Source organism: Pseudomonas sp. SMN11, from assembly GCF_052041945.1.
In the GTDB taxonomy this organism is placed as follows: domain Bacteria; phylum Pseudomonadota; class Gammaproteobacteria; order Pseudomonadales; family Pseudomonadaceae; genus Aquipseudomonas.
This window is the reverse complement of record NZ_JBKGGW010000028.1, coordinates 1-52,682: the sequence shown is the minus strand read 5'-3', so window position 1 is coordinate 52,682 and position 52,682 is coordinate 1. Positions and strand designations below refer to the sequence as shown.

Genomic DNA, 52,682 nt, shown 5'->3' with positions numbered 1-52,682 from the left:
TTGAGCGCGCGCGCCTCGGCTTCGAGCACGCCGCTGGCCACGCTGATGCCGGCGTCCGCCAGGCGCCGCAGGCCTTGGCCGGCGACTTGCGGATTGGGGTCCTGCATGGCGGCGACCACCCGGGCCACACCGGCCTTGACCAGTGCCTCGGCGCACGGCGGCGTGCGGCCATGGTGGCTGCACGGTTCCAGAGTCACGTAGGCGCAGGCGCCGCGGGCCAGTTCGCCGGCCTGACGCAGGGCATGCACTTCGGCATGCGGCTCACCGGCACGCACGTGCCAGCCTTCACCAACTACCTCGCCATCGCGGACGATCACGCAACCTACGCGTGGGTTGGGGTGTGTGGTGTACACGCCCTTGCGCGCCAGTTCCAGCGCGCGGGCCATGTAATGGGCGTCGAGGATCGCGGTCTGGCTGGGCATGCTCACTCTTTAGCCGGCTCGCGGGCCAGGCGGTCGATTTCTTCGCGGAATTCGTCGAGGTCCTGGAAGCGCCGGTACACCGAGGCGAAGCGGATGTAGGCCACTTCGTCGAGCTTGCGCAGCTCGGCCATGACCATTTCGCCTACCACCAGCGACTTTACCTCGCGCTCGCCAGTGGCGCGCAGGCGGCTCTTGATATGCGCCAGCGCCGCTTCCAGGCGCTCGACGCTGACCGGGCGCTTCTCCAGCGCACGCTGCATGCCGGCGCGCAGTTTGTCTTCATCGAAGGGCTGGCGCGTGCCGTCCTGCTTGATCAGCCGGGGCAGCACCAGCTCGGCGGTTTCGAAGGTAGTGAAACGCTCGCCGCAGGCAACGCATTCACGGCGACGGCGCACCTGTTCGCCCTCGGCGACCAGACGCGAGTCGATGACCTTGGTGTCGTTGGCACCGCAAAAGGGACAGTGCATGGTGGCAGGCAACAAAAAAAGGGAGGGCCATGGTAGCGCATTGCACTGGCAAGACAAGCCAAAGGGGTTAACATCCATACAATTCTGCCCGTGAAGGACCCCCCCATGCATCTTCGTGCGCTCGTCGTGCTGTGCTGCGCTTCCCTGCTCGCCGCCTGCGGCAGTGACCGCCCCAAGACCGAAGCAGTCCCCGCACCAGCAGCGGCCAAAGTGGCGAAAAACGCCGAACCGCTTGGCCCGCTGCCGGCCTATCAGCGTGAATTGAGCGGCACCTTGCTGGAAATCCCCGCCGGCGCCGACGTGGAGCTGGCACTGCTGGTCATCGACGACCGCGACCGCCCGCAACAGCTGCTGGCCAGCAGCACCCTGACCGGCACCGGCCAGGCCCTGCCCTACCACCTGCGTTTCAACCCCGAGGCCTTCCCGGCCGGTGCCCGCGTCGAGCTGCGCGGCCGTGCCAGCAGCTCCGGCCAGTTGATCATGCACCTGCCCCCCGTGCGCATCATCCAGGCCCAGACCCAGGCCACCGGCCCGCTGCGCTTCGAGAAGGCGCCTTAAGTGGCGCCGCTTGCCCTGCAACAGGCCCTCAGCGGCCTGATCGGCGAAGCGCGCCTGGTGGTCAGCGACTTGCCCGAGTGTGAACTGAAACTGTGGCTGATCGATGACCGGAACATGGACCGCGCCTTCAGCAGCGAGGAAACCCGACGCATCCTCGAAGAACCGCCGTACTGGAGCTTTTGCTGGGCCAGTGGCCTGGCCATGGCCCGCTACCTGGCGGCGCACCCCGAGTGGGTCGCCGGCAAGCGTGTGCTGGACTTTGGCGCCGGCTCCGGTATCGCCGGGATTGCGGCGGCCCGTGCCGGGGCGCTGGAAGTGGTCGCCTGTGACCTCGACCCGCTGGCCCTGCAAGCCTGCCGTGCCAACGCCCAACTCAACGATGTGGAACTGGGCTACAGCAGCGACTTCTTCGCCGAGGCCGACCGCTTCGACCTGATCCTGGTCGCCGACGTGCTCTATGACCGCGCCAACCTGCCGCTGCTCGATGCATTCCTGGGCCGTGGCCGCCAGGCACTGGTGGCCGACTCGCGAGTCCGCGATTTCAGTCACCCGCTGTACCGCCAGCTTGGCGTGCTCGAAGCCCTGACCCTGCCGGACTTGGCCGAGCCGCACGAATTCCGCCGGGTCAGCCTGTACCACGCGAGCCGCGAGCCTTTATAGTGGTGCCATTCACGGATTACCGAGAGTCGCGATGAGCCAGGACACCCCATACATCTTCGATGCCACCGATGCCACCTTCCAGCAGTTGGTGATCGAGAACTCCTTCCACAAGCCGGTACTGGTGGACTTCTGGGCCGAGTGGTGCGCGCCGTGCAAAGCGCTGATGCCGTTGCTGGCGAAGATCGCCGAGGGCTATCAGGGCGAGCTGCTGCTGGCCAAGATCAACTGCGACGTCGAGCAGCAGGTGGTAGCCCAGTTCGGCATCCGCAGCCTGCCGACCGTGGTGTTGTTCAAGGATGGCCAGCCGGTTGACGGCTTTGCCGGTGCCCAGCCGGAGTCGGCGATCCGCGCCATGCTCGAGCCGCATGTGCAAATGCCTGCCGCGCCAACCGCTTCGCCGCTGGAGCAGGCCAAGGCGCTGTTCGCCGAAAGCCGGTTCGCCGAGGCCGAAGCCCTGCTGCAGGCGCTGCTGGGTGAAGACAACAGCAATGCCGAAGCGCTGATCTACTATGCCCGTTGCCTGGCCGAGCGTGGCGAACTGGGTGAAGCCCAGGTCGTGCTGGACGCGATCAAGACCGACGAGCACAAGGCTGCACTGGCCGGTGCCAAGGCGCAGCTGACCTTCCTGCGCCAGGCCGCCAGCCTGCCGGAAGTCGCCGACCTGAAGAGCCGCCTGGCGCAGAACCCACAGGATGATGAGGCGGCTTACCAGCTGAGCATTCAGCAGTTGGCGCGTCAGCAGTATGAAGCAGCGTTGGACGGGTTGCTGAAGCTGTTCCAGCGTAATCGCGGGTATGAGAACGGCTTGCCGCAAAAGGCGATGCTGCAGGTGTTCGAGCTGCTGGGCAGTGACCACCCACTGGTGGGTGTTTACCGCCGTCGATTGTCTTCGGCCATGTTCTGAGTTTGGGATTGCCGGGGCCGCTTTGCGGCCCTTTCGCGACACAAGGCCGCTCCTACAAAGGAACGCGGTCTCCTGCAGGAGCGGCCTTGTGTCGCGAAAGGGCTGCAGAGCAGCCCCAGAATCCAGAGCCTCAACCCACCCAGTGATACACCGGCGCATCCACGCCACTTTCCACCTTCACCTCACTGCTGTGCCGCAAGCGCACCAGCAGCCGCTTGCCCGCTGCCGTGCTCCCGGCCAACCCTTCCAGCCGGTCGAGCAACTCCGGCCCGCTCATCTGCCCTGCCAGGCGCAGCACCTCACGGGCCGCCTGCCATTGCCCATCATCCTGGCGCGGTGCTGCTGCCACGGCGACCGGTTCAGCCACCGGCACCTCGATCTGCCGCCCCAGCTGCGCCCACTCCTGCGGCTCCAGCTCGATGGTCAGGTCCACCGGCCAGTCACCAATCTGCCCACGAATTCTCACAATACGTTCCTTGAGCTCAGTTCAATGCAACCATGCTACCGCAACATGAAACCTGCGCCACACAGGCTGGCGGTACGAAGAAAAATTGTTATAACATAACCGAAACATCCAGCCCGCTCCCGGAGTCGTCCATGCGTCGTCTGCTGCTCGCCCTGCCCTTCGCCCTGCTGCCCCTGGCCGTGGCCCATGCCCACGACGAACATGACCACGATCACGCCCATGGCACCCTTGGCGCCCACGAGCATGGCGTGGCCAAGCTCAATGCCGTGCTCGACGGCAACACCCTGGAGCTGGAGCTGGACAGCCCGGCGATGAACCTGGTCGGCTTCGAGCACATGGCCAGCAGCGATGCCGACAAGGCCAAGGTCGCCGCCGTGCGCCAGCAACTTGAACAACCGCTGAAGCTGTTCGCCCTGGCTTCGGCCGCCGGCTGCAAGGAAGACCAGCAGGAACTGGAAAGCCCGATGTTCGGCGACGTAGCCAAGGCAGACGACGACGGTGACGAGCACGAGAAAGGCCACGTGCACAGCGACATCAATGCCCACTACCAGCTGACCTGCACCACTCCGGAAAGGCTCGCCCAGATCGACCTCACCCCGCTGTACAAGGCCTTCCCGGCCACCCAGAAGATCAACGTGCAACTGATCGGCCCGAATGGCCAGAAAGGCGTAGAGACTTCGCCTGCCAAGGCCGTGGTCGCGTTCTGAAATGAGCCAGGCGTTGATTGAACTGCAGGACCTGGTGTTCGCCTGGCCCGGCCAGGCGCCGCTGCTGGATATCCCGGCGTTCCGCCTGGAAGCCGGCGAAGCCCTGTTCCTCAAAGGCCCCAGCGGCAGTGGCAAGACCACCCTGCTGGGCCTGCTCGGCGGGGTCAACCGGCCAGGTCAGGGGCGTATCCAGCTGCTCGGACAGGACCTCGCCGTGCTCGGCCAGGGTGCGCGTGACCGTTTCCGGGTCGACCACACCGGCTACATTTTCCAGCAGTTCAACCTGCTGCCGTTCCTTTCGGTAAGGGAAAACGTCGAGCTGCCGTGCCGTTTCTCGCGCAGCCGCGCTGAGCGTGCCAGCCAGCGCCACGGCAGTGTCGACCAAGCCGCCAGTGAGCTGCTGGCGCACCTGGGCCTGGGTGACCCGGCGCTGCTCGCACGGCGCGCCGACAGCCTGTCGATCGGCCAGCAGCAGCGCGTTGCAGCTGCACGCGCGCTGATCGGCCAGCCAGAACTGGTAATTGCCGACGAGCCGACCTCGGCGCTGGATGCCGACACCCGCGAAGCATTCATCCGCCTGCTGTTCGACGAATGCCGCGCGGCCGGTTCCAGCCTGTTGTTCGTCAGTCATGACCAGAACCTGGCACCGCTGTTCGACCGTCACCTGTCCCTGGCCGAACTCAACCGCGCCGCCAAGCCCCAGGAGGCTTGATGTACCTGCTCCGCCTTGCCCTGGCCAGCCTGGCCAACCGCCGTTTCACCGCATTCCTCACCGCCTTCGCCATCGCCCTGTCGGTGTGCCTGCTGCTGGCCGTCGAACGTGTGCGCACCGAAGCTCGCGCAAGCTTTGCCAGCACCATCAGCGGCACCGACCTGATCGTCGGCGCCCGTTCGGGTTCGGTGAACCTGCTGCTGTATTCGGTGTTCCGTATCGGCAACGCCACCAACAACATCCGCTGGGACAGCTACCAGCACTATGCCCAGGACCCACGGGTGAAGTGGGCGATCCCGATCTCGCTGGGTGACTCGCACCGTGGCTACCGGGTAATGGGGACCACCACCGATTACTTCAGCCATTACCAGTACGGCCGCAAGCAGCATCTGGAACTGAGCCAGGGCCGTGAATTCGCCAGCGACCCGTTCGAAGTGGTGCTCGGCGCCGAAGTGGCCGACGCGCTGCACTACAAGCTGGGCGACAAGCTGGTACTGGCGCACGGTGTCGCCGCCATCAGCCTGGTCAAGCACGACGACAAACCGTTCACCGTGGTCGGCGTGCTCAAGCGCACCGGCACGCCGGTCGACCGCACCCTGCACATCAGCCTCGGTGGCATGGAGGCCATCCACATCGACTGGCACAACGGCGTGCCGGCCCGAGGTGCCGGGCGCATCAGTGCCGAACAGGCGCGGACCATGGACCTGCAGCCGGCGGCCATCACGGCGTTCATGCTTGGCCTGAACAACAAGATCGCCACCTTCAGCCTGCAGCGCGAAATCAACGAGTACCGCAGCGAACCGTTGCTGGCGATCCTGCCTGGGGTTGCCTTGCAGGAACTGTGGAGCCTGATGGGTACCGCCGAGCAGGCGTTGTTCGTGGTGTCGCTGTTCGTGGTGCTGACCGGCTTGATCGGCATGCTGACGGCAATTCTCACCAGCCTCAACGAACGCCGCCGGGAGATGGCAATTCTGCGCTCGGTGGGCGCACGCCCGTGGCATATTGCCGGGCTGCTGGTGCTCGAAGCGCTGGCGCTGGCGCTGACGGGCATCGCGGCGGGGCTTGGCTTGCTCTACGCGGGCATCGCCCTGGCCCAAGGCTACGTGCAGGCCAGCTACGGCCTGTACCTGCCCCTGGCCTTGCCCACTGCACATGAATGGACGCTACTGGCTATCATCCTTGGCGCAGCGCTGTTGATGGGCAGCGTACCGGCCTGGCGCGCCTATCGGCAATCGCTGGCCGATGGCCTGTCCATTCATCTCTGAGAGGCACCATGCTCCGCGTACTACTGCTATCGATCCTGTTCCTCGCCGCCCCTGCGTGGGCGGGCGAGGTGCGCGAACTGGACTGGCCTGCCCTCATTCCCGAAGGCGCGCCGGTCATACCGCCACAACTGACGCCGCTGCACGACATGTCGCAGCTGAGCGATGCGCTGTCTGCTGAATCGGCCCCACCAGCGCGCCAGCAAGGGCCCGACGCCCCGGTGGTGAAAAGCCTCGATGGCCAACAGGTCAAGATCCCGGGCTACATCGTGCCGCTGGAGGTGAGCGAAGAAGGTCGCACGACGGAGTTTTTGCTGGTGCCTTACTACGGCGCCTGCATCCATGTGCCGCCCCCACCGTCGAACCAGATCGTGCACATTTTCAGCGAGATGGGTGTGCGTGTGGAGGACCTCTACCAGCCCTACTGGATCGAGGGAAAGATGCAAGTTAGAGCCTCCAGCAGCGAATTGGCCGACGCCGGATACCAGATGGAAGCGGAGAAAATATACGCTTATGTGCTCAAGTGAGAACTGTTTCTAATTCGTGACGACGGTTCTTTGAGCTGGGTCAAACAATTGGTTTAGACGGCTCCGTACCATTGGACTACTCGATTATTCACGTCCTTTGGGAGCTTCCATGAACAAGTCCTTGCTCGGCGCCTCGCTTGTGGCCCTTGCGCTCGCCGCCCCTGTTGCCCACGCCCATAAAGCGGGCGATGTTATCGTCCGCGCCGGTGCCATCACCACTGCACCGAACGAAAACAGCGGCGACCTGAAATTCGACGGCAACAAGGTGTCGGGCACCAAGGCGACCCTGGACAGCGACACCCAGCTGGGCCTGACCTTCGCCTACATGCTCACCGACCACATCGGCCTGGAGCTGCTGGCCGCAACCCCGTTCAAGCACAGCGTAGGCGTCAAAGGCCTGGGCGGCGGGCTGGACGGCAAACTGGCCGACATCAAACAGCTGCCACCGACCCTGTCCGTGCAGTACTACCCGATGGAACCTAGCTCCAAGTTCCAGCCCTATGCCGGCGTCGGCATCAACTATACCCTGTTCTTCGACGAAGACCTGACGAGCGAGCGCAAGCAACAGGGCTTCAGCAACCTCAAGCTGCAGGATTCGGTGGGTATCGCCGGCCAGTTGGGCATGGACTACATGATCACCGACAACCTGCTGGTCAACGCCTCGGTCTGGTACGTCGACATCGACACCAAGGCCAGCGTCAATGGCCCGACCGCCCTGGGCTATAGCAAGACCAAGGTCGACGTCGATGTCGACCCTTGGGTGTACATGGTCGGCCTTGGCTACAAGTTCTGACCTGAGCACGGCAGGGCGGCTTCGGTCGCCCTTTCTCGTTGCCCCCAAGACCAGTACCCCAGTGCCAGCCCACTGATCACCATCCCCAATCCGCATACCGCGGTCCAGCCCCAACGCGCATACATCCAGCTCGCCAGCACTGCGCCCAGGCCGCTACCGATCGAGTAGCAACACATGTAGGCGCCGATCAAGCGGCTGGCCATCGCACCACGCCCCGCCAGCAGCAGGCTCTGGTTGGTGACATGCACCGCCTGCACGGCGAAATCCAGCATCAGCACACCCAGCACGAACGCTGTCAGCGACTGCTCGACGAAGGCGGTTGGCAGCCATGACAGCGTCAGCGAGGCCAGCGCCAGCCCGGTGGTACGCTCGCCCAGCCCTCGATCAGCCAGCCGACCGGCACACGACGCCGCCAAGGTGCCGGCGATACCTGCCAGGCCGAACAGGCCGATCTCGGTATGGCTGAGCGCAAGCGCAGGTGCGCTCAGGGGTAGCACCATGGCACTCCACAGCACGCTGAACGCAGCGAAGATCAGCAGGCCGAGCAACCCACGCCGGCGCAGCAAGCTGTCGTGGCGATACAAGGCGTACAAAGAGCCGATCAGTTGCAGGTAGCCCGGTCGTTGCACGGGTAACCGGCTCGCTGGCAGCCAGCGCCAAAGGAGCACAGCCATCAGCACGAGCAGTGTCGCCGCCACGAAGTACACACTGCGCCATCCGGCCAGGTCGGCGAGCGCTCCCGAGACCAGGCGCGCCAGCAAGATGCCCAGCACGACCCCGCTGGTGACGGTACCCACCGCCTGGCCCTGGCAGGCTGGGGTAGCGAGGGTGGCGGCATGGGCGACCATCACCTGCACCATGACCGCCATCAGCCCGACCAGGGCCAGGGCTGCCAGCAGAACCAGCCATTCCTGTGCCAGGCCTACGCCGACCAGGGCCAAAGCAGCAACCAGCAATTGCACCAGCGACAGGCGCTTGCGCTCGATCAGATCGCCCAACGGTACGATCAGGATCAGCCCTAGGGCATAACCCACCTGGGTCGCACCAACTACCCAACCGATCTGCTGCTGCGCCACCCCTAGGTCACTGGCGATCGACTCGAGCAGAGGCTGGGCGAAATAGACCGTGGCCACTGCCATGGCGCAGGTGGCGGCAAGCAACAGGGTTATCCAGCGATTCATCGGGCTGACTCCTTAGCATCTGGTTTCAAATTGAAACCACATGATGGATATTTAGCAAATGTGGTTTTAATCTGCAACCAGGTGAATCATGCAGGTGCTGCCAAATGCTCGATGAAGTGAACGCTCAATGCCCTGTGGCCCGGGCGCTGGAAGTGCTGGGTGACCGTTGGGCACTGATGATCCTGCGTGATGCCTTCGATGGCCTGCGCCGTTTCAGCGAGTTCCAGAAGAACCTGGGGCTGGCGAAGAACGTCCTGGCGTCGCGGCTGAAGCTGCTGGTGGAGAGTGGGTTGCTGGCGTTGCAGCCGGCGTCCGATGGCAGCGCCTACAAGGAGTATGTGCTGACCGAGAAAGGGCGCTCGGTGTTTCCGATCGTGGTGGGGTTGCGCCAGTGGGGGGAGCGGTTTCTGTTCGAGGCGGGGGAGGCGCGGTCGGAGCTGGTGGACAGCGCCAAAGGGCGGCCAGTCGGGATTCTGCAGGTGCGGGCCGAAGATGGCAGACTGCTTGCGGCGGAGGAATGCCTACGCAAGGCTGTACGGCATACGTGAGCTGGGGCTGCTTCGCAGCCCTTTCGCGACACAAGGCTGCTCCTAAACGGACCGAGATCCCTTGTAGGAGCGGCCTTGTGTCGCGAAAGGGCCGCAAAGCGGCCCCAGCTATCTCAAGCCCTACCGAGCAGCTTGGCCAAAGCCTCGACCATCGGGGTCGCCTGCGGAAAATCGAAACGCGCCAGCAAACGCTGGTTATTCGCCCGCGAATGGCGAATATCCCCCGAGCGCGCCTGGCCGTAACTGATCGCTGGCAGGCTGCCCACCACCTGCTCCAGTGCCTTGAGCATCTGGTTAAGCGAAGTTGCCTGGTTCAGGCCGACGTTTACCGCGCCCTCTTCCACCTGTGGCTTCTCCAGCGCCTGCACCATTACCTGCACCAGGTCACCGACATAGAGGAAGTCACGGGTCTGCTCGCCATCACCGAACACGGTGATCGGCAACCCTTGCTCCGCCCGTTCACTGAAGATGCTGATCACCCCGGAGTACGGCGAGGATGGGTCCTGGCGCGGGCCGAAGATGTTGAAGAAGCGAAACACCACTGGCTCCAGGCCATGCTGGCGGCGATAGAAGTCCAGGTACTGCTCGCTGGCCAGCTTGTCCACGGCATAAGGCGTCAGCGGCGCCTTCGGCGTGTCTTCGGCAATCGATTCGCCTTCGCCATTGTTGCCATACACCGCCGCGCTCGAGGCGAACAGCACCCGGCGCACGCCATGCACGCGCATGGCCTCGGCCACGTTGAGGGTGCCGATAAAGTTGCTCTGGTGGGTCTTCACCGGGTCTTCGACCGACGCCTGCACCGACGCCACGGCGGCCAGATGGACCACGGCAGCACAACCGGCAGCGGCATGCTGAACCAGCTCGGCGTCGGCCACATCGCCTTCGATCAGTTCGAGGCGCGGGTTATCCAGTTGCAGGTTAACGCGCTTGCCGGTGGAAAGGTCGTCGAGAATACGTACGGCATAGCCCTTGGCCAGCAACGCATCGCACAGGTGGGAGCCAATAAAGCCGGCGCCGCCGGTGATCAGGATGGGGGCATCAGCCATGGCGGTAGAATCGATCCAGTAGTGGCGGCAAGCCTGCGCGCCAGGCACGCGGCTTGATACCGAAAGTGTGAAGTATTTTCTTGCAGGCCAACACCGCGTGCTGTGGCTCGTCGCTGGCATCCGGCCGTGCGGCATGGGCCTGCGCGGTCGGCGCCTGTACGGCCAGCTGACGGTACTGCCCGGCCTCGCTGAGAATTGCCTGGCCCAGCGCCAGCGGCGTGGTCGCCTCGTTGCCGGCGTAATGGTAGGTGCCCCACAGCGGCGCACTGCAATCGAGCTGCTTGAGCACCGAGAGGATCACCCGCGCGGCATCGTCGACCGGCGTCGGGTTGCCGCGGCGGTCATCAGCCAGCAGCAGCTCCTGCGGTTGCTCGGCACGGGTCAGGAAGCGGCCTAGGGCACCGTCGATGCTTTCGTCCAGCAACCAGCCGAAGCGCAGCAGCACATGCTGCGGGCATGCCGCGCGCACGCTCTGCTCGATACGCCACAGGGCCTGGCCACGCTGGCCCAGCGGTACCGGCTCGTCCTTCTCGCTGTAGGCCGTGGCCCGCGATCCGTCGAACACCCGGTAGCTGGAAGGCTGCACCAGGGTGATCTGGTGGTGCTGACACAACTCCGCCAGCCGCTCCACTGCCCGCTCCTGCAGGGCCAGGCGCTGGTCGCTGACCGACTCGGCCTGGAACCAGTCGAAGTAGTAGGCCAGGTTGACCACGGCATCGGGACGATGATCGTCAAGCAGCTGAGTGAGGCTGGCCGGGGCCCAGCCGTTCTCCGGCGGCCGCGGTGCCAGGAATGCGATGTCCTCCTCGGCTCCGAGACGAATCAGCGCTTGCCCGAGGGCATTGCCACCACCCAACAGCATCAGGCGCATACGCATAGAGTCAGCAGATCCGAACAGGTTGATAGAAGGAAAGGAGTCATTTTGCGGTTTCCGGGCAGGGAAGTCCAACCCTAGGGTGCGCTGCTACCAATGCGCCTCAGAGCCACCACCTCGCAGGAAAATTCCTACACCTTCGACTGGCCAAGTCCTGCATCCAATATCAAAAATAATTGCCTAAATAGCTCCCGTATCTTCGGAAGGTTCACAACATCCCTACAGACAAGGACAAAACAATGACAGGGAGCTATAGCGAAGCATTACACGATGTTGCTCATTTTAACTTCGACCAGGGTCAAGCTCGTAGACTGGACGAGGCGTGCCTTCGCGTGGCCGCTGAGGGGGGACCTGATGCTTCAGGCGCTGCAGCGTTATCTAGGCACTGTGCTGAGTCGCTGAAACAGGAGATCTCAGCTCAACAGCAGGCACTTCTTGATGCGTTCACATCTGGCCAGGTTTGTGCAATTGAGTTCAGCAACATGCTGCCACTGCCCAGTGACCCTCCCCCAGATGTAATGCCGCCACAAGAAAGTCTGAGCACCGCGCCTGCAGTGATTTATTTGGCGTCCAGACATCAGATTCTGCTGAGTCTAGTCGGATACCGATCTTTCGCATTTGATATCGACAACGAGGGGAAACAAACGCGACTTGTGGGTAACTTCAAAGGTGGTGGAAAGGTCCCGCTTGTTGAGGAAAAACAAGACCGAACGGCCGAATTGAGCTCCCATGCAGGCGTTAGCCTTGGCCCCCATACGGAACCCCCTTACAACTGTTCGGTCAAGGCTGAAGACGAACACTCACCAGCACCGAGCGCGCTAATCCTGACCGCAAGAGGGAACCCACAGCGAAACCGACACGGTTAACACCCATGCGCGCAGCCATCAGAAAACTGAACGGTATCGAAGCACTGGCGCTCACATCACGCTCGTTTCGCTTCAGCCGAAGCGAATGCTTCATCAAGGATGACAGCCCGCCTCCTCGTCCAAGTTCCATATTACAGTTCGACAGAATGGAAGGGTTTACCTTGCGCTACAGCACTTACCGCTATTCGTTGGACTCAGAGGCCTCAGTCCCTGCGCAGCACGCATTCAAGGCATTAGAGGGATTAGTCAGCGAAATAGAGCCCAAAGTATTTGTGCTGGACTCAAGTTCAACTCTTTTGATCAACAACAGCCAGGCCCTGCATTCACGGGACACCATTCTTGATAACAGAAGGCTTCTGGTTCGGTTGTTTGCATATGCACCTCACACGGAGCCTCTGGTACTTCAATCAGACCCACTCGTCGTTCGCGGATAAGACTGGATAACCAAGTATGGAAATCGAAATTTCAACTTTGTTGATCCTTGCCGCCACTGCATTGCTGGCAGGCTTCTTCGACGCCATCGCAGGCGGCGGTGGTTTACTCACGCTTCCGGCGCTATTCATTGCCGGAGTCGATCCGCTGGCTGCAATGGCTACCAACAAGCTCCAGGCTTCTTCAGCGAGTATTTCGGCGGTCTGGGCGTTTGCCCGAAAACGCATGATCCATTGGCGAACAGATTGGCCACTGGCTGTGCTGTCATTCGCCGGAGGTGTTGCGGGCGCCTTGTCAATCAGCTTGCTCGACAGAGTGGTGCTTGAAGCAACTGTGCCGTTCTTGCTGATAGCGGTCGCTACCTACTTTGCACTCAGCCCCAAGCTTGAAGATCAGGACCGCAAGCAGAGGCTCTCGAATTTCTGCTTTGCGCTCGTGGTTGCTCCAGGCATTGGCTTCTATGACGGCATTTTTGGCCCAGGTACCGGTTCATTCTTCATGGTCGCTTTCACTCTGCTGCTGGGACAGCATCTCATGCAGGCAATCTGTAGCAGCAAACTGCTCAACGCATCCTGCAACCTTGGAGCATTGTCGGTATTTGCCTACAGTGGAGCCATCATATGGCCTTTGGCGCTGGCCATGGCGGCCTGCGCCATCATCGGCGCTCAACTCGGCGCTCGTTGCGCCCTCTACTTCGGGCCGCAACTGGTCAAACCACTGTTGATCACGGTGTGTTGCCTGATGGCGGCGAAGTTGTTGCTTGGTGATGCTCATCCGGTAGGTGAATGGCTGCGCGCTTACACGGCGCTGCGCTAAACTTTTCACTCAATCTCGAACAAGCTGTTACGCAATGGCCCCACACTCAACCGCTCACGCACATCGTCATCGATCCGTGGGTCATCCGGCCGGTACAGCTTGACCTGCCGATAGGCATTGATGCGGTTGATCTCCTCCCCCAGGTACTCCCACACCACCCGGGTGCAGGCCGGGTTGCGTCGGTCACCGCTGGACACGCCGGACTTCAGGCCGTTGAGGCGGGTGATGCGGCTCTTGAAGCTGGGGATGAGGATGGTCTGGCTCATCTCGTTGAAGGTCAGCGACTCGTAGTCGATGAGGAACACCCGGTCCTGCAGCTGGAACGCCGCACCCAGGTAGCGACAACGCACCTCGGCATGCTGGTCGGTGGCGCTGGAGCGCTCCTGGCGTTCCTGGCGCTCGAACAGGAAGCGGCCACGCTCTTCCCACAGGTGCACCAGCGACACCAGGATGGTGCCGGGTACCGACATGCAGTTGGAATACTCGAAGTAATAGCCGCAATAGCGCGACAGGTTGCCGGCGTGTTCGTGCAGCGGGCGGAACAGTTCACTGATCGGGTCGTCGGGCTGGTCGGAGACGGTCGACACACGTGCGCCGATCAGGCGGGCGAACTGTTCGGCCGGCAAATTCAGCTCGTAATCCTCGACACCGAAGAAATCACCGATGCGCTTGAGATTAAACGGCGTCGGGCGGCTCTGGCCGCTCAGGTACTTGTTGAACTGCGCGCGGTTGATCGAGAGCTGGCGGCAAACTTCCGAGATAGAGCGGTAGTGGCTGCAGGCCAGTTTGAGATTGGTAGCGAAATGATCGCTCATGACAGGAAACTCAGGTGACGCGAATGATGCCAGTGTAGCATCAAGTCGCACCAAATCGGAGCAAGCCGCGAAATTGTAACCACTCTTGTCATGGCCAACCATGCGCCCCAACGCATAGCGGTGCGCCTGCCGTCCGCTGTCTTTTCACACGAAGAATAAGAATCGAGGTCATTCTCCAATGCTCGAAGCACTCAACGATTTCCTTTCGGGGAAACTCCTCATCGTGCTGATCGTCGGTCTCGGCGGTTACTTCACTATCCGTTCGCGGTTCGTTCAGTTCCGCCACTTCGGCCACATGTTCGCCGTCTTCAAGGAATCGCTGCGTGGCCAGGCAGGCCAGCTGAGCTCCTTCCAGGCCCTGATGCTGAGCCTCGCCGGCCGCGTGGGTGCCGGTAACATCGCCGGTGTCGGTATTGCCGTGACCCTGGGTGGCCCAGGCGCGGTGTTCTGGATGTGGGTCACTGCCCTGGTCGGCATGGCCAGCAGCTTCTTCGAGTGCACCCTGGCCCAGGTCTACAAGCGCGCCGACGGCGACGGCCTGTACCGTGGCGGCCCGGCCTACTACATCCAGCACGGCCTGAAGCGCAAAAGCATGGCCATCGTGTTCTCGATCCTGCTGCTGGTCACCTACGGCTTCGCCTTCATCGGCCTGCAGTCGTACACCGTGACCCACTCGCTGCAGAACGCCTTCGCCTTCGACCCGCGCCACACCGGCATTGTCCTGGCCGTATTGCTGGCCATCACCTTCCTCGGTGGCATCAAGCGCATCGCGGCGGTGTCGGACCTGCTGGTACCGATCAAGACCCTGGCCTACATCGGCGTGACCCTGTACGTGATCGGCACCCAGATCGAGCACGTGCCGGCCATGCTGGAAACCATCTTCAAGAGCGCCTTCGGCCTCGACCCGGCATTCGGCGGCCTGCTCGGCAGCGCCATCGTCATGGGCGTGAAACGTGGCGTGTTCGCCAACGAAGCAGGCCTGGGCAGTGCGCCAAACGTGGCTGCCGTGGCCGCCGTGAAGCACCCTGGCGCCCAGGGCGTGGTCCAGGCATTCAGCGTGTTCCTCGACACCTTCGTGATCTGCACCTGCACCGCGCTGCTGATCCTGCTGTCGGGCTTCTACACCCCGGGCTTCGAGGGTGACGGCATCGTCCTGACCCAGAACTCGCTGGCCGCCGTGGTCGGTGACTGGGGCCGCCTGTTCGTCAGCGTGGCACTGTCGCTGTTCGTGTTCACCTGCATTCTCTACAACTACTACCTGGGCGAGAACAGCCTGCAGTTCCTCAGCCGCAACCGCGTGGTGCTGCTGGCGTTCCGTGCCCTGGTACTGGCGCTGGTGGTTTGGGGTTCGATGCAGGACCTGTCGACCGTGTTCGCCTTCGCCGACATCACCATGACCTGCCTGGCCTTCGTCAACCTGGTGGCCCTGGCCTTGCTGTTCAAGGTCGGCCTGCGGGTGATGCGCGACTACGATGACCAGCGCAAGGCCGGCATCAAGCAGCCAGTGTTCGACTCGTCGAAGTTCGCCGACCTGGACCTGGACCGCAACGCCTGGCCTGCCAATCCGCAGGCGGAAACAGCCACTGACAAAGCAGTCGGCCAAGCTCAGCCGCAGCGCTGATATCCTGCCCTGCCCAGCCGCCCCGTCCGTGGGCGGCTGCTCTACCTCCGCTCACCGCTACGGATGCTTTCCATGCGTGCAGTCAAGAATCTCCTCGTCCTCTACACCGGTGGCACCATCGGCATGCTCGAAACCGCTGAAGGCCTGGCCCCGGCCGGTGGTTTCGACGCGCGGATGCGCGAACACCTCGCCAAGCTGACCGATGCGCCCCAGGTGCAATGGACGCTGCAGGAAATGAACCCGCTGCTCGATAGCGCCAACATGCACCAGCACAACTGGCTGGCGATGCGCGATGCCATCGTCGCGGCGGTGGACGCCGGCCATGACGGCGTGCTGGTGCTGCATGGCACCGACAGCCTGGCCTACAGCGCCGCGGCGTTGTCGTTCCTGCTGCTGGGCCTGCCGGTGCCGGTGCTGCTGACCGGCTCGATGCTGCCGGCCGGCGCGCCGGGCAGCGATGCCTGGGACAACCTGTGCGGGGCCTTGTGCCTGGTCGAACAGGGCCTGGAAGCTGGCGTGCAGTTGTACTTCCACGGCCAGCTGCTGCATGGCTGCCGGGCTTCGAAGCTGCGCAGCGAGGCCTTCGATGCCTTTGCCGCGCTGCCGCGCCATCGTGAAGGCGAGCGTGCCGCCGAATTGCCTGCCGCCCTGGGTTATCGCCAGCAGCGCCAGCCGGTCAACCTGGCGGTGATGCCGGTGTTCCCGGGCCTGCAGGCCGAGCACCTGAAGGCACTGCTCGACAGCGGCGTGCAAGGGCTGCTGCTGGAGTGCTATGGCAGCGGTACCGGGCCATCGGATGACCAGGCGCTGCTGGAGGTGCTGCGTGAAGCGCGCCAGCGTGGTGTGCTGCTGGCTGCCATTAGCCAGTGTCCGGAAGGGTCGGTGGTGTTTGATACCTATGCCGCGGGTAACCGCTTGCGTGGCGCCGGACTGGTCAGTGGTGGTGGCATGACCCGTGAAGCCGCTCTGGGCAAGATGTTTGCACTGCTGGGTGCAGGGTTGGACGTCGATACCGCAGAGCAGTGGTTTGCACTGGATCTGTGTGGGGAGCGGGTGTAGGAGCGGCCTTGTGTCGCGAAAGGGCTGCGAAGCAGCCCCGGCGATCTACGCGTCAAAGCTGGAACCGTGGGGCCGCTTCGCGCCCCTTTCGCGACGCAAGGCCGCTCCTGCAAGAGCAAACCTGGATGTGCAGTGAAAATGGCGGAAGGCAGCGGGAGTCGAACCTGCCCGGGAACGGCTGCCGTCCCCAACCGGGTTTGAAGCCCGGCCGCGCCACCGGGCGCGATTGCCTTCCTTGAACTCAGTGCCTGGCCTGCTGCTGGGCCAGGGCACTGTCGGCGCGGATGTAGCGCTGGTCGGCCACCCGCCGGGTCAGGCCGATGCGGTCGAAGTATTCGAGAATCTGCACACTGCGCTTGCGACCGATGCCCAACATATCGCGAAACGCAGCAACCTGCACTACCGGCGTCTCGCTGGCCTGCCCCAGCAGCAGCTCTGCCATGCGCCCTAACGTCACCTCAGGGTAGAACAGGTCGCGCACAACCTGATGCACCAGGCCCAGCCGGGCCAGCTTGCGCAGCAGCAAGCGTACATCCGCCTCCGCGCAGTTTTCTTCAGCAGCCAGCGTCCGGACCCAGGGCGGGTCATATTGCCCTGCCAGCAATTTCGGCTGCAGGCGTTCCCACAACGCACTGTCGGCGGTGCTCAACTGCACCTTGTGATCAGGCAAATGCAACCATGGCCCGGTGCTGGCTATCACCTGCTCATTGAGTAGCTCATCGAGCAGGCTGACAAACGCCGGGCGCTCCAGCGGCAAGGCGGCGAAGCGCCGCAGGCGGTCACGATCCGGGCCGAGCTGGTCGGGCTCCTGTTCGTGAAAACGCGCCAGCTGCTCCAGCACCTTATGCCTCAGTGCAAGCCATTGACCTTTGGCAAACAGCAGCGGCCCCTGGCGCGTGGCTACCACCAGCACATCATTGGGCAACAACCAGGTATCGCGCTGGCGATTGAACTGGCGCTCCAGGCGCTGCGGGTCGAGGCCACCGAGCGCACTGGCGAGCAAGGCCGGCAGTGCCTCCTCCAGATTCTCTGCATCACGCAGCACCTGCAGTTGGCGCAGGCGTTCTTCACTGCGGCGCTGCCGACTGGGCGCGAACGGGTCGAGTACCTTGCCGCCGCCAAGGGTGCGCTGGGCACGCTGGTCCCGCAGCACCAGGCGGTCACCGTGGACCGCCTGCAACGGCGCGTTGAGCAGCAGCTGGGCAAACATGCGTTGGCCAGCGGCCAAGGTTTCGCCTTCGAGCAAGGCCACCCGGGCCGTCACATCCTGGGTGCCTAGGTGTACATGAACGGCACTGAAGTGCTCGAATATGCGGGTTTCCCCGGGTAGCAGGCACAATTCGATATCCACCCGCACGCTGGGTGCATGCAGCCATTCGGGCACCAGCCAGTCGCCTCGGTGCACCTGCTCCACCGCCAGGCGTTCGGCAGTGATGTTCAACGCCACCCGCTGGCCGGCCTCGGCCACCAATGCCACCTGGTTCTGCGCGTGCAGGCCGCGCACCCGCACCGGCTTGCCGGCTTTACCCAACAGCAAGGTGTCGCCAGTACTGACGCGACCGGCCAGAGCCGTGCCGGTCACGACCACACCGGCGCCGGTCACGGCAAAGGCGCGATCGACCGCCAGGCGAAAACCGCCGCGCACGCTGCGCTGACGCACCCGCACTTCGGCCTCCAGCAAGGCCCGGCGCAACACTTCGATACCCTCCCCGGTGATGCTCGACACGGGGAATTGCCGGGCCTTGGCATAAGGCCCCTCTGCCAGCAGATCCCTGACTTGCGCCTGCACCTCGGCCAGGCGTGCGGGCTCGACCCGGTCGCATTTGCTGATCACCACCAATGCCTGGGGAATACCCAGCAACTCAATGATTGCCAGGTGCTCGCGGGTCTGTGGCATTACCCCGTCGTCGGCGGCCACCACCAGCAGCACCAAGTCGATGCCATGCGCGCCGGCCAGCATGTTGTGGATAAACCGCTCATGGCCCGGCACATCGATGAAACCGGTCAGAGCCGCGCCTTCGGCCAGCGCCGCGTAGCGGTAGCCGAGGTCGATGGTCATGCCACGGGCGCGCTCTTCCTGACGCTGGTCACCGGCCTGGCCGGTGAGGGCCTGAAGCAGCGCGGTCTTGCCATGGTCGATGTGGCCGGCGGTGCCGACGATCATTGCACTGGCCCCAGTTGCAAGGCCGGCAGTTGCGCCAGCCACTGGGCCTCATCGTCGAGCTGGCGCAGGTCGAGCCACAAGGCGTCGTCATCGATACGCCCGAGCACCGGCACCGGCAGGTCGCGCAGGGCCCGCTCCAGTACATGCAGGCTGCGCCCGCGCAGCTTCTTCGATACTTGCGGGCGCAGGCACAGCGCCGCACTGGGCAGGCGTGCCACCGGCTGGCTGCCACTGCCGATCATGCCCAGCGCGGGCTCGGCGCTGACTCGCCACTGCTCGCCCAGGTGCGCCTTGAGCTCGGGGGCCAGGCGCTCGGCCTGGGATTGGATCTCGGCCTGGCTGCGGGTCAACAGGCGCAGGCTCGGCAGGCGTTCGGCGAGGCGATCGGGGTTGCGGTACAGCGCCAGCACCGCCTCGAGTGCCGCTAGGGTAATCTTGTCGACGCGCAGTGCACGCTTGAGCGGGTTCTTCTTGATCCTGGCGATCAGCGCCTTGCGGCCGACGATGATGCCTGCTTGCGGCCCGCCCAGCAGTTTGTCGCCGCTGAAGGTGACGATATCGGCGCCATCGGCCAAGGCCTGGCGCACCGTCGGTTCGGCGGGCAGCCCCCAGCGCGTGAGGTCGAGCAGGCTGCCGCTGCCGAGGTCTTCAAGCAGTGGCAGTTCATGCTGGCGGGCGATACGCGCCAGCTCGGCGGTCGGCACCTGATGGGTAAAGCCCTGGATGCTGTAGTTGCTGCAGTGCACGCGCATCACCAGGCCGGTGCGCGGGCCGATGGCGGCTTCATAGTCACGGGCGTGAGTGCGGTTGGTGGTGCCGACCTCGTGCAGCTTCACCCCGGCCCTGGCCATGATGTCAGGGATGCGGAAGGCACCGCCGATCTCGATCAGTTCACCACGGCTGATGATGCCTTCCTTGCGTGCGCCCAGGCTGTTGAGCGCCAACAGAACGGCCGCGGCATTGTTGTTGACCACGGTGACGGCCTCGGCGCCTGTGAGCTCGCGGATCAGGCCTTCGATCAGGTCATCACGGTCGCCACGCTTGCCGGTGGCCAGGTCGAATTCCAGGTTGAGCGGGTAGCGGGCGGCAGTCTGCATGGCCTCGACCGCTTCCTCGGGCAGCAGCGCGCGGCCGAGGTTGGTGTGCAGCACGGTGCCGGTGAGGTTGAACACGCGGCGGACCTGGCTGCGTTGCTGGATCGATAGGCGCTCGCCGGTACGGCCAAGGAGGATTTCAGCGGCCAGTTCGGCACTGCTGAGCTCGCCGTTGCGGGCGGGGTCACGGAGGTCATCGAGCAGCTGGCGCAGGGTGGCCAGCACGGCGTCGCGGCCGTGGCGGTCGATCAGCGGAAGGCAGGCCGGGTGGCGCAGGAGGGTGTCGATGGAGGGCAGGCGTGGGGTGTCGCTGGCTAGGCTGGAGGACATGCGGTACTACCTTGGACTGATCCGTTGTCTTTGATGGCCCTTTCGCGGGACAAGCCCGCTCCTACAGGGAAAACGCATGCCCTTGTAGGAGCGGGCTTGCCCCGCAAAGCAGGCGACTCGCTATTGCAGTGTAGACACTCAGCCACTACCCAGGCGCGAGCATCAGGTTGGGTGCCAGGCGATGGAAACCCTCCTCGTCCAGGCGGATATCCAGCGCCAGGCTGGCCAGGTCGTCGGCCAGCGGCTCGGCCGCCGCATCGTTTTCCAGATAGTTCTGCTTCAGGTAGCTCTCGCATGCCGGGCAGCATTCGGCCCGTAGCGGCGCCTTGCCCGGTGCATGACGATCATCTTCGAGGCTGGTGTAACGCAAATCCTTGCTCGACTCGCAATACACGCACTTGACCCGCACCACATGCCACTCACAGGCACACAGCGAACAGGCCAGGTAACGCAGGCCGTTGTGCTTGCCTCGGTTGCGCACCACCCCGGCCATCGCTGGCGAACCACAGGCCGGGCACTGTGACAGACTCCCGCCAGGCTTCAGTTCAGGGGCAGGCAGCGCCAGCAACCAGCTCGACCAGGCGGCCTGCAAGGCAGCGCCAATGAACGGTACCAGCGCCGCCGGCACTGCATCGTATTGCCCGGCGAGCAAAGCGATACCCCAGCCCTTGCGCTGGCTGTCGTCACTGTCATGCAGGGTTTGCAGCGCCTCGCCGAGCGCACCACTGGCCTCGCTATCAAGGTGTGTGAGCAAGGCCTGCAACCAGACCAGCCACGGCCCCTCACGCACCAGGCTGTCGGCTGCCAGCGGTGGCAGGCCATGACTTATGCACAGGCGCTGGCGCTCCTCGGCCACCGGCAATCCACCGGGAGGGTTATCCACAAGATGCTGCTGCACGTGGCACAGCTGAGCGATCAGCCGCAGGTAATCACCCAGGGCGTTGCCCTCGGCCAGGTGTTCCAGGCGCACTGCGCGCAGTGCAAACAGATTGGCAGGCGGCAGATGCAGAAACGGCGGCATCACTGCCGACGCTTCGATCTGCCCGGGTTCGAGTATCGTGCTCAAGCGCTCATCCTTCTTTCCGTCCGTGATTGCCCGGCGTTTTGTCGCCGGTCACTTCGCGGTACCACAACTCATGGTGCTTGCGTGCCCAGGCGCGGCTGACCCAGCCATGCAGCATGGCGCCGATCGAGCCCTTGATCCAGATCCCGGCGTAGATGTGCACGATGATGCTGAGGATCAGCACAAACGCCGCCAGGGCATGGGCCAGCGCCGACAGGCGAATGACCTCGATGCCGAACAGGTGGCTGAAGTACGCACGCCAGATCACCACGCCGCTGAGCAGCAGCACCAGCATGCACGCCAGCAGGGTCCAGAACAGCAGCTTCTGCCCAGCGTTGTATTTGCCGATTGGCGGCACGCCCTCCTCCTTGTTCAGCATCACCCGGTCCACGCGGCGCAGCCACAGGCGGTCATTGGCGGTGATGAAGTTGGCGCGCCAGAAGCGGAACACCAAGCCGAGGAAGAACACGAACATCGCCACGCCCAGGAACGGGTGGAGGATGCGCGTCCACGGCCCGCCGCCGAACAGGTGGCTGAGCCAGAACAGCGCCGGGTGGAACAGCGCAAGCCCCGAGAGACCCGCCGTCATGAACAGGATCGCGACGATCCAGTGGTTGGTCCGCTCGTTGGCGTTGTAGCGCAGGATGGGTTTGTTGTCGTTCATGGCCGCTGCTCCCCTTGCCCACCGGGCTTGGTCGGATCATAGACATGCACCGACGGGTCCACCTGATGCACGCTGTCGTCCGGCGGTGCGGGGTGCTCATCCTCTTCCACCCGCTGCGGGCCAACCCGCACATAGTGGAAGAACCCGGCCAGCACCGCCGCGCCCATGGCCAGCAGCGCCAGCGGCTTGGTGAAGCCTTTCCACAAGCCCACCAGCGGGCTGATCACCGGCTGGTCCGGCAGGCCGGCATACAGCTTTGGCGTGTCGGCATGGTGCAGCACATACATCACGTGGGTGCCGCCAACGCCGTCCGGGTCGTACAGCCCGGCCTGGTCGAAGCCGCGCGACTTGAGGTCGACGATGCGCTCGGCGGCATGCACCTTCATCTCCTCCTTGCTGCCGAATACGATCGCCCCGGTCGGGCAGGTCTTCACGCAGGCCGGCTCCAGGCCCACGCTCACGCGGTCGGAACACAGGGTGCACTTGTACGCCTTGTGGTCCTTCTGCGAGATGCGCGGAATGTTGAACGGGCACCCGGTGATGCAGTAGCCGCAGCCGATACAGTGGTCCTGGTTGAAGTCGACAATGCCGTTGGCGTGCTTGATGATCGCGCCCGGGCTCGGGCATGCCTTCAGGCAGCCGGGGTCGGCGCAGTGCATGCAGCCGTCCTTGCGGATCAGCCACTCCAGGTTGCCGTCGTCGCGCTCGTGCTCGGTGAAGCGCATCAGGGTCCAGGTTTCGGCAGTGAGGTCCTGGGGGTTGTCGTAGGTGCCGTGGTTGTGACCGACCTCGTCACGCAGTTCGTTCCACTCCGAGCACGCCACCTGGCAGGCCTTGCAGCCGATGCACTTGGTGGTGTCGATCAGCTTGGCGACCTCTTCCAGTTGGCGTACCGAAGGCGGAACGGTGGTGGTGGCCGAGCGGGCGATGATGTCTTGGCTGGCCATCAGAGTTTCTCCACTTTGACGAGGAACGACTTGGACTCTGGTGTCTGGGTGTTGCCGTCACCGAGGAACGGCACCAGGGTGTTGGTCAGGTAGCCATGCCGCGTGGCCCCGGTGAAACCCCAGTGCAGCGGGATGCCAATCTGGTGCACGGTCTGGTTGTTGACCTGCAGCGGACGAATCCGCTTGGTCACCACCGCCACCGCATCGATATGGCCCCGCTTGCTCGACACCCGCACCCGGTCACCGGCCTTGATGCCTTTCTCGTTGGCCAGCACCTCGCCAATCTCGACAAACTGCTCGGGCTGGGCGATGGCATTCAAGCGGCAATGCTTGCTCCAGAAGTGGAAGTGCTCGGTCAGCCGGTAGGTGGTCGCCGCGTAAGGGAACTCGTCGTGTTTGCCGAGGGTGTCCCACACTGAATCGAAGATCCGCCCAGCCGGGTTGCTGATGGCCTTCTTGTTCTGCGGGTGCAGCGGGTTGATGCCAATCGGCGTCTCGAACGGCTCGTAGTGCTCGGGGAACGGGCCTTCGGCCATCTTGTCGATGGCAAAGAAACGCGCCACGCCTTCGGGGTTCATGATGAACGGGTTCATCCCCGCCTCTGGCGGCGAGTCGACCTTGAAGTCGGGCACGTCGGTGCCGGTCCAGGCCTTGCCGTTCCACCACACCAGGCGCTTCTTCTCCGGGTCCCACGGTTTGCCTTGCGGGTCGCTGGAGGCGCGGTTGTAGAGGATGCGGCGGTTGGCCGGCCAGGCCCAGGCCCAGTTCTGCACCTGGTGCATGCCGTACGGGTCGCTGTTGTCGCGGCGGGCCATCTGGTTGCCCTGTTCGGTCCAGCAGCCGGCGAAGATCCAGCAGCCGGAAGCGGTGCTGCCGTCGTCTTTCATCTGGCCGAAGCCCGACAACTGCTGGCCTGCCTTGAGGGTGGCACCGGTGGCGTCGGTCAGGTCGGAGACCGCCCAGCCGTTCATCTCCTTGGCCAGCTCCTCAGGCGATGGCTCTTCGGGGATCTTGTACGGCCAGCTGATGTTCATCATTGCGTCGGGATAGGCGCCGCCTTCTGCCTGGTAGCGCTGGCGCAGGCGGATGAACAGCTCGCTCATGATCTGCACGTCGGTGCGGGTCTCGCCCGGGCCGTCGGCGCCCTTCCAGTGCCACTGTAGCCAGCGGCTGCTGTTGACCAGTGAGCCATCCTCCTCGGCGAAGCAGGTGGTGGGCAGGCGGATCACCTCGGTCTGGATATTGGCCGTGTCGACATCGTTGAACGGCCCGGCGTTGCGCCAGAATTCCGAGGTTTCGGTGGCCAGCGGGTCCATGATCACCAGCCACTTGAGCTTGCCCAAGGCCGCGGTGACGCGGTTCTTGTCCGGCAGCGCAGCGATCGGGTTGAAGCCCTGGCACATGTAGCCATTGACCTTGCCTTGGCCCATCATTTCGAACATGCGCAGCACGTCGTAGGCGGGCACATCGAGTTTGGGCAGCCAGTCGTATCCCCAGTTGTTCTCCTCCGTGGCGTTGGCGCCGTACCAGGCCTTCATCAGGCTGACGTGGAACTTGCCGTAGTTCTGCCAGTACGACAGCTGCCCCGGGCGCAGCGGCTTCGACGCACGCTTGTCGATGTAGGTGGCGTAGTCCTGCTCGGCGTCACCGGCCAAGGTCAGGTAACCCGGCAATGAGTTGGACAGCAGGCCAAGGTCGGTCAGGCCCTGGATGTTGGAGTGCCCGCGCAGGGCGTTGACCCCGCCGCCCGGCATGCCGACGTTGCCCAGCAGCAGCTGGACCATGGCCGCACTGCGGATGATCTGCGCGCCGATGGAGTGCTGCGTCCAGCCGAGTGCGTAGAGGATCGTCATGGTCTTGCCCGGTACCGAGCAGGTGGCGATCTCCTCCCAGACCTTCATCATGGCGTCCTGCGGCATGCCGCAGGTCATGCTGGCCAGTTCCGGGGTGTAGCGACTGTAGTGCTGCTTCATCAGCTGGTACACGCAGCGCGGGTGCTGCAGGGTCGGGTCGACCTTGGCGAAGCCGTCCTCGCCCAGCTCGTAGCCCCAGCCGGATTTATCCGCATACACACGCTTGGCTTCGTCGTAGCCGCTGAACAGCCCGTCCTCGAAGCCATAGCTTTCTTTGACGATGAACGACACGTCGGTGTAGTTGCGCACGTACTCGTGCTGGATCTTGTCGTTGCTCAGCAGGTAGTTGATCAGCCCGCCCATGAAGGCGATGTCGGTACCGGTACGAATCGGCGCGTAGTAGTCCGCCACCGAAGCGGTACGGGTAAACCGCGGATCGACCACGATCAGCCGCGCCTGGTTATGCGCCTTGGCTTCGGTCACCCATTTGAAGCCGCACGGATGCGCTTCTGCTGCGTTGCCACCCATTACCAGGACCAGATTCGCGTTGGCGATATCTGACCAGTGGTTGGTCATGGCGCCACGGCCGTACGTCGGGGCAAGACTTGCCACCGTCGGGCCATGTCAGACACGTGCCTGGTTATCGAACCCCAGCATGCCTGTTGCGCGGACGACCTTGTGGGTCAGGTAGCCGGCCTCGCTGGAGGCGGCGGAAGCAGCGAGGAAACCGGTGGTGAGCCAGCGGTTCACCGTTTGCCCCTGGGCATTCTTCTCGATGAAGTTGGCGTCGCGGTCTTTCTTCATCAGGTCGGCGACGCGGTCGAGCGCCTCGTCCCAGCTGACCCGCACCCACTCGTTGCTGCCCGGCTTGCGCACCTCGGGGTACTTGAGGCGGCTCGGGCTGTGGATGAAGTCGAGCAGCCCGGCGCCTTTCGGGCACAGGGTGCCGCGGTTGACCGGGTGATCGGCGTCGCCTTCGATGTGGATGATGTTCTGTTTGACGTTCTTGCCCGCATCGCCCTGGCTGTACAGGATCAGGCCGCAGCCGACCGAGCAGTAGGGGCAGGTGTTGCGCGTCTCTTTGGTGTGCGCCAGCTTGAAGTGACGCACCTGCTCGGCGAAGGCCGGCGTCGGGGCCATGCCCAACGCCGCCAGGCTCGAGCCTCCAAGGCCGACGGCGGCGACCTTGAAGAACTGCCGACGGTTGAGATCCATCGTGCACTCCTGATCAGGTGGTGGACGCACGGAACATGGCCGGCGCCTCTTGGTAGTCACGGTGGCGGCTGATTGATGGCCGCCAATAGATAAGACTAGTCAAGAAATTAGAAGGTGCGATGACATGGGTCAGGGGTGTACGCACGAAGGGTGCAGGAGTGACTGCCCCGAAACAGATGCAGGAGCCGGGTTGCGGGCGGCGCTCAATTTCACAAGCATTGAAAATGGTGAAGCGAGCACCAGATTTGCCCTGCCCCATACTGCTGACATGGGGGGCATCGAACCATTGACCTGCACTGCCGCGCCCTATCCTGGGAACCCGGCCTGAACATGCCAGGCAATGTCATGCATGCAATTACGAATTACCTGATGATCGTGGCCAAAGCACTGGTCAGTTGATAGCCATGTTGAACTTATCGCCATCCAGATAACGCACTTTGACCTCACCACTGATATCTCTCCCGTCGCGGGAGATAAGTTTGTAGTGTGACAAGAGAAATACCTCTCGGGTAACAGCCCTTTTGCCGTAAAGGTGAGAACACAAAGCGACAAGAGCTCCCCCCACACTGAATATCGGACCTGGGTACATCTGCACATATTGAAGCAAGGTCGGGCCAGCCATTCTGCTGTAAGTAATCGTCTCAGGGCCGAAAACCGCTGTACTGAAGCCTACGAGGGCAATTACACCACCTACCGCCATCGCTAAGCCGCCGAAAAAACCGGCACCATCGTCGATACCTTCAAGATAGGCCGCATAGTCTTCGCTGAAGCCGGGGACCTGATAGTCCCCTGCCGAAGCTATCAGTTTGATTTCCTTTTGAACAGACTCATCATTGCTTGGTTGCATGATCCACTCCTTTGAAAACATGGATACTAAGCAACGGCCGTAGCAGATAGTTGACGCAAGAGCAGCTTCAGAAATGCCCTACAACACAAAGAGATACTTCGCCCGAATATTCCCAGTCCGCATCTAGGCGCATGCCTGTAGGCTCATGGCGCTTGTGAGATCCTAAAAACAACGCGGCAGGTTACGCACCACATTGAGTGCCGCGCTGCTCTGGGCCACCGGCATGATCTCGACGGTATTGATGTTCACATGCCCCGGTTGCTCGGCAATCCAGGCCACCGTAGCGGCGATGTCCTCCGGCAAGATGGCCTCCACGTCGCGGTAGAGCGCTTGCACGGCATCCAGGTCGCCGTTCAGGCGCACCACCGAAAAGTCGGTGCCCGAGCACAACCCCGGTTCGATATTACTCACCCGCACGCGGGTGCCCGCCAGATCGGCGCGCAGGTTGAGGCTGAACTGGCGGACAAACGCCTTGCTGGCGCCATACACATTGCCGCCCGGGTACGGATAAGTGCCGGCGATGGAGCCCATGTTGATGATCATGCCGCTGTCAGCCTCCACCATCTGCGGCAGGACTTTGTGGGTCACCATCGCCAGGCCGGTGACGTTGGTGTCGATCATCTGCTGCCAGTTCTCGCTGCTGCTGGCCTGGGCGCGGTCGACACCCAGCGCCAGCCCGGCATTGTTCACCAGCAGGTCAATTTGCAGCGAGGCGTCGCGGACTTGTTCGAACGCCGACTCGATCGACAGCGGATCGGTGACATCAAGCGCCAGCGCAATGAAATTGTCGCCCAGCTCGGCCTCCAGCACTTGCAGCTTGTCCATGCGCCGGGCGGCGCCGATCACACGGTAGCCCTTGCCGATCAGGGTGCGGCAGATGGCCCGGCCAAAGCCCGAAGAAGCGCCGGTCACGAATGCAGTTTTCATCAGTTATCTCCTTTGAAAGGGGTCAGGCCAGGTACTTCACACCCAGGCTGGTAAACAGGCAGAGCATCGAGAACACCAGCGCCTTGCGTACCACTTCATTGCCTTTGCGCAGGGCCAGGGCGCTGCCCAGGTGGTTGCCGAGGATGTTGCAGGCCACCAGCGGTAGCGCCAGCAGGTAGACGACCTTGCCCGCCATGACGAACGCCACCAGGGCGCCGATGTTGGAGGCGAAGTTGAAGGTCTTGGAGTTGGCGGAACTGGAGACCAGGTCCATGCGCAGCAGGTAGTGGAACGCGATGATGAACATGCTGCCGGTGCCGGGGCCGAAGAAGCCGTCGTAGAAGCCGATGGCCAGGCAGGTCAGCGGCACCACGGTGAACAGCATGCGCGGCGACAGTTCGCGCTCCTCCACCGGGCGGTCCTTGGGGGTGAGGAAGATGAGGATGCCGAACGGGATCAGCGCCAGGATGATCTTGCCCACGGTTTCCTGGGGGATCGACACGATCAGATGCGCACCCAGATAAGCCCCGAGCAATGAAAACGGCACCCCGACCAGCGCCACCTGCCAGACCATCTTGCTGTTGGCCAGGAAGTTGCGGATGGCCGCGAGCGTGCCGAGGGTGCTGACCAGCTTCTCCTGCCCCAGGGCAACCTGCGGTGGCATGCCCACCAGCAGGAAGCCCGGCACCAGAAACAGCCCGCCCCCGCCGGCGATGCTGTCGACAAAGCCTGCAACGAATGCGATAGCGCCCAGCATCAGGATCGCCAGCAACCAGTGTTCCGCCCAGAAGGCGCCTAACAGTTCCATATCGGTACGTCCGTCGAGTCAGTAAAAGAGAATCAGGAGAGCACTTCGTAAAGGTGATCGGCCCGGGCGAAATGCACGCGGTTCAGGTCGTTGACCGCGAACAGACGCAGCAGCCAGCGGTCGGCACCATCGTTCTGTGGCTCAAAGCCATCGCGGGCATGCAGCACTCGCTGGTTCTTGAAGACCATGAAGTCGCCCGGCAGCAGCAGGTGGGGTTCGTCGAAGCGACGGGTTTCCAGCACGCTGCGCAGGCTGGCCAGCGCCTGCTCGGCCCGCAGGTTGAGGCCGTGGGTGTTCTCGCTGTCGAAACGGCACAACCATTCGCCGGCCTGGCCGTGCACCAGCACCGGGAGTTCGGCCGTGCAACGGCGGTTGCCGCTAAAGGAGTCGGGGCGGCGGATCTCGAACTGAGGCAGGCACAGTTCGCGCACGGTGGCCGCAGGCAGTGCCGCCACCACGGCATCGAGGCTCACCAGTGTGGTGCTGATGCGCGGGTCGCAGCGCATGCCGAAGAACGACAGGTATTCCGGGCAGCAGGACGTGTCGCCGAGCGGCTCGGATGACAGCGGCAGGTCCGGGTTGTCCACGTGATAGGAGAAGCGCAGCTTCGAGCCATGGGAGCTCTTGTGGCTGGAGGAATGGCGCGAAGGAATGACATGGCGGAACAGCCGGCCATCGTTTTCACCCTCGTAGACCACCGGGTTGATCCCCATCAGGCTCTGCATGGTCAGGCTGACCAGGCAGGCAACCGGCGTGCTGCGCGGGCTGAGTACGCCCGAATAAGGCGTGGGTGGGATGTCACGGTCACGCGGGCAATTGCGCACGATCATGCTGGTCAGGTAAGGATCCGTGACGAAGCCACGGATCTGTTGGCACAGCGCCTTGCCCAGCACGTCCTGGGCCTGGTCTTTGAGCTGTGGATAAAGCTCCTTGCTCGTCTCGAAGTCGAGCGGTGTGTTGTTCAGCAAGGTTTGCCAGGCGCTGGAGATGACCCAGGGCAGACGGATCTCCAGTGAGGCTTGAACCTCGGCGCCTTGATGCAGGTGTGCACTTTCCATTTGCAGTGATATTCCATGTTGCTGGCTTGAGGCCAGTCGGTGTCGGCGGCAGATGTTTATGTTTTTGAAGCCGGTCACAGCGGGACGATGCAAGCGGCTGAAGCCAGCGAGAGGCCAGCGAATTGCATCGACGCAATCATTGTAATTACAAAAATAACGTCGATTCAATCCATTTTCCAAAAGGCGCAGAAAGCCAATTGAGTCGATTCAATCAACTTATTGATTTCAAAAGGTTTCTGGCGAGCGTGGCGAAACGACGCTGGATGCAGACCCGATTTATCTCAATCAGGGGCCGCTTGGAAGGTCCATCGATCAACTAATCGATGCGATTCAATCAAGGCAATTTACACGTAAGAAAACACAATTACTTCCATCAGACCTTTCGTGCTAGGCTTCCGCGTTCTCGCAGATTCTGGTGCCATTTCTATGTGGGTTCCTCACTACAGCGACCTGGCGCAGCCGGTCTACCTGATGATCGCCGACGCCCTGGAGCAGGACATCGGCAGCGGCCGGCTGGTGGCTGGCGAACGCTTGCCGACCCTCAAGGACCTGGCCGAGTCACTGGACGTGACACCCGGCACCATTGGCCGAGCCTATGACGAAGCCGCCAAGCGTGGCCTGGTGGTGGGTGAGGTCGGGCGCGGGACTTTCGTGCTGCCACAACGCCAGGCGCAGCTCCCTGCCCCGCTTGCTCCTGCACGGCCCAGCCCCAGCAGCGCTGAGCGCGAGAGCGGTCAGATCGACCTGTCGATCATCAAGCCCAGTGACGCCCACATGACCGATTGGCTGCGCGGTGCCATCAACGAACTGGCCCAGTCGCCCGACCTGGCCCAAGTGCTGGACTATGTCACCGAGGGCGGTCATGCGACCCACAAGCAGGCCGGTGCGGCCTGGATTCAACGCTGGCTCCCTGAGGCACGCTGGCAGCAGGTGGTGCTTACGTCCGGCGCCCAGCATGGCTTGCTAGTGGCCATCAGCAGCCTGTCGAAGAGCGACGACGTGGTGCTGTGCGAATCGTTCTGCTACCCAGGCATCATCTCCCTGGCCCACAGCATGGGGCGTCGCCTGCGTGGCGTGGCCATGGACGAATTCGGGCTGATTCCCGAGGCGCTGCGTGCGGCATGCCTGGAACATCGCCCTTCGCTGCTGGTGTGCGTCACCACGCACCAGAACCCGACCAACTCGATCATGCCCCATGCGCGGCGCGAGGCCATTGCGGAAATCGCTCGCGAGTTCGACCTGTTCATCGTCGATGACGACATCTATGGCTTTCTCGAACCCGCCCCGGACTACAAGCCGCTTGCCGCGTATGCCCCTGAGCGGTCGGTGTACCTCACCAGCCTGTCCAAGAGTGTGCTGCCGGCACTGCGTATCGGCTATCTGTATGCCCCGCCGCAAACCCTCTCACGGCTATCGTCGATGGTACGCAGCAGCGTCTGGATGCCATCGCCATTGATGGCGCAGCTGGCCAGCAACCTGATCAACAGCGGCATGGCCGATCAGTTGGTGCAGGTGCAACAGGAGGAAGCGGCTGCGCGTCAGCATATGGCGCGAGAGATTCTGGGCAAGTACAGGATCCGCAGCCAGCCCAACAGCTTCCACATCTGGCTGGAATTGCCCGAGCCCTGGACCAGTGACGAGTTTGCCAACCTGGCACGCAACAATGGCGTCACGGTGGTCAGTGGCAGCCAGTTCCTGCCCGAGCGCAGCCATGCCACCTGTGGCGTGCGCATTGCCTTGATGTCTCCCAGCCGCCAGGAGCTGGGCTTTGCCCTGACCAAATTGGCGAGTCTGCTGGATTCGCCGGAGCCGCGGTTGTTTTATTGAGCGGGGTTGTGGGAAGGGCATAAAAAAACCCAGGGCAACTGCCCTGGGTTTCTGTTTCAGCTAGACGCCTTGCCGCTCGATCAGAACGGAATATCATCATCGAAGCTGTCGAAGTCAGCCGCCGGCTGCGGCGCAGGCTGCTGTGGCGCCGGACGCTGTTGCTGCTGCGGGCGCTGAGCCTGCTGGCGTGGCGGAGCCTGGTTATACTGTTGCTGCTGGCCGCCACCGTAGTTGCCGCCGCCCTGGTTGTACGGGTCACCGCCCTGCTGCTGGCCCTGCGGACGACCGCCGAGCAGCTGCATGGTGCCGTTGATGTCGACGATGATCTCGGTGGTGTAGCGCTTGATGCCGTCTTTTTCCCACTCGCGGGTCTGCAGCTTGCCTTCGATGTAGCACTGCGAACCTTTGCGCAGGTACTCGCCGGCGATCTCGGCAACCTTGCCGAACAGCGACACACGGTGCCACTCGGTACGTTCGACCTTCTGGCCCGACTGCTTGTCGGTCCACTGCTCGCTGGTGGCCAGGCTCAGGTTGGTCACGGCGTTACCGTTGGGCAGGTAGCGGACTTCGGGATCCTGACCACAGGTGCCGACCAGAATGACTTTGTTAACCCCACGGGCCATAACGTTCTCCTAGGCTTCGCACGCCGAAGAGGCTGGGTTCACCAGTCGCTCGAGGGTCGCACGGTCCAAAATTTTCGTATCCAGTTTGATATAGATGGCGGCTTCATCTGCCACCACCACGGCGTCGGTCACACCCGGCACGGCCATCAGGCGCTCGGTCAAGCCGGCTTCCCGAACTGCCTCTGGCGTCAGCGGCATGCGCAGACTGGTCACATAGGGCGGCTCGTTCATGCGCAAGGCAACGACCAACCAGATGGCACACAGGATTGCGCAACCAAGGAACACCATGTTCAGCCCGCCGTGCTGGAACAGCCAGCCACCGAGGATTCCTCCCAGGGCGGCGCCCAGGAACTGGCTGGTGGAATACACCCCCATCGCCGTCCCCTTGCCACCAGCAGGCGACACCTTGCTCACCAGCGAAGGCAACGAAGCCTCCAGCAGGTTGAATGCGGTAAAGAATACCACGGTGCCAATCACCAGTCCGCGCAAACCGTCAGCCCACTGCCAGAAGAACACTTCCGTCAGCAGCAGGACACTGACCGCACCGGCCAACACACGTTTCATCTTGCGCTTTTTTTCGCCGTAAATGATGAACGGGATCATTGCAAAAAATGAGATCAGCAGCGCGGTCAGGTACACCCACCAGTGCTGTTCCTTGGGCAGGCCGCCGCGCTCGACAAACGCCAGGGGCAGCGCGACGAAGCTGGCCATGAGGATGGCGTGGAGGATGAAAATGCCCACGTCCAGGCGCAGAAGGTCCGGGTGACGCAGGGTCGGGCCGAGGGCCTGGCGCGCCACACCCGACTCACGGTGCTGCAAGGTGCTGTGGGTATTGGGTACGACGAAGGCGATCAACAGGATGCCGACCAAGGCAAGTCCTGCGGTGGCCAGGAACAATCCTGACAAGCCGAAATGGCTTGTGAGCAATGGACCAATGACCATGGCCACGGCAAACGACAGGCCGATGCTCATGCCGATCATCGCCATCGCCTTGGTCCGGTGCTGCTCGCGGGTCAGATCCGAGAGCAAGGCCATGACCGCCGCAGAAATCGCCCCGGCGCCCTGCAGGATTCGCCCGGCGATCACGCCCCAGATGGAGTCGGCCTGGGCCGCCAACAGGCTGCCCAGGGCAAAGACCACCAGCCCCAGGTAAATCACCGGCCGGCGGCCGATGCGGTCGGAGATCATCCCGAACGGGATCTGCAATACTGCCTGGGTCAGGCCATAGGCGCCGATGGCCAGGCCGATCAGCGCGGGCGTGGCGCCGGCCAGGTCCATGCCGTAGGTGGCCAGCACCGGCAAGACCATGAACATGCCCAGCATACGAAAGGCAAAGACCAGGGCCAGGCCGCTAGCAGCGCGGGTTTCGCCGCTGCTCATGCGCTCGTTGTGGGTGTCGTGCATGGATAAACCTCGTGTGAACCGGCGGCGATTCTATCAGTCCGACAGCTTGACGGCATCTACGCGACGCTTTGCCGCGTACTGGCAGCGCGCCGTATACTTCCTTGTTTATGCCCGCCGAGCGAGGCCGCAGTGGACAAGATCCTGATTCGTGGGGCTCGTACCCACAACCTGAAGAACATCGACCTGACCCTGCCGCGGGACAAGCTGATCGTGATCACCGGCCTGTCCGGATCCGGCAAGTCGTCCCTGGCGTTCGATACCCTCTACGCCGAGGGCCAGCGCCGCTACGTGGAATCGCTGTCGGCCTATGCCCGGCAATTCCTGTCGATGATGGAAAAGCCCGACGTCGACACCATCGAAGGCCTGTCGCCGGCCATTTCCATCGAGCAAAAGTCGACGTCGCACAACCCCCGCTCCACGGTCGGCACCATCACCGAGATCTACGACTACCTGCGCCTGCTGTACGCACGCGTCGGTACGCCACGCTGCCCGGACCACGATATTCCGCTGGAAGCGCAAACGATCAGCCAGATGGTCGACCTGGTGCTGGAGCGCCCGGAAGGCAGCAAGCTGATGCTGCTGGCACCGGTGGTGCGCGAGCGCAAAGGTGAGCACCTGGCGGTGTTCGATGAGCTGCGCGCCCAGGGCTTCGTCCGTGCACGGGTCAACGGCAAGCTCTATGAGCTGGACGAACTGCCGAAGCTGGACAAGCAGAAAAAGCACAGCATCGATGTGGTGGTGGACCGTTTCAAGGTCCGCGCCGACCTGCAGCAGCGCCTTGCCGAATCGTTCGAAACTGCGCTGAAGCTGGCCGACGGCATCGCTCTGGTGGCGCCCATGGACGACGAGCCAGGCGAAGAGATGATCTTCTCCGCACGCTTCGCCTGCCCGGTATGTGGACATGCGATCAGCGAGCTGGAGCCAAAGCTGTTCTCCTTCAACAACCCGGCCGGTGCCTGCCCGACCTGCGACGGCCTGGGGGTGAAACAGTTCTTCGATACCAAGCGCCTGGTCAACAGTGAGCTGACCCTGGCCGAAGGCGCGATTCGGGGCTGGGACCGGCGCAACGTGTACTACTTCCAGATGCTCGGCTCGCTAGCCGCGCATTATGGCTTCAGCCTGGAGGAGCCGTTCGGTGAACTGTCAGCCGACCACCAGAAGGTGATCCTGCAGGGCAGCGGCAAGCAGAGCGTCGACTTCAAGTACCTCAACGACCGTGGCGATATCGTCAAGCGCTCGCACCCGTTCGAAGGCATCGTGCCAAACCTCGAACGCCGCTACCGCGAAACCGAATCGGCCACCGTGCGTGAAGAGCTGGCCAAGTTCCTCGGCACCCAGCCCTGCCCGGATTGCCGCGGCACCCGCCTGCGCCGCGAAGCCCGCCACGTGTGGGTTGGCGAGAAGACCCTGCCAGCAGTGACCAACTTGCCGATCGGTGAAGCCAGCAGCTACTTCGGTGACCTGACCCTGACCGGCCGCCGTGGGGAGATCGCGGCGAAGATCCTCAAGGAAATCTGCGAGCGCCTGCAGTTCCTGGTCAATGTAGGCCTCGACTACCTGACCCTGGACCGCAGCGCCGATACGCTGTCGGGTGGCGAAGCCCAGCGTATCCGCCTGGCCAGTCAGATCGGTGCCGGCCTGGTCGGGGTAATGTACATCCTCGACGAACCGTCCATCGGTCTTCATCAACGCGACAACGACCGCCTGCTGGCCACCCTCAACCACCTGCGCGACCTGGGCAACACCGTGATCGTGGTGGAACACGACGAGGACGCCATTCGCCTGGCCGACTACGTGGTGGACATCGGCCCCGGTGCCGGCGTGCACGGCGGCCAGATCGTCGCCGAAGGCTCGCCGCAGGAGGTCATGGACCACCCTGATTCGCTGACAGGCAAGTACCTGTCCGGGCGCAAGAAGATTGTCGTGCCGGTAAAGCGCACCCCGCGCAACAAGAAGCTGCAGCTCAAGCTTAAGGGCGCACGTGGCAACAACCTGCAGAACGTCGACCTGGAGATCCCGATCGGCCTGCTGACCTGCGTGACCGGCGTGTCCGGCTCGGGCAAGTCGACACTGATCAACAACACCCTGTTCCCCCTCGCCGCCACCGCCCTCAACGGCGCGAGCAGCCTGGAAGCCGCGCCGCACAGCAGCATGGACGGCCTGCAGCACCTGGACAAGGTCGTGGACATCGACCAAAGCCCGATCGGCCGCACCCCGCGCTCGAACCCGGCGACCTACACCGGCATCTTCACGCCGATTCGCGAGCTGTTCTCTGGCGTACCGGAATCGCGCTCGCGCGGCTACGGGCCGGGGCGTTTCTCGTTCAACGTCAAGGGCGGCCGTTGCGAGGCCTGCCAGGGCGATGGCCTGATCAAGGTCGAGATGCACTTCCTGCCGGACATCTACGTGCCTTGCGACGTGTGCAAGAGCAAGCGCTACAACCGCGAAACCCTGGAGATCAAGTACAAGGGCAAGAACATCCACGAGGTGCTGGAAATGACCATCGAGGATGCCCGCGAGTTCTTCGATGCGGTGCCGGCGCTGGCGCGCAAGCTGCAAACGCTGATGGACGTGGGGCTTTCGTACATCAAGCTGGGGCAATCGGCGACCACCTTGTCCGGTGGCGAGGCGCAACGGGTGAAGCTGTCCCGTGAGCTGTCCAAGCGCGACACCGGCAAGACCTTGTACATCCTCGACGAGCCAACCACCGGCCTGCACTTCGCCGACATCCAGCAGCTGCTGGACGTTCTGCATCGCCTACGTGACCACGGCAACACCGTAGTGGTAATCGAGCACAATCTTGATGTGATCAAGACCGCCGACTGGCTGGTGGACCTAGGACCGGAAGGCGGCTCCAAGGGCGGGCAGATCATTGCCTGCGGTACCCCGGAAGAGCTGACCAAGATGAAGCAGTCTTATACCGGCCACTACCTCAAGCCGCTGCTGGAGCGTGACCGGGCCTGACGGTTGCCGGTGACATGAAAAAGCCCCTGGTACCTATGGAGCCAGGGGCTTTTTTGTGAGGCCGTGGATAACTTACATCTGCGACTGCAGGTAGTTTTCCAGGCCGATGGCCTTGATCAGGCCCTGCTGCTTCTCCAGCCAGTAGGTGTGATCTTCTTCGGTGTCAGCCAGCTGCGCGCGCAGGATGTCGCGGCTGATGTAGTCCTTGTGCAACTCGCATAGCTCGATGCCTTTGCACAGCGCGCCACGCACCTTGTACTCGAGCTTGAGGTCGGCCTCGATCATTTCCGGCACGGTGCTGCCCACTTCCAGGTCGTCCGCGCGCATGTCGGGAGTGCCTTCGAGCATGAGGATACGACGCATCAGGGCATCAGCGTGCTGCGTCTCTTCTTCCATCTCGTGGTTGATACGCTCGTAGAGCTTGGACAGGCCCCAGTCTTCGTACATGCGCGAGTGAATGAAGTACTGGTCGCGAGCCGCCAGTTCGCCCTTCAGCAACGTGACGAGATAGTTGATAACGTCCGGGTGACCTTGCATCGCCCTGATTCTCCCTATGAAAACGGCTTGATGCACATAGTGTGAACCAGCTTTTGCGCGCGGTCACTGAAAAACGCGCAATTTGATGCAAAAAATCGGTTAAACAGTAGTGATTTTCATTGAAAACCGCCCAAATGAGGGCGGTTCTTCTTATCACTTCGACTTAGGCGAGATTCACGCCCAATGCCTTGGCGATGCCTTCGCCGTAGGCCGGGTCGGCCTTGAAGAAGTACTGCAACTGGCGCTGGATCACGTCTTCACTGACGCCCGCCATGGTGCCGGCGATGTTGCCGATCAGCAGTGCCTTCTGCTCGTCGCTCATCAGGCGGAACAACGCACCGGCGTGGCTGTAGTAGTCGTTGTCCTCACGGTGGTCGTGACGGTCCGCTGCGCCGCTGAGGGCCAGTGGGGGTTCGGCGTGGCGTGGCGACTGCTTCGGCGCATCGGCGTAGCTGTTGGGTTCATAGTTCGGCGCACTGCCGTAGCTGCCCATGGCCATCGAACCATCGCGCTGGTAGCTGTTCACCGGGCTGCGTGGGGCGTTCACCGGCAGTTGCTGGTGGTTGGTACCCACACGGTAGCGGTGTGCGTCGGCGTAGGCGAAAACGCGGCCCTGCAGCATGCGGTCAGGCGACAGGCCGACACCCGGGACCATGTTGCTCGGGCCGAACGCCGCCTGCTCCACTTCGGCAAAGTAGTTCAGCGGGTTGCGGTTGAGCTCCAGTACACCGACCTCGATCAGCGGGTAATCCTTCTGCGACCAGGTCTTGGTCACGTCGAACGGGTTCTCGTCGCGGTTGGCGGCCTCGGCCTCACTCATCACCTGGATGCACACGGTCCAGCGCGGGAAGTCGCCACGCTCGATGGCCTCGAACAGGTCACGCTGGGCGTAGTCCGGATCGGTACCGGCCAGGCGCGCTGCATCGGCCGGGGCCAGGTTCTTGATGCCTTGCTGGGTCTTGAAGTGCCATTTGACCCAGGTGCGCTCGCCTTGGGCATTGATCAGGCTGTAGGTGTGGCTACCGAAGCCGTGCATGTGCCGGTAACCGTCCGGGATACCACGGTCAGAGAACAGGATGGTGACCTGGTGCAGCGCCTCGGGCGAGTGCGACCAGAAGTCCCACATCATCTGGGCGTTCTTCAGGTTGGTTTGCGGGTGGCGCTTCTGGGTGTGGATAAAATCCGGGAACTTCAGCGGGTCGCGGATGAAGAACACCGGCGTGTTGTTGCCAACGATGTCCCAGTTGCCTTCCTCGGTGTAGAACTTCACCGCAAAACCACGTGGGTCACGCTCGGTATCCGCCGAGCCACGCTCGCCGCCGACCGTCGAGAATCGCAGGAAGGTTTCGGTCTGCTTGCCGATCTGTTCGAACAGCTTGGCGCTGGTGTGCGAGGTGATATCGCGGGTGACAGTGAAGGTACCGTAGGCACCCGAGCCTTTGGCGTGCACACGGCGCTCAGGGATGTTCTCGCGGTTGAAGTGGGCGAGCTTCTCGATCAGGTGGAAGTCGTCGAGCAGCAGCGGGCCGCGTGGGCCGGCGGAGCGGGAATTCTGGTTGTCAGCTACAGGTGCACCGCTGGCGGTGGTGAGAATCTTGCTCATGGGCTCTCCTTATCGGTCTTCAGGCGCCGGCTAAACGGCTTGAGAAGGAGTATCGACGAGCGGTTGTTTCAGAACAAATTCATTACATGACTTGTATCAATAGAAATAAACAATACTTGCGGACACAAAAAACCGGGCACTAGGCCCGGTTCTTTGTAGCAGACAGAACGTCTTACTCAGCAGCTTCTACAGCACCGCCGACCGGACGATCAACCAGCTCGACATACGCCATAGGCGCGTTGTCGCCAGCGCGGAAACCGCACTTCAGGATGCGCAGGTAGCCGCCCTGACGGGTGGCGTAACGCTTGCCCAGGTCGTTGAACAGTTTGCCAACAGCGGACTTCGAACGGGTACGGTCGAAGGCCAGACGACGGTTAGCAACGCTGTCTTCCTTGGCCAGGGTGATCAGCGGCTCGGCAACGCGGCGCAGTTCCTTGGCTTTCGGCAGGGTGGTTTTGATCAGCTCGTGCTCGATCAACGACACTGCCATGTTCTGGAACATAGCCTTGCGGTGAGAGCTGGTACGGCTCAGGTGACGTCCACTTTTACGATGACGCATGATTCATTCCTTACCAAACACTACGTTCGGTGATTACGACGATCAGGCGGTCGCCTTGTCGTCTTTCTTAAGACTTGCAGGCGGCCAGTTGTCGAGGCGCATGCCGAGAGACAGACCACGAGAGGCCAGAACGTCCTTGATTTCAGTCAGGGACTTCTTGCCAAGGTTAGGAGTCTTCAACAGCTCTACTTCGGTACGCTGAATCAGGTCGCCGATGTAGTAGATGTTCTCCGCCTTGAGGCAGTTGGCCGAACGTACAGTCAGTTCCAGGTCGTCAACCGGGCGCAGCAGGATCGGATCGATCTCGTCTTCCTGCTCGACTACGACAGGCTCACTGTCACCTTTGAGGTCGACGAACGCGGCCAGCTGCTGTTGCAGGATGGTCGCAGCGCGGCGGATAGCCTCTTCAGGATCCAGGGTGCCGTTGGTTTCCAGATCAATGACCAGCTTGTCCAGGTTGGTACGCTGTTCAACACGGGCGTTCTCGACCACATAGGCGATACGACGCACCGGGCTGAACGAGGCGTCCAGCTGCAGACGGCCAATGCTACGGCTTTCGTCTTCGTCGGTTTGACGGGAGTCAGCCGGCTCGTAACCGCGACCACGAGCTACAGTGAGCTTCATGTTCAGGGCGCCGTTGGACGCCAGGTTCGCGATTACGTGATCGGGGTTGACGATCTCGACATCGTGATCCAGCTGAATATCGGCAGCGGTAACCACCCCCGAACCCTTTTTCGACAAGGTCAGCGTAACTTCGTCACGACCGTGCAGTTTGATAGCCAGGCCTTTCAGGTTCAACAGGATTTCAATTACGTCTTCCTGAACACCTTCGATCGCGGAGTACTCATGGAGTACGCCATCGATCTCGGCCTCGACTACTGCACAGCCAGGCATGGAGGACAACAGGATGCGGCGCAGCGCGTTGCCCAGGGTATGGCCGAAACCACGCTCGAGAGGCTCGAGCGTAATCTTGGCGCGGGTCGGACTGACTACCTGCACATCAATATGGCGGGGAGTCAGGAACTCATTTACCGAAATCTGCATGGATGCACCTATTTTCTAGCCCTTACTTGGAGTAGAGCTCGACAATCAGGTTTTCGTTGATGTCGGCAGACAGATCGCCACGAGCTGGAACGTTCTTGAAAACGCCCGACTTCTTAGCGGAATCTACGTCTACCCACTCAACGCGGCCACGCTGGGCGCACAGTTCAAGGGCTTGAACAATGCGCAGCTGGTTCAGCGACTTCTCGCGAACCGCGACCACGTCACCCGGACGAACTTGGTAGGATGGAATGTTTACAGTCTTACCGTTGACGCTGATCGCTTTGTGCGAAACCAGCTGACGGGACTCGGAACGAGTCGAACCGAAGCCCATACGGTAAACGACGTTATCCAGACGGCACTCGAGCAGTTGCAGCAGGTTCTCACCGGTTGCGCCTTTTTTCGAGGCAGCAGCTTGGTAGTAACCGCGGAACTGACGCTCCAGAACACCGTAGATACGACGGACTTTTTGTTTCTCGCGCAGCTGGGTACCGTAGTCGGACTGACGGCCACGGCGCTGGCCGTGGATACCTGGGGCTGCTTCGATGTTGCACTTCGATTCCAGAGCGCGAACGCCGCTCTTCAGGAACAGGTCGGTGCCTTCACGACGAGACAGTTTGCATTTTGGACCAATGTAACGTGCCATTCTTCTGTCTCCTGATTACACGCGACGCTTCTTCGGCGGACGGCACCCGTTATGCGGGATTGGCGTCACGTCGGTGATGCTGGCGATCTTGTAGCCGCAGCTGTTCAGTGCACGAACGGCGGATTCACGACCTGGACCTGGACCCTTGACGTTGACGTCGAGGTTCTTCAGACCATATTCCAGCGCAGCTTGACCAGCACGCTCAGCAGCAATCTGGGCTGCGAACGGGGTGGATTTGCGCGAACCACGGAAACCCGAACCACCGGAAGTAGCCCAGGACAGTGCGTTGCCCTGACGGTCGGTGATGGTCACGATGGTGTTGTTGAAAGAAGCGTGGATGTGGGCGATGCCATCAACCACTGTCTTTTTGACTTTCTTACGAGGACGAGCAGCAGGTTTTGCCATGTCTATATTCCTGGGCGATTACTTGCGGATCGGCTTACGCGGGCCCTTACGGGTGCGTGCGTTGGTCTTGGTGCGCTGACCGCGAACCGGCAGACCTTTACGATGACGCAGGCCGCGGTAGCAACCCAGGTCCATCAAGCGTTTGATCTTCATGTTGATGTCACGACGCAGGTCACCTTCGGTGGTGAACTTCGCGACTTCGCCACGCAGGGTTTCGATTTGCTCGTCGCTCAGATCCTTGATCTTTGCGGCTGGGTTGACACCAGCGTCTGCACAGATCTTCTGTGCAGTTGTGCGACCGACACCATAGATGTAGGTCAGCGAGATAACAGTATGCTTGTTATCTGGAATGTTGACGCCTGCAATACGGGCCATTCAGTGGGACTCCAATTGACAGCTACCTACGCCCCGGAAGCCAAGAAATAGGGCGCGAGATAATATCGCTGTAGAAACGAATAATCAACCCAGCAGCACACTAGCTGCTGGGTTTGAAGCGCAGATCACACTCAGCCTTGGCGCTGTTTGTGACGCGGTTCCGCGCTGCAGATCACTCGTACGACGCCTTCGCGACGGATGATCTTGCAGTTACGGCACAGCTTTTTCACCGATGCACGAACTTTCATTACCGACTCCTCGAACCTTAGGGGCGTATCAGCGCAGCAGACCGCTGCCGCCGTAGCCTTTCAGGTTGGCTTTCTTCATCAGGGATTCGTACTGGTGCGAAACGAGGTGCGATTGTACTTGGGACATGAAGTCCATCACAACCACTACCACAATCAGCAACGAGGTCCCGCCAAGGTAGAACGGCACATTTGCTGCCACCACCAGGAACTGGGGCAGAAGGCAGACGGCCATCATGTAAAGAGCACCGAACATGGTCAAACGAGTCAGAACGCCATCAATGTAGCGCGCGGACTGCTCACCAGGACGGATACCCGGAATAAAGGCACCGGACTTCTTCAGGTTTTCCGCTACGTCTTTCGGGTTGAACATCAACGCTGTGTAGAAGAAGCAGAAGAAAATGATCCCTGCACTAAACAGCAGAATGTTCAACGGCTGACCAGGAGCGATCGACTGCGAGATGTCCTGCAGCCAGCCCATACCTTCGGACTGACCGAACCAGGCACCCAGCGAAGCCGGGAACAGCAAAATGCTGCTCGCGAAAATGGCCGGGATAACCCCCGCCATGTTCACCTTCAGCGGCAAGTGGCTGGTCTGCGCAGCGAAGACCTTGCGGCCCTGCTGACGCTTGGCGTAGTGAACGGCGATACGACGCTGACCACGCTCAATGAACACCACGAAACCGATGATCGCTACTGCAAGCAAACCGATTGCGACCAGGGCGAAAATGTTGATATCGCCTGTGCGTGCAGACTCGAAAGACTGCCCGATTGCTCTCGGAAGACCGGCAACGATACCTGCGAAGATCAACATCGAGATACCGTTGCCCACACCGCGCTCGGTGATCTGCTCGCCCAGCCACATCATGAACATCGCGCCCGCCACAAAGGTGGAGACTGCAACGACATAGAAGCCGAGACCTACAGAAAACGCCACGCCCTGGTTGGCCAGGCCAATGGACATGCCAATGGCTTGAACCAGTGCCAGGATAACGGTGCCGTAGCGGGTGTACTGGCTGATCTTGCGACGGCCAGCTTCACCTTCCTTCTTCAACTGCTCCAGTTGCGGGCTGACCGCCGTCATCAGCTGCATGATGATCGATGCCGAGATGTACGGCATGATCCCCAGTGCAAAGATGCTCATGCGCTCAAGCGCGCCACCGGAAAACATGTTGAACAAGCTAAGAATGGTCCCCTCATTCTGCCGAAACAGATCCGCCAGACGGTCTGGATTGATGCCAGGAACCGGGATATGCGCACCTATCCGATAGACGATGATCGCCATGAACAGAAAGCGCAGACGAGCCCAGAGTTCCGACATCCCGCCCTTACCGAGCGAAGAGAGAGCACCTTGCTTAGCCATTTATTCCTCGAACTTGCCGCCAGCTGCTTCGATAGCCGCACGCGCACCCTTGGTGGCTGCGATGCCCTTGATGGTGACTGCGCGAGTGACTTCGCCAGACAGCATGATTTTCACACGCTGTACGTTCTGGCCAATCACGTTGGCGTCCTTCAGGGACTGTACGGAAACCACGTCGCCTTCCACTTTGGCCAGCTCGGACAGACGCACTTCAGCGCGGTCCATGGCTTTCAGGGAAACGAAGCCGAACTTCGGCAGACGACGGTGCAGCGGCTGTTGACCGCCTTCGAAGCCAGGAGCGATCGAACCACCGGAACGGGAGGTCTGACCTTTGTGGCCACGGCCGCCGGTCTTACCCAGACCGCTACCGATACCACGACCTGGACGATGCTTCTCGCGACGGGAACCCGGCGCTGGACTCAGATCATTGAGTTTCATCGATTAACCCTCGACCTTCAGCATGTAGTAAGCCTTGTTGATCATCCCGCGGTTCTCGGGAGTATCCTGGACTTCTACAGTGTGACCGATGCGACGCAGACCCAGGCCTTTAACGCACAGTTTGTGGTTAGGCAGGCGGCCCGAGACGCTCTTGATCAGCGTTACTTTTACGGTTGCCATGATTAGAAGATCTCCTCAACGCTCTTGCCGCGCTTGGCAGCAATGGACTCAGGAGATTGCATGGCTTTCAGACCCTTGAAGGTGGCGTAAACCACGTTCACTGGGTTGGTCGAACCGTAGCACTTGGCCAGGACGTTCTGAACACCAGCAACTTCCAGGACGGCACGCATGGCGCCGCCGGCGATGATACCGGTACCTTCCGAGGCAGGCTGCATGTAAACCTTCGAGGCGCCGTGGGCAGCCTTGGTGGCGTACTGCAGGGTGGTGCCCTTCAGGTCAACCTGGATCATGTTGCGACGAGCAGCTTCCATGGCTTTCTGGATCGCAGCAGGTACTTCGCGCGACTTGCCACGGCCGAAACCAACGCGACCCTTGCCATCACCAACCACGGTCAGCGCGGTGAAGGTGAAGATACGGCCGCCTTTAACGGTTTTAGCTACGCGGTTAACTTGAACCAGCTTCTCGATGTAGCCTTCGTCGCGCTTTTGATCGTTATTTGCCATAACTTAGAACTCCAGCCCGCCTTCACGAGCAGCATCAGCCAGCGCTTTGACGCGGCCGTGGTACTTGAAGCCGGAACGGTCAAAGGCAACTTGAGATACACCGGCGGCTTTCGCACGCTCAGCTACCAGCTTGCCAACCTTAGTGGCCGCGTCGATGTTGCCAGTGGCGCCATCACGCAGGTCTTTGTCCAAGGTCGAGGCGCTTGCCAGAACCTTGCTGCCGTCGGCCGAAATGACCTGGGCGTAGATGTGCTGCGAGGAGCGGAACACGCACAGGCGCACGACTTCGAGTTCGTGCATCTTGAGGCGTGCTTTGCGAGCGCGACGCAGTCGAATAACTTTTTTGTCGGTCATTTGCTAGGCCCTACTTCTTCTTGGCTTCTTTACGACGGACTGCTTCGTCCGCGTAACGTACACCCTTGCCCTTGTAAGGCTCTGGCGGACGGAACCCGCGGATTTCAGCGGCCACCTGACCTACCAGCTGCTTGTCGATACCCTTGATCAGGATGTCGGTCTGGCTAGGCGTTTCAGCGGTGATGCCGGCTGGCAGTTCGTAGTCCACTGGGTGAGAGAAGCCCAGGGCCAGGTTCAGGATTTCGCCTTTGGCCTGCGCCTTGTAACCAACACCGACCAGCTGGAGCTTGCGCTCGAAGCCTTGGCTTACGCCTTGGACCATGTTGTTCACCAGGGCACGGGTAGTACCGGCCATGGCGCGAGCTTGCTGGTCACCGTTGCGAGCGACGAAACGCAGCTCGCCAGACTCTTCGGTAACTTCAACAGACGAGTGAACGTTCAGTTCGAGAGTGCCTTTGGCACCCTTCACCGAAAGCTGCTGACCGGCGAATTTGACTTCGACACCGGATGGCAGCTTAACGGGGTTCTTAGCGACGCGAGACATGCCTATCTCCCCTTAGAACACTGTGCACAGAACTTCGCCGCCGACACCGGCAGCGCGCGCAGCGCGGTCAGTCATCACACCTTTGTTGGTGGAGACAATAGACACGCCCAGACCGCCACGAACTTTCGGCAGGTCGGTGACGGCCTTGTACTGGCGCAGGCCAGGACGGCTGGAACGCTTCAGTTCCTCGATGACCGGACGGCCTTCGAAGTACTTCAGTTCGATCGAAAGGGAAGGCTTGGCCTCACCAGTTACCTGGTAACCAGCAATGTAACCTTCGTCTTTCAGAACTTTGGCAACCGCGACCTTCAGGGTGGAGGAAGGCATGCTTACGACGGACTTTTCAGCCATCTGGGCATTACGGATGCGAGTTAGCATGTCCGCTAACGGGTCCTGCATACTCATGGGCTAGATGCTCCTGATACAAGAAATATTAGCCTTGCGGCTATCACAACCACCCAAGCGGGCAGGGTAAAAAACCCAGGCTCGGGTGAGCCGGTCATTCTAGACACAAGGCAGAAACGAAACAAGCCCCATGAAGGGGCTTGTTTGTTGGCGAGGTCACCGGTGGTCGGAAGATCACTCCCCTTCCACCGGGATCACACCTGCAGCGATTACCAGGAGGCTTTGACCAGGCCTGGTACGTCACCGCGCATTGCAGCTTGACGCAGCATGTTACGGCCCAGGCCGAACTTACGGTATACACCGTGAGGACGACCGGTCAGGCGGCAACGGTTGCGCAGGCGCGAAGCGCTAGCGTCGCGTGGCTGCTTCTGCAGAGCGACTACGGCAGCGAAACGCTCTTCTGGAGAGGCGTTTACGTTGACGATGGTCGCTTTCAGCTCAGCACGCTTCTTAGCGAACTTGGCTACCGTGAGCTGACGCTTCAGCTCGCGGTTTTTCATGCTCTTCTTGGCCATTTTCCTACTCCAATCAGTTGCGGAACGGGAATTTGAATGCACGCAGCAGAGCGCGGCCTTCGTCATCCGAACGAGCAGTGGTGGTCAGGGTGATGTCCAAACCGCGCAGAGCATCGATCTTGTCGTAATCGATTTCCGGGAAGATGATCTGCTCTTTCACGCCCATGCTGTAGTTGCCACGGCCATCGAAGGACTTGGCATTCAGGCCGCGGAAGTCGCGAACCCGAGGCAGGGAGATCGCCAGCAGGCGGTCCAGGAACTCGTACATCTTGTCGCTACGCAGGGTCACCTTGACGCCGATCGGCCATCCCTCACGGACTTTGAAGCCCGCGATGGATTTACGAGCGAAAGTCACGACCGGCTTTTGACCGGTGATCTTTTCCAGGTCGGCTACAGCGTGCTCGATGACTTTCTTGTCGCCGATCGCTTCGCCCAGACCCATGTTCAGGGTGATCTTGGTAACGCGCGGAACTTCCATCACGTTCGACAGCTTAAGTTCTTCCTTAAGCTTAGGAGCGATTTCGTTCCGGTAAATCTCTTTCAGTCGTGCCATGGTCTTCTACCTAGCAGTGTTCAAGCATCAACCGCTTTTTGGGTCGACTTGAAGACACGAATTTTCTTACCGTCTTCTACTTTGAAACCAACGCGGTCAGCCTTGTTGGTTTCGCCATTGAAGATGGCAACGTTGGAAGCGTGCAGAGGCGCTTCTTTTTCGACGATACCGCCCTGAACGCCCGCCATCGGGTTAGGCTTGGTATGACGCTTAACCAGGTTCACGCCACCGATGACCAGACGGTCATCAGCCAGAACCTTCAGCACCTTACCGCGCTTACCTTTGTCTTTGCCGGCGATCACGATGATCTCGTCGTCACGACGAATCTTTTGCATGTCGGATCTCCTTACAGCACTTCAGGGGCGAGCGAGACGATCTTCATGAACTTCTCAGTACGAAGTTCACGGGTCACTGGCCCGAAGATGCGAGTGCCGATCGGCTCTTGCTTGGTGTTCAGCAGAACAGCAGCGTTGCCGTCGAAACGAATGATGGAACCGTCAGCGCGACGTACACCGTGACGGGTACGGACGACAACAGCAGTCATCACCTGGCCTTTTTTGACCTTACCGCGCGGAATTGCTTCCTTGACGGTTACTTTGATGATGTCACCGATGCCGGCGTAACGGCGGTGCGAGCCGCCGAGCACCTTGATGCACATGACGCGACGAGCGCCGCTGTTATCGGCCACATCGAGCATGGATTGAGTCTGAATCATAAAATTTCTCCGACCCCTAGCCCTTAGACTTCAACAGCGCGTTCGAGGACTTCAACCAGTGCCCAGGACTTGGTCTTGGCCAGCGGACGGGTTTCACGGATGGAAACCTTGTCGCCGATTTTGCACTGGTTGGATTCGTCGTGCGCGTGCAGCTTAGTCGAACGCTTAACGTATTTACCGTAGATCGGGTGCTTTACGCGACGCTCGATCAGGACGGTGATGGTCTTGTCCATTTTGTCGCTGACGACACGGCCAGTCAGCGTACGGACGGTTTTTTCAGCTTCAGCCATGATCACTTACCTGCCTGCTGGTTAAGCACAGTTTTCACGCGAGCGATGTCACGCTTAACTTGCGAGAGCAGGTGCGACTGCCCCAACTGGCCAGTTGCTTTCTGCATACGCAGATTGAACTGGTCGCGCAGCAAGCCGAGCAGTTGCTCATTCAGTTGCTGTGCAGATTTTTCACGAAGTTCATTCGCTTTCATCACATCACCGTCCGCTTAACAAAGGAGGTGGCGAGAGGCAGCTTTGCAGCAGCCAGGGCGAAAGCTTCGCGCGCCAGCTCTTCAGAAACACCCTCGATCTCGTACAGGACTTTGCCTGGCTGGATCTGGGCAACCCAGTATTCCACGGAGCCCTTACCTTTACCCATACGAACCTCGAGAGGCTTCTTGGAGATCGGCTTGTCCGGGAACACACGGATCCAGATCTTACCGCCACGCTTAACGTGACGGGTCAGCGCACGACGTGCGGACTCGATCTGGCGAGCGGTGAGGCGACCGCGAGCAACAGCTTTCAGGGCGAATTCGCCGAAGCTGACTTTGCTACCGCGCAGTGCCAGACCACGGTTGTGGCCAGTCATCTGCTTGCGGAATTTTGTACGCTTTGGTTGCAACATTTGGCGTACCCCTTACTTAGCAGCTTTTTTACGAGGCGCTGGTGCTTGTGGTTTCAGTTCTTCTTGGCGACCACCAATAACTTCGCCTTTGAAGATCCAAACCTTCACACCGATCACACCGTAAGTGGTGTGAGCTTCGTAGGTGTTGTAGTCGATATCGGCACGCAGGGTGTGCAGAGGCACACGACCTTCGCGATACCACTCGGTACGAGCAATCTCAGCACCGCCGAGACGACCGCTCACCTGGATCTTGATGCCCTTGGCACCAATACGCATGGCGTTCTGTACGGCGCGCTTCATGGCGCGACGGAACATTACGCGGCGTTCCAGCTGCTGAGCTACGCTCTGCGCAACCAGCATAGCGTCGAGTTCCGGCTTGCGGATCTCTTCGATGTTGATGTGCACCGGCACACCCATCTGCTTGGTCAGGTCCTGACGCAGCTTCTCGACATCCTCACCTTTCTTCCCGATAACGATACCTGGACGAGCGGTGTGGATGGTGATGCGTGCAGTTTGAGCCGGACGATGAATATCGATACGGCTTACGGACGCGCTTTTTAGTTTGTCTTGGAGGTACTCACGCGTTTTCAGATCCTTCAACAGGTAATCTGCGTAAGTAGCACCGTCTGCGTACCAGACGGAGGTGTGCTCCTTGACGATTCCCAGGCGAATGCCAGTGGGATGTACTTTCTGACCCATCTGATCGACTCCGTTACTTGTCCGCAACCTTGACAGTGATATGGCAAGACCGCTTGACGATGCGATCAGCACGGCCTTTGGCACGTGGCATGATGCGCTTCAGCGAACGCCCTTCGTTGACGAAGACGGTGGAGACCTTCAGGTCATCAACGTCTGCGCCTTCGTTGTGTTCGGCGTTGGCTACGGCCGACTCGAGGACTTTCTTCATGATTTCAGCGGCTTTTTTGCTGCTGAAGGCCAACAGGTTGAGCGCTTCGCCCACCTTCTTCCCGCGGATCTGGTCGGCGACCAAGCGGGCTTTCTGGGCGGAGATGCGAGCGCCCGACAACTTAGCGGCTACTTCCATTTCCTTACCCCTTAACGCTTGGCTTTCTTGTCAGCCACGTGCCCGCGATAGGTGCGGGTACCGGCGAACTCGCCCAGTTTGTGGCCGACCATGTCTTCGTTCACGAGAACTGGGACATGCTGGCGACCGTTGTGAACCGCGATGGTCAGACCGACCATTTGTGGCAGGATCATCGAGCGACGCGACCAGGTTTTAACTGGTTTGCGATCGTTCTTCTCCACCGCCACTTCGACCTTCTTCAACAGGTGAAGATCGATAAAAGGACCTTTTTTCAGAGAACGTGGCACTGTCGTATCCCTCTAGTTACTTGCGACGACGGACAATCATGTTGTCGGTACGCTTATTACCGCGGGTCTTCGCACCCTTGGTTGGGAAGCCCCATGGCGATACCGGATGACGACCACCGGAGGTACGACCTTCACCACCACCATGTGGGTGGTCAACCGGGTTCATGGCAACACCACGAACGGTTGGGCGAACGCCGCGCCAGCGTTTGGCACCAGCTTTACCCAGCGAACGCAGGCTGTGCTCGGAGTTCGAGACTTCGCCCAGGGTCGCACGGCACTCAGCCAGGACTTTACGCATTTCACCAGAGCGCAGACGCAGGGTCACGTAGACACCTTCGCGGGCGATCAGCTGAGCCGAAGCACCAGCGGAACGTGCGATCTGAGCACCTTTACCCGGCTTCAGTTCGATGCCGTGAATGGTGCTACCTACTGGGATGTTGCGCAGCTGCAGGGAGTTACCGGCCTTGATTGGGGCCAGGGCACCTGCGATCAGCTGGTCGCCAGCGCTCACGCCTTTAGGGGCGATGATGTAGCGACGCTCACCGTCTGCGTAGCACAGCAGGGCGATGTGAGCAGTACGGTTTGGATCGTATTCGATACGCTCGACAGTGGCTGGGATGCCATCTTTGTCGTTGCGACGGAAGTCGACCAGACGGTAATGCTGCTTGTGACCACCACCAACGTGACGAGTGGTAATGCGGCCATTGTTGTTACGACCACCAGACTTCGATTTTTTCTCGATCAGCGGTGCGTGAGGAGCGCCTTTGTGCAGCTCCTTGTTGACCACCTTGACCACGAAACGGCGGCCAGGGGAAGTCGGTTTGCATTTAACGATTGCCATGATGCACCCCTTCCTTACTCAGCACTGCTGCTGAAATCGAGATCTTGGCCTGGCTGAAGGGAGACGATCGCCTTCTTCCAGTCATTACGCTTGCCCAGACCACGTGCGGTACGCTTGGTTTTACCCAGAACGTTAACAGTCGACACGTTTTCAACTTTTACGTTGAACAGGCCTTCGACAGCTTTCTTGATTTCCAGCTTGGTTGCATCGGTAGCAACCTTGAATACGAACTGGCCTTTTTTCTCAGCCAGAACGGTAGCCTTCTCGGAAACGTGCGGGCCAAGGAGGACTTTGAATACGCGTTCCTGGTTCATCCCAGCAGCTCCTCGAATTTCTTCACGGCCGAGACGGTGATCAACACCTTCTCGTATGCGATCAGACTGACCGGGTCGGAACCTTGAACGTCACGTACGTCGACGTGCGGCAGGTTGCGAGCAGCCAGGTACAGGTTCTGATCAACAGCGTCGGAAACGATCAGTACGTCGTTCAGACCCATGCCGTTCAGCTTGTTCAGCAGATCTTTGGTTTTCGGTGCTTCAACAGCGAAGTCCTGAACCACGACCAGACGGTCGCTACGCACCAGCTCAGCGAGGATGGAGCGCAGGGCTGCGCGGTACATCTTCTTGTTGAGCTTCTGCGAGTGATCTTGAGGACGAGCTGCGAAGGTTACACCACCGCCACGCCAGATCGGACCACGGGTGGTACCAGCACGAGCACGGCCAGTACCCTTCTGACGCCATGGGCGCTTACCGCCACCAGCCACGTCGGAACGGGTCTTCTGCTGCTTGGTGCCCTGACGGCCGCCGGCCATGTAGGCCACGACTGCTTGGTGTACCAGCGTCTCGTTGAATTCGCCACCGAAAGCCAGTTCGGAAACTTCGATCGCCTGAGCGTCATTTACATTAAGTTGCATGTCAGTATCCCCTTAACCGCGAGCCTTGACAGCTGGACGTACAACCACGTCGCCGCCAGTAGCGCCAGGAACGGCACCCTTGACGAGCAGCAGGTTGCGCTCAGCGTCTACGCGAACTACTTCCAGGGACTGAACAGTCACGCGCTCGGCGCCCATGTGACCGGACATTTTCTTGCCCTTGAACACACGACCAGGAGTCTGGCACTGGCCGATGGAACCTGGGACACGGTGCGACACGGAGTTACCGTGGGTGTTGTCCTGGCCACGGAAGTTCCAGCGCTTGATGGTACCGGCGAAGCCTTTACCTTTGGACTGACCAGTAACGTCAACCAGCTGGCCTGCAGTGAAGAGTTCAGCTTTGATCGAGTCGCCAGCCTGGAACTCGCCTTCTTCAAGACGGAACTCCCAGACACCGCGACCAGCGGCAACGTTGGCCTTGGCGAAGTGACCTGCCTGAGCGGCAGTCACACGCGAAGCACGACGCTCGCCGACAGTGACTTGCACTGCACGGTAGCCATCGGTTTCTTCAGTTTTGAACTGGGTGACACGATTCGGCTCGATCTCAATGACCGTGACCGGAATGGAGACACCTTCTTCGGTGAAAATGCGGGTCATACCGCACTTGCGACCGATTACACCAATAGTCATGTTGTAAACCTCATGAGTGTACGGGGCTTTCACCCGCTATGGCCGCCCATTTCAGAGCGTTACACGACTAGACCGAAGTCTTAGCCGAGGCTGATCTGTACTTCCACACCTGCCGCCAGATCAAGCTTCATCAGCGCGTCAACGGTTTTATCCGTTGGCTGGACGATGTCCAGAACACGCTTATGAGTGCGAATCTCGTACTGGTCACGCGCGTCTTTGTTGACGTGCGGGGAGACCAGAACGGTGAAACGCTCTTTGCGGGTAGGCAGTGGAATTGGACCACGCACTTGTGCACCAGTACGTTTCGCGGTTTCCACGATTTCCTGGGTGGATTGGTCGATCAGGCGATGGTCGAAAGCCTTCAACCTGATACGGATTTGCTGATTTTGCATTGGATTTCAGACTCCAGGCTGTTCCCAACGGACGCACTACGCCCGCTAAAAGGAGGCGTGATTCTATAGACGCCCCAATTTAGTGTCAACCCAATAAAAAAAACCCCCGCTGAGCGGGGGTTTTTTCAATCGGTCGAGTGATTACTCGATGATTTTG

Annotated in this window: 64 protein-coding genes and 1 tRNA gene (1 of these 65 running past the window's edge); 15 read left to right on the top strand and 50 right to left on the bottom strand. The window is 61.3% G+C overall.

Annotated features, from left to right (window positions below; translation table 11 throughout):
• Together ribD and nrdR are read right to left on the bottom strand one after the other, a co-directional pair.
• Positions 1 to 422 carry the 5' end (the start) of a bifunctional diaminohydroxyphosphoribosylaminopyrimidine deaminase/5-amino-6-(5-phosphoribosylamino)uracil reductase RibD gene (gene ribD, locus ACLEJU_RS20855; RefSeq protein WP_435424794.1) on the bottom strand. It extends 709 nt beyond the left edge of the window, so 422 of the gene's 1,131 nt are visible here — the first part of the coding sequence; it begins with the start codon at positions 420 to 422; the stop codon falls past the left edge of the window.
• A 2-nt stretch (positions 423 to 424) separates the two neighbouring features.
• Positions 425 to 889: a transcriptional regulator NrdR gene (nrdR, locus tag ACLEJU_RS20850; protein WP_009685710.1), complete on the bottom strand. Its 465-nt coding sequence runs from the start codon at positions 887 to 889 to the stop codon at positions 425 to 427.
• A gap of 105 nt (positions 890 to 994) precedes the next feature.
• On the opposite strand from nrdR, the gene ACLEJU_RS20845 reads away from it, so the two are divergent.
• Genes ACLEJU_RS20845 through trxA form a run of 3 tightly spaced genes read left to right on the top strand, consistent with a single transcriptional unit; the run spans position 995 to position 3,011 of the window.
• On the top strand, positions 995 to 1,447 hold the full coding sequence (locus ACLEJU_RS20845) for a YbaY family lipoprotein (protein ID WP_085677093.1): 453 nt from the start codon (positions 995 to 997) through the stop codon (positions 1,445 to 1,447).
• Positions 1,448 to 2,107: a class I SAM-dependent methyltransferase gene (locus ACLEJU_RS20840; protein ID WP_435424793.1), complete on the top strand. Its 660-nt coding sequence runs from the start codon at positions 1,448 to 1,450 to the stop codon at positions 2,105 to 2,107. It abuts the gene before it with no gap.
• A gap of 31 nt (positions 2,108 to 2,138) precedes the next feature.
• On the top strand, positions 2,139 to 3,011 hold the full coding sequence (gene trxA, locus ACLEJU_RS20835; protein WP_435424792.1) for a thioredoxin: 873 nt from the start codon (positions 2,139 to 2,141) through the stop codon (positions 3,009 to 3,011).
• A gap of 130 nt (positions 3,012 to 3,141) precedes the next feature.
• Here trxA and ACLEJU_RS20830 read toward each other — a convergent pair whose 3' ends face one another.
• A complete protein-coding gene (locus tag ACLEJU_RS20830) occupies positions 3,142 to 3,477 on the bottom strand; it encodes a hypothetical protein (protein ID WP_435423911.1) in 336 nt (111 codons plus the stop codon).
• Between the two features lie 131 nt (positions 3,478 to 3,608).
• Between ACLEJU_RS20830 and ACLEJU_RS20825 the strand changes: the two genes are divergently transcribed.
• The 5 genes from ACLEJU_RS20825 to ACLEJU_RS20805 all read left to right on the top strand — a co-directional run bounded on the left by ACLEJU_RS20825 (position 3,609) and on the right by ACLEJU_RS20805 (position 7,478).
• Entirely contained in the window at positions 3,609 to 4,184 is a 576-nt protein-coding gene (locus tag ACLEJU_RS20825) for a DUF2796 domain-containing protein (RefSeq protein ID WP_435423910.1), read from the top strand.
• 1 nt (position 4,185) lies between these two features.
• Complete coding sequence (locus ACLEJU_RS20820) at positions 4,186 to 4,896, top strand: ABC transporter ATP-binding protein (protein ID WP_435423909.1); 711 nt, start codon at positions 4,186 to 4,188, stop codon at positions 4,894 to 4,896.
• Positions 4,896 to 6,161 (top strand): ABC transporter permease, encoded by a 1,266-nt coding sequence (locus ACLEJU_RS20815; RefSeq protein ID WP_435423908.1) that lies wholly within the window; start codon positions 4,896 to 4,898, stop codon positions 6,159 to 6,161. The genes ACLEJU_RS20820 and ACLEJU_RS20815 overlap by 1 nt, the downstream gene beginning before the upstream one ends.
• An 8-nt stretch (positions 6,162 to 6,169) precedes the next feature.
• Complete coding sequence (locus ACLEJU_RS20810; RefSeq protein ID WP_435423907.1) at positions 6,170 to 6,685, top strand: DUF3299 domain-containing protein; 516 nt, start codon at positions 6,170 to 6,172, stop codon at positions 6,683 to 6,685.
• A gap of 109 nt (positions 6,686 to 6,794) precedes the next feature.
• The gene (locus ACLEJU_RS20805) at positions 6,795 to 7,478 is read left to right on the top strand and encodes an OmpW/AlkL family protein (RefSeq protein ID WP_435423906.1); all 684 of its coding nucleotides are present in this window, start codon (positions 6,795 to 6,797) and stop codon (positions 7,476 to 7,478) included.
• On the opposite strand, the gene ACLEJU_RS20800 is transcribed toward ACLEJU_RS20805, so the two are convergent.
• Positions 7,466 to 8,659, bottom strand: a complete 1,194-nt coding sequence (locus ACLEJU_RS20800) for an MFS transporter (RefSeq protein ID WP_435423905.1) — start codon at positions 8,657 to 8,659, stop codon at positions 7,466 to 7,468. The genes ACLEJU_RS20805 and ACLEJU_RS20800 overlap by 13 nt on opposite strands.
• A 104-nt stretch (positions 8,660 to 8,763) precedes the next feature.
• Here ACLEJU_RS20800 and ACLEJU_RS20795 point away from each other — a divergent pair, with 104 nt between their 5' ends.
• Positions 8,764 to 9,207 (top strand): winged helix-turn-helix transcriptional regulator, encoded by a 444-nt coding sequence (locus tag ACLEJU_RS20795; protein WP_435423904.1) that lies wholly within the window; start codon positions 8,764 to 8,766, stop codon positions 9,205 to 9,207.
• Positions 9,208 to 9,320: 113 nt separating this feature from the next.
• Here the strand turns inward: ACLEJU_RS20795 and ACLEJU_RS20790 are convergent, their stop codons facing one another.
• Together ACLEJU_RS20790 and ACLEJU_RS20785 are read right to left on the bottom strand one after the other, a co-directional pair.
• On the bottom strand, positions 9,321 to 10,253 hold the full coding sequence (locus tag ACLEJU_RS20790; protein WP_435423903.1) for an NAD-dependent epimerase/dehydratase family protein: 933 nt from the start codon (positions 10,251 to 10,253) through the stop codon (positions 9,321 to 9,323).
• The gene (locus ACLEJU_RS20785; RefSeq protein WP_435423902.1) at positions 10,246 to 11,130 is read right to left on the bottom strand and encodes a sugar nucleotide-binding protein; all 885 of its coding nucleotides are present in this window, start codon (positions 11,128 to 11,130) and stop codon (positions 10,246 to 10,248) included. The genes ACLEJU_RS20790 and ACLEJU_RS20785 overlap by 8 nt, the downstream gene beginning before the upstream one ends.
• Positions 11,131 to 11,998: 868 nt before the next feature.
• On the opposite strand from ACLEJU_RS20785, the gene ACLEJU_RS20780 reads away from it, so the two are divergent.
• Positions 11,999 to 12,427 (top strand): hypothetical protein, encoded by a 429-nt coding sequence (locus tag ACLEJU_RS20780; protein WP_435423901.1) that lies wholly within the window; start codon positions 11,999 to 12,001, stop codon positions 12,425 to 12,427.
• A 16-nt stretch (positions 12,428 to 12,443) separates the two neighbouring features.
• Positions 12,444 to 13,241 (top strand): TSUP family transporter, encoded by a 798-nt coding sequence (locus ACLEJU_RS20775; protein ID WP_435423900.1) that lies wholly within the window; start codon positions 12,444 to 12,446, stop codon positions 13,239 to 13,241.
• 5 nt (positions 13,242 to 13,246) lie between these two features.
• Here ACLEJU_RS20775 and ACLEJU_RS20770 read toward each other — a convergent pair whose 3' ends face one another.
• On the bottom strand, positions 13,247 to 14,056 hold the full coding sequence (locus ACLEJU_RS20770; protein WP_435423899.1) for a helix-turn-helix domain-containing protein: 810 nt from the start codon (positions 14,054 to 14,056) through the stop codon (positions 13,247 to 13,249).
• A 178-nt stretch (positions 14,057 to 14,234) separates the two neighbouring features.
• Between ACLEJU_RS20770 and ACLEJU_RS20765 the strand changes: the two genes are divergently transcribed.
• Positions 14,235 to 15,677, top strand: a complete 1,443-nt coding sequence (locus ACLEJU_RS20765; RefSeq protein WP_159408693.1) for an alanine/glycine:cation symporter family protein — start codon at positions 14,235 to 14,237, stop codon at positions 15,675 to 15,677.
• A gap of 72 nt (positions 15,678 to 15,749) precedes the next feature.
• Complete coding sequence (locus ACLEJU_RS20760) at positions 15,750 to 16,736, top strand: asparaginase (protein ID WP_435423898.1); 987 nt, start codon at positions 15,750 to 15,752, stop codon at positions 16,734 to 16,736.
• A 139-nt stretch (positions 16,737 to 16,875) separates the two neighbouring features.
• On the opposite strand, the gene ACLEJU_RS20755 is transcribed toward ACLEJU_RS20760, so the two are convergent.
• From ACLEJU_RS20755 to ACLEJU_RS20705, 11 genes are all read right to left on the bottom strand, one after another.
• A tRNA-Sec gene (locus ACLEJU_RS20755) sits at positions 16,876 to 16,971 on the bottom strand.
• A 6-nt stretch (positions 16,972 to 16,977) separates the two neighbouring features.
• Positions 16,978 to 18,900 (bottom strand): selenocysteine-specific translation elongation factor, encoded by a 1,923-nt coding sequence (selB, locus tag ACLEJU_RS20750; protein WP_435423897.1) that lies wholly within the window; start codon positions 18,898 to 18,900, stop codon positions 16,978 to 16,980.
• Positions 18,897 to 20,324 carry an L-seryl-tRNA(Sec) selenium transferase gene (gene selA, locus ACLEJU_RS20745; protein ID WP_435423896.1) on the bottom strand — a complete coding sequence of 476 codons (1,428 nt, stop codon included), beginning with the start codon at positions 20,322 to 20,324 and terminating at the stop codon, positions 18,897 to 18,899. The genes selB and selA overlap by 4 nt, the downstream gene beginning before the upstream one ends.
• Before the next feature lie 145 nt (positions 20,325 to 20,469).
• Positions 20,470 to 21,390, bottom strand: coding sequence for a formate dehydrogenase accessory protein FdhE (gene fdhE, locus ACLEJU_RS20740; protein WP_435423895.1), 921 nt, complete (start codon positions 21,388 to 21,390; stop codon positions 20,470 to 20,472).
• A gap of 4 nt (positions 21,391 to 21,394) precedes the next feature.
• Complete coding sequence (locus ACLEJU_RS20735; RefSeq protein ID WP_110637807.1) at positions 21,395 to 22,051, bottom strand: formate dehydrogenase subunit gamma; 657 nt, start codon at positions 22,049 to 22,051, stop codon at positions 21,395 to 21,397.
• Complete coding sequence (fdxH, locus tag ACLEJU_RS20730; protein WP_435423894.1) at positions 22,048 to 22,998, bottom strand: formate dehydrogenase subunit beta; 951 nt, start codon at positions 22,996 to 22,998, stop codon at positions 22,048 to 22,050. Before fdxH ends, ACLEJU_RS20735 begins: the two co-directional genes overlap by 4 nt.
• Positions 22,998 to 26,066, bottom strand: a complete 3,069-nt coding sequence (gene fdnG, locus ACLEJU_RS20725; RefSeq protein ID WP_435423893.1) for a formate dehydrogenase-N subunit alpha — start codon at positions 26,064 to 26,066, stop codon at positions 22,998 to 23,000. The genes fdxH and fdnG overlap by 1 nt, the downstream gene beginning before the upstream one ends.
• 391 nt (positions 26,067 to 26,457) lie before the next feature.
• Positions 26,458 to 26,913, bottom strand: coding sequence for a hypothetical protein (locus ACLEJU_RS20720; protein ID WP_435423892.1), 456 nt, complete (start codon positions 26,911 to 26,913; stop codon positions 26,458 to 26,460).
• Between the two features lie 162 nt (positions 26,914 to 27,075).
• Complete coding sequence (locus ACLEJU_RS20715) at positions 27,076 to 27,840, bottom strand: SDR family NAD(P)-dependent oxidoreductase (RefSeq protein ID WP_435423891.1); 765 nt, start codon at positions 27,838 to 27,840, stop codon at positions 27,076 to 27,078.
• 22 nt (positions 27,841 to 27,862) lie between these two features.
• Entirely contained in the window at positions 27,863 to 28,648 is a 786-nt protein-coding gene (locus ACLEJU_RS20710) for a sulfite exporter TauE/SafE family protein (protein WP_099814604.1), read from the bottom strand.
• A 32-nt stretch (positions 28,649 to 28,680) separates the two neighbouring features.
• The gene (locus ACLEJU_RS20705; protein WP_435423890.1) at positions 28,681 to 29,706 is read right to left on the bottom strand and encodes a TauD/TfdA family dioxygenase; all 1,026 of its coding nucleotides are present in this window, start codon (positions 29,704 to 29,706) and stop codon (positions 28,681 to 28,683) included.
• A gap of 426 nt (positions 29,707 to 30,132) precedes the next feature.
• On the opposite strand from ACLEJU_RS20705, the gene ACLEJU_RS20700 reads away from it, so the two are divergent.
• Positions 30,133 to 31,533, top strand: coding sequence for a PLP-dependent aminotransferase family protein (locus ACLEJU_RS20700; RefSeq protein ID WP_435423889.1), 1,401 nt, complete (start codon positions 30,133 to 30,135; stop codon positions 31,531 to 31,533).
• Positions 31,534 to 31,613: 80 nt separating this feature from the next.
• Here ACLEJU_RS20700 and ACLEJU_RS20695 read toward each other — a convergent pair whose 3' ends face one another.
• Positions 31,614 to 32,156, bottom strand: a complete 543-nt coding sequence (locus ACLEJU_RS20695) for a single-stranded DNA-binding protein (RefSeq protein WP_085677073.1) — start codon at positions 32,154 to 32,156, stop codon at positions 31,614 to 31,616.
• A 9-nt stretch (positions 32,157 to 32,165) separates the two neighbouring features.
• Positions 32,166 to 33,560, bottom strand: coding sequence for an MFS transporter (locus ACLEJU_RS20690; protein WP_103448766.1), 1,395 nt, complete (start codon positions 33,558 to 33,560; stop codon positions 32,166 to 32,168).
• Between the two features lie 129 nt (positions 33,561 to 33,689).
• Here ACLEJU_RS20690 and uvrA point away from each other — a divergent pair, with 129 nt between their 5' ends.
• Positions 33,690 to 36,524 carry an excinuclease ABC subunit UvrA gene (uvrA, locus tag ACLEJU_RS20685; protein ID WP_435423888.1) on the top strand — a complete coding sequence of 945 codons (2,835 nt, stop codon included), beginning with the start codon at positions 33,690 to 33,692 and terminating at the stop codon, positions 36,522 to 36,524.
• Between the two features lie 72 nt (positions 36,525 to 36,596).
• Here the strand turns inward: uvrA and bfr are convergent, their stop codons facing one another.
• The 30 genes from bfr to rpsJ form a co-directional block, all read right to left on the bottom strand.
• Positions 36,597 to 37,061, bottom strand: a complete 465-nt coding sequence (bfr, locus tag ACLEJU_RS20680) for a bacterioferritin (RefSeq protein ID WP_003257116.1) — start codon at positions 37,059 to 37,061, stop codon at positions 36,597 to 36,599.
• A 163-nt stretch (positions 37,062 to 37,224) separates the two neighbouring features.
• Positions 37,225 to 38,664: a catalase gene (locus tag ACLEJU_RS20675; RefSeq protein ID WP_435423887.1), complete on the bottom strand. Its 1,440-nt coding sequence runs from the start codon at positions 38,662 to 38,664 to the stop codon at positions 37,225 to 37,227.
• 172 nt (positions 38,665 to 38,836) lie between these two features.
• Positions 38,837 to 39,223 carry a 50S ribosomal protein L17 gene (rplQ, locus tag ACLEJU_RS20670; protein WP_003255451.1) on the bottom strand — a complete coding sequence of 129 codons (387 nt, stop codon included), beginning with the start codon at positions 39,221 to 39,223 and terminating at the stop codon, positions 38,837 to 38,839.
• A gap of 42 nt (positions 39,224 to 39,265) precedes the next feature.
• Positions 39,266 to 40,267, bottom strand: a complete 1,002-nt coding sequence (locus ACLEJU_RS20665; protein ID WP_003255452.1) for a DNA-directed RNA polymerase subunit alpha — start codon at positions 40,265 to 40,267, stop codon at positions 39,266 to 39,268.
• 22 nt (positions 40,268 to 40,289) lie between these two features.
• Entirely contained in the window at positions 40,290 to 40,910 is a 621-nt protein-coding gene (gene rpsD, locus ACLEJU_RS20660) for a 30S ribosomal protein S4 (protein WP_027917844.1), read from the bottom strand.
• Between the two features lie 15 nt (positions 40,911 to 40,925).
• A complete protein-coding gene (rpsK, locus tag ACLEJU_RS20655) occupies positions 40,926 to 41,315 on the bottom strand; it encodes a 30S ribosomal protein S11 (RefSeq protein ID WP_003255454.1) in 390 nt (129 codons plus the stop codon).
• Between the two features lie 18 nt (positions 41,316 to 41,333).
• On the bottom strand, positions 41,334 to 41,690 hold the full coding sequence (rpsM, locus tag ACLEJU_RS20650; RefSeq protein ID WP_003255457.1) for a 30S ribosomal protein S13: 357 nt from the start codon (positions 41,688 to 41,690) through the stop codon (positions 41,334 to 41,336).
• Positions 41,691 to 41,821: 131 nt separating this feature from the next.
• A complete protein-coding gene (rpmJ, locus tag ACLEJU_RS20645) occupies positions 41,822 to 41,938 on the bottom strand; it encodes a 50S ribosomal protein L36 (RefSeq protein ID WP_002555468.1) in 117 nt (38 codons plus the stop codon).
• 28 nt (positions 41,939 to 41,966) lie between these two features.
• Entirely contained in the window at positions 41,967 to 43,298 is a 1,332-nt protein-coding gene (gene secY / locus ACLEJU_RS20640) for a preprotein translocase subunit SecY (RefSeq protein ID WP_016393394.1), read from the bottom strand.
• Entirely contained in the window at positions 43,299 to 43,733 is a 435-nt protein-coding gene (gene rplO, locus ACLEJU_RS20635; protein WP_023382625.1) for a 50S ribosomal protein L15, read from the bottom strand.
• Positions 43,734 to 43,736: 3 nt separating this feature from the next.
• Positions 43,737 to 43,913, bottom strand: a complete 177-nt coding sequence (gene rpmD / locus ACLEJU_RS20630; protein WP_003255463.1) for a 50S ribosomal protein L30 — start codon at positions 43,911 to 43,913, stop codon at positions 43,737 to 43,739.
• A gap of 2 nt (positions 43,914 to 43,915) precedes the next feature.
• Positions 43,916 to 44,416: a 30S ribosomal protein S5 gene (rpsE, locus tag ACLEJU_RS20625; RefSeq protein ID WP_003255465.1), complete on the bottom strand. Its 501-nt coding sequence runs from the start codon at positions 44,414 to 44,416 to the stop codon at positions 43,916 to 43,918.
• 3 nt (positions 44,417 to 44,419) lie between these two features.
• Entirely contained in the window at positions 44,420 to 44,770 is a 351-nt protein-coding gene (rplR, locus tag ACLEJU_RS20620) for a 50S ribosomal protein L18 (RefSeq protein ID WP_003255467.1), read from the bottom strand.
• Positions 44,771 to 44,780: 10 nt separating this feature from the next.
• Entirely contained in the window at positions 44,781 to 45,314 is a 534-nt protein-coding gene (rplF, locus tag ACLEJU_RS20615) for a 50S ribosomal protein L6 (protein ID WP_103448762.1), read from the bottom strand.
• A gap of 12 nt (positions 45,315 to 45,326) precedes the next feature.
• Positions 45,327 to 45,719: a 30S ribosomal protein S8 gene (gene rpsH, locus ACLEJU_RS20610; protein WP_003255471.1), complete on the bottom strand. Its 393-nt coding sequence runs from the start codon at positions 45,717 to 45,719 to the stop codon at positions 45,327 to 45,329.
• Positions 45,720 to 45,928: 209 nt separating this feature from the next.
• Positions 45,929 to 46,234: a 30S ribosomal protein S14 gene (rpsN, locus tag ACLEJU_RS20605; RefSeq protein ID WP_009681970.1), complete on the bottom strand. Its 306-nt coding sequence runs from the start codon at positions 46,232 to 46,234 to the stop codon at positions 45,929 to 45,931.
• A 13-nt stretch (positions 46,235 to 46,247) separates the two neighbouring features.
• Complete coding sequence (gene rplE, locus ACLEJU_RS20600) at positions 46,248 to 46,787, bottom strand: 50S ribosomal protein L5 (RefSeq protein ID WP_003255474.1); 540 nt, start codon at positions 46,785 to 46,787, stop codon at positions 46,248 to 46,250.
• A gap of 20 nt (positions 46,788 to 46,807) precedes the next feature.
• Positions 46,808 to 47,122 carry a 50S ribosomal protein L24 gene (rplX, locus tag ACLEJU_RS20595; RefSeq protein ID WP_003255476.1) on the bottom strand — a complete coding sequence of 105 codons (315 nt, stop codon included), beginning with the start codon at positions 47,120 to 47,122 and terminating at the stop codon, positions 46,808 to 46,810.
• Between the two features lie 11 nt (positions 47,123 to 47,133).
• Positions 47,134 to 47,502, bottom strand: a complete 369-nt coding sequence (gene rplN, locus ACLEJU_RS20590; protein ID WP_008089810.1) for a 50S ribosomal protein L14 — start codon at positions 47,500 to 47,502, stop codon at positions 47,134 to 47,136.
• A gap of 23 nt (positions 47,503 to 47,525) precedes the next feature.
• Positions 47,526 to 47,792 carry a 30S ribosomal protein S17 gene (gene rpsQ, locus ACLEJU_RS20585; protein WP_008089812.1) on the bottom strand — a complete coding sequence of 89 codons (267 nt, stop codon included), beginning with the start codon at positions 47,790 to 47,792 and terminating at the stop codon, positions 47,526 to 47,528.
• 2 nt (positions 47,793 to 47,794) lie between these two features.
• Positions 47,795 to 47,986 carry a 50S ribosomal protein L29 gene (gene rpmC / locus ACLEJU_RS20580; protein ID WP_002555481.1) on the bottom strand — a complete coding sequence of 64 codons (192 nt, stop codon included), beginning with the start codon at positions 47,984 to 47,986 and terminating at the stop codon, positions 47,795 to 47,797.
• Positions 47,986 to 48,399: a 50S ribosomal protein L16 gene (rplP, locus tag ACLEJU_RS20575; RefSeq protein WP_003255479.1), complete on the bottom strand. Its 414-nt coding sequence runs from the start codon at positions 48,397 to 48,399 to the stop codon at positions 47,986 to 47,988. Before rplP ends, rpmC begins: the two co-directional genes overlap by 1 nt.
• A gap of 12 nt (positions 48,400 to 48,411) precedes the next feature.
• Positions 48,412 to 49,098, bottom strand: coding sequence for a 30S ribosomal protein S3 (gene rpsC, locus ACLEJU_RS20570; RefSeq protein WP_003255481.1), 687 nt, complete (start codon positions 49,096 to 49,098; stop codon positions 48,412 to 48,414).
• A gap of 13 nt (positions 49,099 to 49,111) precedes the next feature.
• Positions 49,112 to 49,444 carry a 50S ribosomal protein L22 gene (gene rplV, locus ACLEJU_RS20565; protein ID WP_003103908.1) on the bottom strand — a complete coding sequence of 111 codons (333 nt, stop codon included), beginning with the start codon at positions 49,442 to 49,444 and terminating at the stop codon, positions 49,112 to 49,114.
• An 11-nt stretch (positions 49,445 to 49,455) separates the two neighbouring features.
• The gene (gene rpsS / locus ACLEJU_RS20560) at positions 49,456 to 49,731 is read right to left on the bottom strand and encodes a 30S ribosomal protein S19 (RefSeq protein WP_003255482.1); all 276 of its coding nucleotides are present in this window, start codon (positions 49,729 to 49,731) and stop codon (positions 49,456 to 49,458) included.
• Positions 49,732 to 49,747: 16 nt separating this feature from the next.
• The gene (rplB, locus tag ACLEJU_RS20555; protein ID WP_003255483.1) at positions 49,748 to 50,572 is read right to left on the bottom strand and encodes a 50S ribosomal protein L2; all 825 of its coding nucleotides are present in this window, start codon (positions 50,570 to 50,572) and stop codon (positions 49,748 to 49,750) included.
• 14 nt (positions 50,573 to 50,586) lie between these two features.
• Positions 50,587 to 50,886, bottom strand: a complete 300-nt coding sequence (gene rplW / locus ACLEJU_RS20550) for a 50S ribosomal protein L23 (protein ID WP_003255484.1) — start codon at positions 50,884 to 50,886, stop codon at positions 50,587 to 50,589.
• Positions 50,883 to 51,485, bottom strand: a complete 603-nt coding sequence (gene rplD / locus ACLEJU_RS20545; RefSeq protein ID WP_027917846.1) for a 50S ribosomal protein L4 — start codon at positions 51,483 to 51,485, stop codon at positions 50,883 to 50,885. The genes rplW and rplD overlap by 4 nt, the downstream gene beginning before the upstream one ends.
• A 12-nt stretch (positions 51,486 to 51,497) precedes the next feature.
• A complete protein-coding gene (rplC, locus tag ACLEJU_RS20540; protein WP_027917847.1) occupies positions 51,498 to 52,133 on the bottom strand; it encodes a 50S ribosomal protein L3 in 636 nt (211 codons plus the stop codon).
• 80 nt (positions 52,134 to 52,213) lie between these two features.
• Positions 52,214 to 52,525: a 30S ribosomal protein S10 gene (gene rpsJ, locus ACLEJU_RS20535; RefSeq protein WP_003186070.1), complete on the bottom strand. Its 312-nt coding sequence runs from the start codon at positions 52,523 to 52,525 to the stop codon at positions 52,214 to 52,216.
• Between the last annotated feature and the right edge of the window lie 157 nt (positions 52,526 to 52,682).

What these genes read in the sequence shown, in the direction of transcription:
- nrdR (WP_009685710.1), bottom strand. Translation starts at nt 889, where the DNA reads ATGCACTGTCCCTTTTGCGGTGCCAACGACACCAAGGTCATCGACTCG.
- ACLEJU_RS20845 (WP_085677093.1), top strand. Translation starts at nt 995, where the DNA reads ATGCATCTTCGTGCGCTCGTCGTGCTGTGCTGCGCTTCCCTGCTCGCC.
- trxA (WP_435424792.1), top strand. Translation starts at nt 2,139, where the DNA reads ATGAGCCAGGACACCCCATACATCTTCGATGCCACCGATGCCACCTTC.
- ACLEJU_RS20825 (WP_435423910.1), top strand. Translation starts at nt 3,609, where the DNA reads ATGCGTCGTCTGCTGCTCGCCCTGCCCTTCGCCCTGCTGCCCCTGGCC.
- ACLEJU_RS20820 (WP_435423909.1), top strand. Translation starts at nt 4,186, where the DNA reads ATGAGCCAGGCGTTGATTGAACTGCAGGACCTGGTGTTCGCCTGGCCC.
- ACLEJU_RS20815 (WP_435423908.1), top strand. Translation starts at nt 4,896, where the DNA reads ATGTACCTGCTCCGCCTTGCCCTGGCCAGCCTGGCCAACCGCCGTTTC.
- ACLEJU_RS20810 (WP_435423907.1), top strand. Translation starts at nt 6,170, where the DNA reads ATGCTCCGCGTACTACTGCTATCGATCCTGTTCCTCGCCGCCCCTGCG.
- ACLEJU_RS20805 (WP_435423906.1), top strand. Translation starts at nt 6,795, where the DNA reads ATGAACAAGTCCTTGCTCGGCGCCTCGCTTGTGGCCCTTGCGCTCGCC.
- ACLEJU_RS20800 (WP_435423905.1), bottom strand. Translation starts at nt 8,659, where the DNA reads ATGAATCGCTGGATAACCCTGTTGCTTGCCGCCACCTGCGCCATGGCA.
- ACLEJU_RS20795 (WP_435423904.1), top strand. Translation starts at nt 8,764, where the DNA reads ATGCTCGATGAAGTGAACGCTCAATGCCCTGTGGCCCGGGCGCTGGAA.
- ACLEJU_RS20790 (WP_435423903.1), bottom strand. Translation starts at nt 10,253, where the DNA reads ATGGCTGATGCCCCCATCCTGATCACCGGCGGCGCCGGCTTTATTGGC.
- ACLEJU_RS20785 (WP_435423902.1), bottom strand. Translation starts at nt 11,130, where the DNA reads ATGCGTATGCGCCTGATGCTGTTGGGTGGTGGCAATGCCCTCGGGCAA.
- ACLEJU_RS20780 (WP_435423901.1), top strand. Translation starts at nt 11,999, where the DNA reads ATGCGCGCAGCCATCAGAAAACTGAACGGTATCGAAGCACTGGCGCTC.
- ACLEJU_RS20775 (WP_435423900.1), top strand. Translation starts at nt 12,444, where the DNA reads ATGGAAATCGAAATTTCAACTTTGTTGATCCTTGCCGCCACTGCATTG.
- ACLEJU_RS20770 (WP_435423899.1), bottom strand. Translation starts at nt 14,056, where the DNA reads ATGAGCGATCATTTCGCTACCAATCTCAAACTGGCCTGCAGCCACTAC.
- ACLEJU_RS20765 (WP_159408693.1), top strand. Translation starts at nt 14,235, where the DNA reads ATGCTCGAAGCACTCAACGATTTCCTTTCGGGGAAACTCCTCATCGTG.
- ACLEJU_RS20760 (WP_435423898.1), top strand. Translation starts at nt 15,750, where the DNA reads ATGCGTGCAGTCAAGAATCTCCTCGTCCTCTACACCGGTGGCACCATC.
- selB (WP_435423897.1), bottom strand. Translation starts at nt 18,900, where the DNA reads ATGATCGTCGGCACCGCCGGCCACATCGACCATGGCAAGACCGCGCTG.
- selA (WP_435423896.1), bottom strand. Translation starts at nt 20,324, where the DNA reads ATGTCCTCCAGCCTAGCCAGCGACACCCCACGCCTGCCCTCCATCGAC.
- ACLEJU_RS20735 (WP_110637807.1), bottom strand. Translation starts at nt 22,051, where the DNA reads ATGAACGACAACAAACCCATCCTGCGCTACAACGCCAACGAGCGGACC.
- fdxH (WP_435423894.1), bottom strand. Translation starts at nt 22,998, where the DNA reads ATGGCCAGCCAAGACATCATCGCCCGCTCGGCCACCACCACCGTTCCG.
- ACLEJU_RS20720 (WP_435423892.1), bottom strand. Translation starts at nt 26,913, where the DNA reads ATGCAACCAAGCAATGATGAGTCTGTTCAAAAGGAAATCAAACTGATA.
- ACLEJU_RS20715 (WP_435423891.1), bottom strand. Translation starts at nt 27,840, where the DNA reads ATGAAAACTGCATTCGTGACCGGCGCTTCTTCGGGCTTTGGCCGGGCC.
- ACLEJU_RS20710 (WP_099814604.1), bottom strand. Translation starts at nt 28,648, where the DNA reads ATGGAACTGTTAGGCGCCTTCTGGGCGGAACACTGGTTGCTGGCGATC.
- ACLEJU_RS20705 (WP_435423890.1), bottom strand. Translation starts at nt 29,706, where the DNA reads ATGGAAAGTGCACACCTGCATCAAGGCGCCGAGGTTCAAGCCTCACTG.
- ACLEJU_RS20700 (WP_435423889.1), top strand. Translation starts at nt 30,133, where the DNA reads ATGTGGGTTCCTCACTACAGCGACCTGGCGCAGCCGGTCTACCTGATG.
- ACLEJU_RS20695 (WP_085677073.1), bottom strand. Translation starts at nt 32,156, where the DNA reads ATGGCCCGTGGGGTTAACAAAGTCATTCTGGTCGGCACCTGTGGTCAG.
- ACLEJU_RS20690 (WP_103448766.1), bottom strand. Translation starts at nt 33,560, where the DNA reads ATGCACGACACCCACAACGAGCGCATGAGCAGCGGCGAAACCCGCGCT.
- bfr (WP_003257116.1), bottom strand. Translation starts at nt 37,061, where the DNA reads ATGCAAGGTCACCCGGACGTTATCAACTATCTCGTCACGTTGCTGAAG.
- ACLEJU_RS20675 (WP_435423887.1), bottom strand. Translation starts at nt 38,664, where the DNA reads ATGAGCAAGATTCTCACCACCGCCAGCGGTGCACCTGTAGCTGACAAC.
- rplQ (WP_003255451.1), bottom strand. Translation starts at nt 39,223, where the DNA reads ATGCGTCATCGTAAAAGTGGACGTCACCTGAGCCGTACCAGCTCTCAC.
- ACLEJU_RS20665 (WP_003255452.1), bottom strand. Translation starts at nt 40,267, where the DNA reads ATGCAGATTTCGGTAAATGAGTTCCTGACTCCCCGCCATATTGATGTG.
- rpsD (WP_027917844.1), bottom strand. Translation starts at nt 40,910, where the DNA reads ATGGCACGTTACATTGGTCCAAAATGCAAACTGTCTCGTCGTGAAGGC.
- rpsK (WP_003255454.1), bottom strand. Translation starts at nt 41,315, where the DNA reads ATGGCAAAACCTGCTGCTCGTCCTCGTAAGAAAGTCAAAAAGACAGTG.
- rpsM (WP_003255457.1), bottom strand. Translation starts at nt 41,690, where the DNA reads ATGGCCCGTATTGCAGGCGTCAACATTCCAGATAACAAGCATACTGTT.
- rpmJ (WP_002555468.1), bottom strand. Translation starts at nt 41,938, where the DNA reads ATGAAAGTTCGTGCATCGGTGAAAAAGCTGTGCCGTAACTGCAAGATC.
- secY (WP_016393394.1), bottom strand. Translation starts at nt 43,298, where the DNA reads ATGGCTAAGCAAGGTGCTCTCTCTTCGCTCGGTAAGGGCGGGATGTCG.
- rplO (WP_023382625.1), bottom strand. Translation starts at nt 43,733, where the DNA reads ATGAAACTCAATGATCTGAGTCCAGCGCCGGGTTCCCGTCGCGAGAAG.
- rpmD (WP_003255463.1), bottom strand. Translation starts at nt 43,913, where the DNA reads ATGGCAACCGTAAAAGTAACGCTGATCAAGAGCGTCTCGGGCCGCCTG.
- rpsE (WP_003255465.1), bottom strand. Translation starts at nt 44,416, where the DNA reads ATGGCAAATAACGATCAAAAGCGCGACGAAGGCTACATCGAGAAGCTG.
- rplR (WP_003255467.1), bottom strand. Translation starts at nt 44,770, where the DNA reads ATGACCGACAAAAAAGTTATTCGACTGCGTCGCGCTCGCAAAGCACGC.
- rplF (WP_103448762.1), bottom strand. Translation starts at nt 45,314, where the DNA reads ATGTCTCGCGTCGCTAAGAACCCCGTTAAGCTGCCATCCGGTGTCGAA.
- rpsH (WP_003255471.1), bottom strand. Translation starts at nt 45,719, where the DNA reads ATGAGTATGCAGGACCCGTTAGCGGACATGCTAACTCGCATCCGTAAT.
- rpsN (WP_009681970.1), bottom strand. Translation starts at nt 46,234, where the DNA reads ATGGCCAAGAAGAGCATGAAAAACCGCGAGCTGAAGCGTCAGCTCACG.
- rplE (WP_003255474.1), bottom strand. Translation starts at nt 46,787, where the DNA reads ATGGCACGACTGAAAGAGATTTACCGGAACGAAATCGCTCCTAAGCTT.
- rplX (WP_003255476.1), bottom strand. Translation starts at nt 47,122, where the DNA reads ATGCAAAAGATTCGTCGTGACGACGAGATCATCGTGATCGCCGGCAAA.
- rplN (WP_008089810.1), bottom strand. Translation starts at nt 47,502, where the DNA reads ATGATTCAGACTCAATCCATGCTCGATGTGGCCGATAACAGCGGCGCT.
- rpsQ (WP_008089812.1), bottom strand. Translation starts at nt 47,792, where the DNA reads ATGGCTGAAGCTGAAAAAACCGTCCGTACGCTGACTGGCCGTGTCGTC.
- rpmC (WP_002555481.1), bottom strand. Translation starts at nt 47,986, where the DNA reads ATGAAAGCGAATGAACTTCGTGAAAAATCTGCACAGCAACTGAATGAG.
- rplP (WP_003255479.1), bottom strand. Translation starts at nt 48,399, where the DNA reads ATGTTGCAACCAAAGCGTACAAAATTCCGCAAGCAGATGACTGGCCAC.
- rpsC (WP_003255481.1), bottom strand. Translation starts at nt 49,098, where the DNA reads ATGGGTCAGAAAGTACATCCCACTGGCATTCGCCTGGGAATCGTCAAG.
- rplV (WP_003103908.1), bottom strand. Translation starts at nt 49,444, where the DNA reads ATGGAAGTAGCCGCTAAGTTGTCGGGCGCTCGCATCTCCGCCCAGAAA.
- rplB (WP_003255483.1), bottom strand. Translation starts at nt 50,572, where the DNA reads ATGGCAATCGTTAAATGCAAACCGACTTCCCCTGGCCGCCGTTTCGTG.
- rplW (WP_003255484.1), bottom strand. Translation starts at nt 50,886, where the DNA reads ATGAACCAGGAACGCGTATTCAAAGTCCTCCTTGGCCCGCACGTTTCC.
- rplD (WP_027917846.1), bottom strand. Translation starts at nt 51,485, where the DNA reads ATGCAACTTAATGTAAATGACGCTCAGGCGATCGAAGTTTCCGAACTG.
- rplC (WP_027917847.1), bottom strand. Translation starts at nt 52,133, where the DNA reads ATGACTATTGGTGTAATCGGTCGCAAGTGCGGTATGACCCGCATTTTC.
- rpsJ (WP_003186070.1), bottom strand. Translation starts at nt 52,525, where the DNA reads ATGCAAAATCAGCAAATCCGTATCAGGTTGAAGGCTTTCGACCATCGC.